Annotated in this window: 68 protein-coding genes (2 of these 68 cut by a window edge); 9 read left to right on the forward strand and 59 right to left on the reverse strand. The window is 66.1% G+C overall.

The genetic code is table 11. The features are described 5' to 3' along the window. From fliN to AC5RWG_RS06355, 24 genes are all read right to left on the reverse strand, one after another. Positions 1-486, reverse strand: partial view of a flagellar motor switch protein FliN gene (fliN, locus tag AC5RWG_RS06240; RefSeq protein ID WP_494166602.1) — the 5' portion only. It extends 213 nt beyond the left edge of the window; the window shows 486 of its 699 coding nt (coding positions 1-486); it begins with the start codon at positions 484-486; the stop codon falls past the left edge of the window. Further along, positions 483-1,400, reverse strand: coding sequence for a flagellar motor switch protein FliM (locus AC5RWG_RS06245; protein WP_494022517.1), 918 nt, complete (start codon positions 1,398-1,400; stop codon positions 483-485). The genes fliN and AC5RWG_RS06245 overlap by 4 nt, the downstream gene beginning before the upstream one ends. Before the next feature lie 201 nt (positions 1,401-1,601). Then, positions 1,602-2,693: an OmpA/MotB family protein gene (locus AC5RWG_RS06250; RefSeq protein ID WP_494166603.1), complete on the reverse strand. Its 1,092-nt coding sequence runs from the start codon at positions 2,691-2,693 to the stop codon at positions 1,602-1,604. Next, positions 2,690-3,511 (reverse strand): motility protein A, encoded by an 822-nt coding sequence (locus AC5RWG_RS06255; RefSeq protein ID WP_494166604.1) that lies wholly within the window; start codon positions 3,509-3,511, stop codon positions 2,690-2,692. Before AC5RWG_RS06255 ends, AC5RWG_RS06250 begins: the two co-directional genes overlap by 4 nt. Next, a complete protein-coding gene (locus AC5RWG_RS06260; protein WP_494166605.1) occupies positions 3,512-3,829 on the reverse strand; it encodes a flagellar FlbD family protein in 318 nt (105 codons plus the stop codon). 265 nt (positions 3,830-4,094) lie between these two features. Further along, positions 4,095-5,948, reverse strand: coding sequence for an HNH endonuclease signature motif containing protein (locus AC5RWG_RS06265; RefSeq protein WP_494166606.1), 1,854 nt, complete (start codon positions 5,946-5,948; stop codon positions 4,095-4,097). Positions 5,949-7,159: 1,211 nt separating this feature from the next. Beyond that, positions 7,160-7,393: an RHS repeat-associated core domain-containing protein gene (locus AC5RWG_RS06270; protein WP_494167102.1), complete on the reverse strand. Its 234-nt coding sequence runs from the start codon at positions 7,391-7,393 to the stop codon at positions 7,160-7,162. 563 nt (positions 7,394-7,956) lie between these two features. Beyond that, positions 7,957-9,129: a flagellar hook protein FlgE gene (locus AC5RWG_RS06275; protein ID WP_494128382.1), complete on the reverse strand. Its 1,173-nt coding sequence runs from the start codon at positions 9,127-9,129 to the stop codon at positions 7,957-7,959. A 90-nt stretch (positions 9,130-9,219) separates the two neighbouring features. Further along, positions 9,220-9,738, reverse strand: coding sequence for a flagellar hook assembly protein FlgD (locus AC5RWG_RS06280; protein WP_494166607.1), 519 nt, complete (start codon positions 9,736-9,738; stop codon positions 9,220-9,222). Between the two features lie 13 nt (positions 9,739-9,751). Then, positions 9,752-10,645 (reverse strand): flagellar hook-length control protein FliK, encoded by an 894-nt coding sequence (locus tag AC5RWG_RS06285; protein WP_494166608.1) that lies wholly within the window; start codon positions 10,643-10,645, stop codon positions 9,752-9,754. A gap of 761 nt (positions 10,646-11,406) precedes the next feature. After that, positions 11,407-12,261, reverse strand: a complete 855-nt coding sequence (locus AC5RWG_RS06290) for a C40 family peptidase (protein WP_494166609.1) — start codon at positions 12,259-12,261, stop codon at positions 11,407-11,409. A gap of 2 nt (positions 12,262-12,263) precedes the next feature. Beyond that, a complete protein-coding gene (locus AC5RWG_RS06295) occupies positions 12,264-12,686 on the reverse strand; it encodes a flagellar FliJ family protein (RefSeq protein ID WP_494000453.1) in 423 nt (140 codons plus the stop codon). A gap of 2 nt (positions 12,687-12,688) precedes the next feature. Next, complete coding sequence (locus tag AC5RWG_RS06300) at positions 12,689-14,017, reverse strand: FliI/YscN family ATPase (RefSeq protein WP_494000454.1); 1,329 nt, start codon at positions 14,015-14,017, stop codon at positions 12,689-12,691. Then, positions 14,014-14,670 (reverse strand): FliH/SctL family protein, encoded by a 657-nt coding sequence (locus AC5RWG_RS06305; protein WP_494166610.1) that lies wholly within the window; start codon positions 14,668-14,670, stop codon positions 14,014-14,016. Before AC5RWG_RS06305 ends, AC5RWG_RS06300 begins: the two co-directional genes overlap by 4 nt. Then, positions 14,660-15,679, reverse strand: a complete 1,020-nt coding sequence (gene fliG / locus AC5RWG_RS06310; RefSeq protein WP_494166611.1) for a flagellar motor switch protein FliG — start codon at positions 15,677-15,679, stop codon at positions 14,660-14,662. Before fliG ends, AC5RWG_RS06305 begins: the two co-directional genes overlap by 11 nt. Next, positions 15,676-17,310 (reverse strand): flagellar basal-body MS-ring/collar protein FliF, encoded by a 1,635-nt coding sequence (gene fliF, locus AC5RWG_RS06315; protein ID WP_494166612.1) that lies wholly within the window; start codon positions 17,308-17,310, stop codon positions 15,676-15,678. Before fliF ends, fliG begins: the two co-directional genes overlap by 4 nt. Continuing rightward, positions 17,310-17,615, reverse strand: a complete 306-nt coding sequence (gene fliE / locus AC5RWG_RS06320; RefSeq protein WP_493979187.1) for a flagellar hook-basal body complex protein FliE — start codon at positions 17,613-17,615, stop codon at positions 17,310-17,312. The genes fliF and fliE overlap by 1 nt, the downstream gene beginning before the upstream one ends. Further along, positions 17,615-18,007: a flagellar basal body rod protein FlgC gene (locus tag AC5RWG_RS06325; protein ID WP_493979188.1), complete on the reverse strand. Its 393-nt coding sequence runs from the start codon at positions 18,005-18,007 to the stop codon at positions 17,615-17,617. Before AC5RWG_RS06325 ends, fliE begins: the two co-directional genes overlap by 1 nt. Then, positions 18,007-18,348 (reverse strand): flagellar basal body rod protein FlgB, encoded by a 342-nt coding sequence (locus tag AC5RWG_RS06330; protein WP_493967254.1) that lies wholly within the window; start codon positions 18,346-18,348, stop codon positions 18,007-18,009. Before AC5RWG_RS06330 ends, AC5RWG_RS06325 begins: the two co-directional genes overlap by 1 nt. 125 nt (positions 18,349-18,473) lie before the next feature. Beyond that, positions 18,474-19,007 (reverse strand): hypothetical protein, encoded by a 534-nt coding sequence (locus tag AC5RWG_RS06335; RefSeq protein WP_494166613.1) that lies wholly within the window; start codon positions 19,005-19,007, stop codon positions 18,474-18,476. Beyond that, a complete protein-coding gene (gene fliS, locus AC5RWG_RS06340; protein ID WP_494012703.1) occupies positions 18,970-19,416 on the reverse strand; it encodes a flagellar export chaperone FliS in 447 nt (148 codons plus the stop codon). Before fliS ends, AC5RWG_RS06335 begins: the two co-directional genes overlap by 38 nt. Continuing rightward, complete coding sequence (gene fliD, locus AC5RWG_RS06345; protein ID WP_494166614.1) at positions 19,413-20,762, reverse strand: flagellar filament capping protein FliD; 1,350 nt, start codon at positions 20,760-20,762, stop codon at positions 19,413-19,415. The genes fliS and fliD overlap by 4 nt, the downstream gene beginning before the upstream one ends. Positions 20,763-20,884: 122 nt before the next feature. Next, a complete protein-coding gene (locus AC5RWG_RS06350; protein ID WP_494166615.1) occupies positions 20,885-21,730 on the reverse strand; it encodes a flagellin N-terminal helical domain-containing protein in 846 nt (281 codons plus the stop codon). Positions 21,731-21,878: 148 nt separating this feature from the next. Further along, a complete protein-coding gene (locus AC5RWG_RS06355) occupies positions 21,879-22,691 on the reverse strand; it encodes a sigma-70 family RNA polymerase sigma factor (protein WP_494167103.1) in 813 nt (270 codons plus the stop codon). A 244-nt stretch (positions 22,692-22,935) separates the two neighbouring features. Between AC5RWG_RS06355 and AC5RWG_RS06360 the strand changes: the two genes are divergently transcribed. The 4 genes from AC5RWG_RS06360 to AC5RWG_RS06375 are packed head-to-tail and all read left to right on the forward strand — an operon-like array spanning position 22,936 to position 26,159. Next, positions 22,936-23,421, forward strand: coding sequence for a flagellar protein FlgN (locus tag AC5RWG_RS06360; RefSeq protein WP_494000463.1), 486 nt, complete (start codon positions 22,936-22,938; stop codon positions 23,419-23,421). Positions 23,422-23,431: 10 nt separating this feature from the next. Continuing rightward, on the forward strand, positions 23,432-24,865 hold the full coding sequence (gene flgK, locus AC5RWG_RS06365; protein WP_494166616.1) for a flagellar hook-associated protein FlgK: 1,434 nt from the start codon (positions 23,432-23,434) through the stop codon (positions 24,863-24,865). Positions 24,866-24,894: 29 nt separating this feature from the next. Continuing rightward, positions 24,895-25,779 carry a flagellin N-terminal helical domain-containing protein gene (locus AC5RWG_RS06370; RefSeq protein WP_494166617.1) on the forward strand — a complete coding sequence of 295 codons (885 nt, stop codon included), beginning with the start codon at positions 24,895-24,897 and terminating at the stop codon, positions 25,777-25,779. Next, positions 25,776-26,159 carry a flagellar assembly protein FliW gene (locus AC5RWG_RS06375; protein WP_494166618.1) on the forward strand — a complete coding sequence of 128 codons (384 nt, stop codon included), beginning with the start codon at positions 25,776-25,778 and terminating at the stop codon, positions 26,157-26,159. Before AC5RWG_RS06370 ends, AC5RWG_RS06375 begins: the two co-directional genes overlap by 4 nt. 184 nt (positions 26,160-26,343) lie before the next feature. Here the strand turns inward: AC5RWG_RS06375 and AC5RWG_RS06380 are convergent, their stop codons facing one another. Then, positions 26,344-27,276 carry a tRNA pseudouridine synthase A gene (locus AC5RWG_RS06380; protein WP_494166619.1) on the reverse strand — a complete coding sequence of 311 codons (933 nt, stop codon included), beginning with the start codon at positions 27,274-27,276 and terminating at the stop codon, positions 26,344-26,346. A 175-nt stretch (positions 27,277-27,451) separates the two neighbouring features. Between AC5RWG_RS06380 and AC5RWG_RS06385 the strand changes: the two genes are divergently transcribed. Further along, positions 27,452-28,006 (forward strand): DUF2243 domain-containing protein, encoded by a 555-nt coding sequence (locus AC5RWG_RS06385; RefSeq protein WP_494166620.1) that lies wholly within the window; start codon positions 27,452-27,454, stop codon positions 28,004-28,006. Continuing rightward, entirely contained in the window at positions 28,003-28,956 is a 954-nt protein-coding gene (locus AC5RWG_RS06390; RefSeq protein ID WP_494166621.1) for a cytochrome c oxidase assembly protein, read from the forward strand. The genes AC5RWG_RS06385 and AC5RWG_RS06390 overlap by 4 nt, the downstream gene beginning before the upstream one ends. A gap of 10 nt (positions 28,957-28,966) precedes the next feature. On the opposite strand, the gene rplQ is transcribed toward AC5RWG_RS06390, so the two are convergent. From rplQ to AC5RWG_RS06425, 7 genes are all read right to left on the reverse strand, one after another. Further along, complete coding sequence (rplQ, locus tag AC5RWG_RS06395) at positions 28,967-29,530, reverse strand: 50S ribosomal protein L17 (RefSeq protein WP_494075027.1); 564 nt, start codon at positions 29,528-29,530, stop codon at positions 28,967-28,969. Between the two features lie 65 nt (positions 29,531-29,595). Continuing rightward, positions 29,596-30,600 (reverse strand): DNA-directed RNA polymerase subunit alpha, encoded by a 1,005-nt coding sequence (locus tag AC5RWG_RS06400; protein WP_493979200.1) that lies wholly within the window; start codon positions 30,598-30,600, stop codon positions 29,596-29,598. A 158-nt stretch (positions 30,601-30,758) separates the two neighbouring features. Then, positions 30,759-31,160, reverse strand: a complete 402-nt coding sequence (rpsK, locus tag AC5RWG_RS06405) for a 30S ribosomal protein S11 (RefSeq protein WP_005267760.1) — start codon at positions 31,158-31,160, stop codon at positions 30,759-30,761. A 46-nt stretch (positions 31,161-31,206) separates the two neighbouring features. After that, on the reverse strand, positions 31,207-31,581 hold the full coding sequence (rpsM, locus tag AC5RWG_RS06410; protein ID WP_493979201.1) for a 30S ribosomal protein S13: 375 nt from the start codon (positions 31,579-31,581) through the stop codon (positions 31,207-31,209). A gap of 160 nt (positions 31,582-31,741) precedes the next feature. Beyond that, on the reverse strand, positions 31,742-31,855 hold the full coding sequence (gene rpmJ / locus AC5RWG_RS06415) for a 50S ribosomal protein L36 (protein ID WP_005267758.1): 114 nt from the start codon (positions 31,853-31,855) through the stop codon (positions 31,742-31,744). A 77-nt stretch (positions 31,856-31,932) separates the two neighbouring features. Next, positions 31,933-32,154: a translation initiation factor IF-1 gene (gene infA, locus AC5RWG_RS06420; RefSeq protein ID WP_005267757.1), complete on the reverse strand. Its 222-nt coding sequence runs from the start codon at positions 32,152-32,154 to the stop codon at positions 31,933-31,935. Between the two features lie 219 nt (positions 32,155-32,373). Continuing rightward, entirely contained in the window at positions 32,374-33,366 is a 993-nt protein-coding gene (locus tag AC5RWG_RS06425; RefSeq protein WP_494075174.1) for a P1 family peptidase, read from the reverse strand. Between the two features lie 256 nt (positions 33,367-33,622). On the opposite strand from AC5RWG_RS06425, the gene AC5RWG_RS06430 reads away from it, so the two are divergent. Continuing rightward, a complete protein-coding gene (locus AC5RWG_RS06430) occupies positions 33,623-35,218 on the forward strand; it encodes an HNH endonuclease (RefSeq protein WP_494166622.1) in 1,596 nt (531 codons plus the stop codon). Between the two features lie 63 nt (positions 35,219-35,281). On the opposite strand, the gene AC5RWG_RS06435 is transcribed toward AC5RWG_RS06430, so the two are convergent. The 24 genes from AC5RWG_RS06435 to rpsJ all read right to left on the reverse strand — a co-directional run bounded on the left by AC5RWG_RS06435 (position 35,282) and on the right by rpsJ (position 49,189). Then, complete coding sequence (locus tag AC5RWG_RS06435; RefSeq protein ID WP_494128401.1) at positions 35,282-36,127, reverse strand: metal-dependent hydrolase; 846 nt, start codon at positions 36,125-36,127, stop codon at positions 35,282-35,284. Positions 36,128-36,393: 266 nt separating this feature from the next. Then, positions 36,394-37,221, reverse strand: a complete 828-nt coding sequence (gene map, locus AC5RWG_RS06440; protein WP_494166623.1) for a type I methionyl aminopeptidase — start codon at positions 37,219-37,221, stop codon at positions 36,394-36,396. Between the two features lie 31 nt (positions 37,222-37,252). Continuing rightward, positions 37,253-37,828, reverse strand: coding sequence for an adenylate kinase (locus AC5RWG_RS06445; RefSeq protein WP_494022495.1), 576 nt, complete (start codon positions 37,826-37,828; stop codon positions 37,253-37,255). Then, positions 37,825-39,138, reverse strand: coding sequence for a preprotein translocase subunit SecY (secY, locus tag AC5RWG_RS06450; protein ID WP_493979207.1), 1,314 nt, complete (start codon positions 39,136-39,138; stop codon positions 37,825-37,827). Before secY ends, AC5RWG_RS06445 begins: the two co-directional genes overlap by 4 nt. 196 nt (positions 39,139-39,334) lie before the next feature. Next, a complete protein-coding gene (gene rplO / locus AC5RWG_RS06455; RefSeq protein WP_493979208.1) occupies positions 39,335-39,790 on the reverse strand; it encodes a 50S ribosomal protein L15 in 456 nt (151 codons plus the stop codon). Between the two features lie 2 nt (positions 39,791-39,792). Continuing rightward, on the reverse strand, positions 39,793-40,005 hold the full coding sequence (rpmD, locus tag AC5RWG_RS06460) for a 50S ribosomal protein L30 (protein ID WP_127511076.1): 213 nt from the start codon (positions 40,003-40,005) through the stop codon (positions 39,793-39,795). Next, a complete protein-coding gene (gene rpsE, locus AC5RWG_RS06465; RefSeq protein ID WP_493989347.1) occupies positions 40,005-40,721 on the reverse strand; it encodes a 30S ribosomal protein S5 in 717 nt (238 codons plus the stop codon). Before rpsE ends, rpmD begins: the two co-directional genes overlap by 1 nt. Then, a complete protein-coding gene (gene rplR, locus AC5RWG_RS06470; protein WP_494166624.1) occupies positions 40,718-41,101 on the reverse strand; it encodes a 50S ribosomal protein L18 in 384 nt (127 codons plus the stop codon). Before rplR ends, rpsE begins: the two co-directional genes overlap by 4 nt. Before the next feature lie 3 nt (positions 41,102-41,104). Further along, complete coding sequence (gene rplF / locus AC5RWG_RS06475) at positions 41,105-41,641, reverse strand: 50S ribosomal protein L6 (protein WP_494000475.1); 537 nt, start codon at positions 41,639-41,641, stop codon at positions 41,105-41,107. A gap of 18 nt (positions 41,642-41,659) precedes the next feature. Further along, positions 41,660-42,058, reverse strand: a complete 399-nt coding sequence (gene rpsH, locus AC5RWG_RS06480) for a 30S ribosomal protein S8 (RefSeq protein WP_136784914.1) — start codon at positions 42,056-42,058, stop codon at positions 41,660-41,662. An 82-nt stretch (positions 42,059-42,140) separates the two neighbouring features. Continuing rightward, the gene (gene rplE / locus AC5RWG_RS06485) at positions 42,141-42,710 is read right to left on the reverse strand and encodes a 50S ribosomal protein L5 (protein WP_493989348.1); all 570 of its coding nucleotides are present in this window, start codon (positions 42,708-42,710) and stop codon (positions 42,141-42,143) included. Next, positions 42,710-43,075 carry a 50S ribosomal protein L24 gene (gene rplX, locus AC5RWG_RS06490; protein WP_493979212.1) on the reverse strand — a complete coding sequence of 122 codons (366 nt, stop codon included), beginning with the start codon at positions 43,073-43,075 and terminating at the stop codon, positions 42,710-42,712. Before rplX ends, rplE begins: the two co-directional genes overlap by 1 nt. A 3-nt stretch (positions 43,076-43,078) precedes the next feature. Continuing rightward, a complete protein-coding gene (gene rplN / locus AC5RWG_RS06495; RefSeq protein ID WP_127511069.1) occupies positions 43,079-43,447 on the reverse strand; it encodes a 50S ribosomal protein L14 in 369 nt (122 codons plus the stop codon). Between the two features lie 380 nt (positions 43,448-43,827). Continuing rightward, positions 43,828-44,127 carry a 30S ribosomal protein S17 gene (rpsQ, locus tag AC5RWG_RS06500; RefSeq protein ID WP_494000476.1) on the reverse strand — a complete coding sequence of 100 codons (300 nt, stop codon included), beginning with the start codon at positions 44,125-44,127 and terminating at the stop codon, positions 43,828-43,830. Then, positions 44,124-44,468, reverse strand: coding sequence for a 50S ribosomal protein L29 (rpmC, locus tag AC5RWG_RS06505; RefSeq protein ID WP_493979214.1), 345 nt, complete (start codon positions 44,466-44,468; stop codon positions 44,124-44,126). Before rpmC ends, rpsQ begins: the two co-directional genes overlap by 4 nt. A gap of 2 nt (positions 44,469-44,470) precedes the next feature. After that, positions 44,471-44,887 (reverse strand): 50S ribosomal protein L16, encoded by a 417-nt coding sequence (gene rplP / locus AC5RWG_RS06510; RefSeq protein ID WP_493979215.1) that lies wholly within the window; start codon positions 44,885-44,887, stop codon positions 44,471-44,473. After that, the gene (rpsC, locus tag AC5RWG_RS06515; RefSeq protein WP_494000477.1) at positions 44,888-45,721 is read right to left on the reverse strand and encodes a 30S ribosomal protein S3; all 834 of its coding nucleotides are present in this window, start codon (positions 45,719-45,721) and stop codon (positions 44,888-44,890) included. Then, positions 45,722-46,087, reverse strand: coding sequence for a 50S ribosomal protein L22 (rplV, locus tag AC5RWG_RS06520; RefSeq protein ID WP_136784918.1), 366 nt, complete (start codon positions 46,085-46,087; stop codon positions 45,722-45,724). 38 nt (positions 46,088-46,125) lie between these two features. Then, positions 46,126-46,407 (reverse strand): 30S ribosomal protein S19, encoded by a 282-nt coding sequence (gene rpsS / locus AC5RWG_RS06525; RefSeq protein WP_074701289.1) that lies wholly within the window; start codon positions 46,405-46,407, stop codon positions 46,126-46,128. Between the two features lie 12 nt (positions 46,408-46,419). After that, positions 46,420-47,259: a 50S ribosomal protein L2 gene (gene rplB / locus AC5RWG_RS06530; RefSeq protein ID WP_493979217.1), complete on the reverse strand. Its 840-nt coding sequence runs from the start codon at positions 47,257-47,259 to the stop codon at positions 46,420-46,422. A 30-nt stretch (positions 47,260-47,289) separates the two neighbouring features. Then, positions 47,290-47,595, reverse strand: a complete 306-nt coding sequence (rplW, locus tag AC5RWG_RS06535; protein ID WP_493941555.1) for a 50S ribosomal protein L23 — start codon at positions 47,593-47,595, stop codon at positions 47,290-47,292. Next, complete coding sequence (rplD, locus tag AC5RWG_RS06540) at positions 47,592-48,209, reverse strand: 50S ribosomal protein L4 (RefSeq protein WP_494000478.1); 618 nt, start codon at positions 48,207-48,209, stop codon at positions 47,592-47,594. The genes rplW and rplD overlap by 4 nt, the downstream gene beginning before the upstream one ends. Before the next feature lie 4 nt (positions 48,210-48,213). Beyond that, positions 48,214-48,867 (reverse strand): 50S ribosomal protein L3, encoded by a 654-nt coding sequence (rplC, locus tag AC5RWG_RS06545; protein WP_493979219.1) that lies wholly within the window; start codon positions 48,865-48,867, stop codon positions 48,214-48,216. Positions 48,868-48,880: 13 nt separating this feature from the next. Continuing rightward, on the reverse strand, positions 48,881-49,189 hold the full coding sequence (rpsJ, locus tag AC5RWG_RS06550) for a 30S ribosomal protein S10 (protein ID WP_003803825.1): 309 nt from the start codon (positions 49,187-49,189) through the stop codon (positions 48,881-48,883). Between the two features lie 478 nt (positions 49,190-49,667). Between rpsJ and AC5RWG_RS06555 the strand changes: the two genes are divergently transcribed. Next, positions 49,668-51,179, forward strand: a complete 1,512-nt coding sequence (locus AC5RWG_RS06555) for a glycoside hydrolase family 1 protein (protein WP_494075228.1) — start codon at positions 49,668-49,670, stop codon at positions 51,177-51,179. A gap of 37 nt (positions 51,180-51,216) precedes the next feature. On the opposite strand, the gene AC5RWG_RS06560 is transcribed toward AC5RWG_RS06555, so the two are convergent. Then, positions 51,217-51,351, reverse strand: a complete 135-nt coding sequence (locus AC5RWG_RS06560) for a hypothetical protein (protein WP_494000480.1) — start codon at positions 51,349-51,351, stop codon at positions 51,217-51,219. Positions 51,352-51,467: 116 nt separating this feature from the next. Between AC5RWG_RS06560 and AC5RWG_RS06565 the strand changes: the two genes are divergently transcribed. Next, a complete protein-coding gene (locus tag AC5RWG_RS06565) occupies positions 51,468-51,848 on the forward strand; it encodes a VOC family protein (RefSeq protein WP_494000481.1) in 381 nt (126 codons plus the stop codon). Between the two features lie 148 nt (positions 51,849-51,996). Here AC5RWG_RS06565 and tuf read toward each other — a convergent pair whose 3' ends face one another. Together tuf and fusA are read right to left on the reverse strand one after the other, a co-directional pair. After that, the gene (gene tuf, locus AC5RWG_RS06570; protein WP_493940539.1) at positions 51,997-53,187 is read right to left on the reverse strand and encodes an elongation factor Tu; all 1,191 of its coding nucleotides are present in this window, start codon (positions 53,185-53,187) and stop codon (positions 51,997-51,999) included. Between the two features lie 237 nt (positions 53,188-53,424). Further along, positions 53,425-54,091 carry the 3' portion of an elongation factor G gene (fusA, locus tag AC5RWG_RS06575; protein ID WP_494000482.1) on the reverse strand. 1,448 nt of this gene lie beyond the right edge of the window, so the window shows 667 of its 2,115 coding nt (coding positions 1,449-2,115); its start codon lies off the right edge, out of view; the stop codon is at positions 53,425-53,427.

Genomic DNA, 54,091 nt, shown 5'->3' on the forward strand with positions numbered 1-54,091 from the left:
CGCCATTTCGACGTTGTTGATGCGGCCCAGCTTGGCCAACACCGAGTCGTCGGCGCCGTGCCCGGCCGGGTTCTCGCGCAGCCGGATGGCGAACCAGCCGCCGGCCTCGCCGTCGCCGCCGGTGAGCTTGAAGACGGCGGCTTCCGGATCGGAGAACAGCGCCGCGGCGTTGCCGACGCGTGCCTCGCCCAGCACACCGGCGCCGAGCACGGAGGTGGCAGCTTCCAGCGCCGGGCGCAACAGGTCGGCGGCAGACACCAAGGGGGAATCCGTGCCCGCGGCTGCGGACAGGGCGGCATGGTCGGCCACCACCAAGGCCACGTCGGCCGAGGTTCCGCCCACGAAGGACCCGACGACGGCGGAGGCCACCTGCCCCGGCAGCGGCCCGCCTTCATCCTGGCGCGCCGCGTAGAGCGGCGTGTTGGTGGGCAGCAGCCCCAGGAGCGCGTCGGCGGCAGCAGCCTGAAGGGTCTGGGTCTGTGTCATCGGGCGTTCTCCTCGGTTGTAACAATGACTCCGGCCAGGCGGTTGCCGTTGGCGCCCACGGCGGCGTGTGCCAGCCGTTCGCCGTTGATGGCAACATCCAGCGGGCGGTGTTGCGGGTGCGGCAGCGGCAGCAGGTCGCCGATGGCCAGGTCCAGGACCTGGCCGGGCCGGACGCGCATGGGGGCGAACTGCAGGGATACGTCCACCGGGATTTGCACCAGCTGGGTCTCCAGCAGTTTTCGCGCGTTGGCCGGGCTGCTCATCGCGAACGAATCACGCAGCTGGGTCAGCAGTACCTCGGCCGGGATGGCGACCGTGGCGGGCGCGGACAGGTCGCCGACACGGATTTCGAAGGTGGCAACGATCATCAGGTCGTTGGTGGCCGCCGCCTGCGCGAACTGCGAGTTGTAATGGATCTGGTCCAGGCTGATGGGCGTGGTGAGCAGGGAACCCAGCGAGTAGCGCAGGTCCTCCAGCGCATCCTCCATCAACCGGCTGACCAGGGCCTGTTCAATCTGCGTGAACTTGCGGTCCGGATAGTCGTGGCTGCCGTTGCCGCCCAGCATATGGTCGACCCACGTCATCGCGGCCTTGGTCGGAAACTGGATCACGGCCTTGCCGGTGATGTCATCGAGGGCGCAGAGAACCATCGCAGTACTGGCCGGCAACGAGGCCGCGTACTCGTCGTAGGTCTGCATCTGGACCTGCTCCGACGTGACCGTGCAGATCACGCGGACCTTGGCAGTCAGCTGGGTGCCCCACTGTCGGGCGAATGTTTCGAAGGCCAACTCCAGCACGCGGGAATGCTCGCGCGCCAGGGTGGTCGGCCGCCGGAAGTCGTAAACTTCGACGGCTCTGGCCGGCTTTTCGGGCGCGCTAGAGTGCGCATGTTCCTGGACCGTCACAGCAGGCACTATCGGCAGCGTGGTTCGGGATGTTAGGAGTTTGGATAATGCGGGTGAGGGTCCCCCGCGTCACGTCCAACACGGACCGCCCGGTGCCGGAGGCGGCACCCCGTGCTCGGAGGACTACCCAACGCAGGCCGGCCGGTGCCGAAGGCGGGCGCTCAGTGGGAGGACTACCAACGCCGGCAGGCCTGTGCCAGAGGCGGGCGCTCAGTGGTCGGAGGATGCCCCGCCGGGGGCCGGCGCGTAGGTGGCGTCCGGCCCCGGGCCGCCGCTGCTGCCACCGCCGGTGACCACGTCGCGCCCGGAGCTTTTACCCGGTTCGCCTGCTACGCGCTCGGCAGGTTTGTCCTCAGGGGCTTCGGTTTCAGCCGACTCGGCCTCCGCCTGTTCCGCTGCTTCGGCTTCGGCGGCCTTCTTGGCCAATTCCGCACGTTTCGCGGCGGCCTCTTTAGCGGCACCGGCAGGATCCTTCATGACCTCAGGAATCAGGTTGCGGATGGCCTCCGGCTGGCCGGAGAGCACCACAATGTCCACGCGGCGGTTCATGGCGAGATCTGCATCGCTCCCGCTGCGGGTCAGCGGCCTGGATTCCCCGAATCCGACCGCGGAGATGCGGTTCGAAACCACGCCGCTGTCTTCCACCAGATGGCGGAGCACGTTCACGGCACGTTCCGAGGAAAGCTCCCAGTCCAATGCGTTCGGGTCCAGGTGGCGCACCTGGGCCGTGTGGCCTTCCACCTTCAGCTCGTAGCCGACCGGCCTTAGCACCGGGCCCACCACGTTCAGGATCTTGATGGTCTGCCGGGTGAGCACCGGCGAGTCCGGCTCGAAGAACGTCTCGCTGCCAATCAGGCGAACGGTCAGGCCCCGTTCGTCAAGCTGGAAACGGACCGCTTTCTCAAGGCCTTCTTCCTGCAACCCCTTGGTGATCTTCTCCTGGATGTTGCGCAGGTCGTTGACTTCCTTGATGGCCACGTCGAGATCGGTTTTCAGTTCACCCTCGGTGTCCTCTTTGGCGTCACCACTGGTAAACCCCTGGCCCTCCTCGTCGATGAGTTCAGACGGGACCACTACCCCTTCGGCCGTATCAACCGCTTGGGTGCGTTCCACGCCAAAACCGGTGGCCAACGAGTTGGCCAGCTTCTCGAACTTCGCCGCATCCACCGTGGACATGGCGAAGAGCACGATGAACATACACATCAGCACGGTGACCATGTCCATGTAGGAGGCCATCCACCGCTCGTCCGGGTGCTCGTCCTCTTCCGCGCCGAGCGGCCGGCGCGGGCGCCGCGACTTCATGCTGCCTTGACCGCAGGCTTGTCGTCGGACTTCCCGGGTTTGCCTTCCTTGCCCTGCTTCCCCGCGCCCATCTCATGCTCCGGAACCATGGCACGCAGGCGTTCGCCCAACAGGCGCGGCTGGCTGCCGGCTTGGACGGCCAGCATGCCTTCCATCAGCAGGGTCATGCGCTCGGTTTCCAGGTCGGCCAAGCGCCTCAGCTTGCCGCCGATCGGCAGCCAGATGAAGTTGGCGGAGAGCAATCCCCACAGCGTGGCGACGAACGCCGTCGCAATCATCGGTCCGAGGGTGTCCGGGGTGGAGAGGTTTTCCAGCACGTGCGTCAGCGATACGACGGTGCCGATGATGCCTATGGTCGGGGCGTAGCCGCCCATGCCCATGAAAAACTTGGAGGATTGGCGATCGGCGCGTGCCTTCGTGCTGATCTCGTCTTCGAGAAGGATCCGCAGTTCCTCGCCGTCGGTGCCGTCGGCGATGTTCTGCAGCGCCCGCTGCATGAACGGGTCCTTTTCCTCGGTCGCCTCTGCGTCCAGTGCCAGCAGGCCCTCGCTGCGCGCCTTTTCGGCCAGCTCGACGACTCGGTCAATGACCGTCTGGGGCTTCGCCACCTTGCCGGTGAAAGCCCGGGGCAACGCTTTAAAAGCATGCAGGCCGTCCCTGAGGGTGGTGCTGGCCAGGCCCACGGCGATAGTTGCACCGAAGACCAGGATCATGGGAGCCGGGATGAGGAGCGCCGAGACGTGGGCGCCCTCGAGGGTGATCATGGCGTAGAGCGAGCCGAAGGCCAGCAGGAGGCCAATAAGTGTTGCGGGATCCATTTACGTATTCCTAGGGCGCAGCGGCACAGTGTTGCCGGAATCCGCGGAGTTGTCTCCGGGGGCCGGGGCGGCTGGTGGCACGAGGCCGAGCTGGGGGTGACCGTGCTGGTGGACTGAAGGCGGCAGCTCACGGGCCAGGTGCAGCACGTACGCGCGGTAGCTGGCGATCATCTCGATGACCTGGCTCATCGTCTCGGTGACGATGTACTTGGCGCCGTCAACCATCACCAAAGTGGTGTCCGGGTTGGAATGGACGCGCTCAATCAGGTCAGGGTTGACCGCAAACTGGCTGTCATTCAGCCGCGTTACTACGATCATTGGCCCCGTCCCAGGTCTCTCGAGGGCTCCGGTGAGCCGCTACCTACTACCTTCGGCCGCGCGCGCCCCGCGGTTAGCTGCCCAGCCCACTTGTCGCGCGCGTCACGCGGAGAGTGGCTGGACTTGGTCCTGATTCCGGGTCTTGCCGCAGCAAGACATTCACTCAGCGACCCTAAAGAAGGCCCCAGCTGCTGTCTGGGTGGTGATTCATCCCGTAGCTCCCGTAGCAAGACTGGACAGCGGGCATCGCGGGAGGCCTGCCTCATCATCCAGTGGCTTGGAGTGGTTGGGGTGGGATGTGGGTGTGCCAGTAGGTGTTGCGCAGCGGTTTGCGGCGCGGGTCGATGTAGTCCGGCGGGGTGAACCAGGGGATGCCGTCGACGACGGTGATCTCCCAGTTCCCTTGCTCGATCAGGTCGTGGTGGAGCAGGCAGAGGCATACTCCGTTGTTGACGTCGGTGCGGCCGCCGGCCCACCAGGGGATGATGTGATGGGCCTCGGTCCAGAACGCGGGCATGCTGCACCCGGGGAAGGCGCAGCCCTTGTCCCGGGCGACCAGGGCCCGGCGGATGGCGCGGTTGAAGAACCGTTGGGACCGGCCCAGGTCCAGGATTTCGCCTTCTGAACCGAGGACGGCCGGGATGATCTCGGCGTCGCAGGCCATCCGGCGGACCGTGGTGGCCGAGACCGGACCGGTGAAGACCGCGCTGCCGCCGCCAGAGAGCAGTCCGGCCAGCTGCTCGTACCCGGTGGTGACGATCACCTGGGTGCGGTGCCCGCCCGAGTCCGGAAGCCTGCCGGTGTTCAACGCGATCCGGCACGCCCCGACCAGGCCAGCGAGCAGCTTCTGCGCCCGGGTGCAGTCATCCATCGCCTCCACCACGGCCGGATCCACACAGGGGCCTCCACCAGGGAGACCGGGTTCGGGGCCCGACGGCACGTCGTCCCGCGGGTCGGAGATTTCGCCGTCGTCAGCCTCAGCAGCGCCTGCCGCGTTCTCCGGGCCTGTCCCGGCGCCGTTTGTGCCGCCACCGGCGCCGGCGCCCCTGGCTGTCTCCGCGGTTACGGCGCCGGGACCATCATGTTTACCGCCGCCGGCGACCGGGGATCCGCCACCTTCGGTGTGGGAATCTCCCGAACCAGCAGGGCACGCGTCGGATGGGCTGTTGGCGGCAGGGTCGGTGGCGGCGGTTTCGATGGCGTCGGGGCGGATCCGTGGGTTCGCGGCGCTGTTCATCACGGTGGCGAGGGCTTCGTACTGGGCGTCGGTGGTGTTGATGACGAACTGGTGCAGCCCGCGGCGCCGGCCGCGGTAGAACATGCCCTGCCGGGCCCGCAGTTCCTCCTCGGACGGTTCGGCACCGTCCTGGTCGACGACGGTTTCCCACGTCCTGGCCACCATCACCAGGGTGTCCGCATCGGCGTCCACGGCCTGCCGGACCAGCGACGCTTCCATCGCCTGCAACGCCTCCGGGGTACCGGCGTGGCGGGCCCGGTCCAGGGAATCGACCACCAGGGCCGCGGACTGGCCGCTGACCTCACCGCCGGCCATGGCCTCGGCCAAGACCGGCAGCGCCGGCGCACCCGGTTCCCCGTTCAACCGCACCGGCGCGGTGATCGCCTTGCCGACCCGCAGCCGGCGCCGCGCCTCGACAATCCCGATTCCCAGCCGGGAGCGCAGATACTCCGCCGTGTTCGCGAACTCCGTCTTGCGGCGGCGCCGCACCCGCTTGGACCCGGACCCCTCCGGGGCCGCTGCGTCCACGCCGCCGGTGCTGATCGCCGCCGCCGGGTCCGCCCACTCCCCCGCCCCCGCGGTGCCCGACGCGGCGGCACATGGCTCTGCGCCGGCCCCGGCGCTTGCTCCGAGTCCTGACACCGTTGCATGTTCCCCGTTGGCGGCGATGTCCGCCCGCTCCACCGCGTGGGCGCCGACGGCCTGCAGGAACTCCACGAGCTTCGAAACACCCTCGACCGCCGCCACCGTGTTGGCCAGGTCCCGGGTAGACAGGGACGACAACTCAACGGGGAAGCGGTCGCCGACATCCTGCAGCAGGACACACGCCTGGTCCAGAGATGCTTCCATCTCCCCGGTGCGTTCCAACGGTGCAAGAGCCATACCACAATTTTATTCGTACACAGATTCGATAGCCATCAAAAGGGCCCAGTGTGTAGGAGTAGTGCCACGCAACTGAAGCAACTGGTGAACCGAGGTCTGATTTCGCGGCAAAGAAATAGCGGCACCCCGGGAACAGTGCAGGCGGCCGCTGCAGCTGCCCGCGAACGGTCCGGCAGCTGCACTTAGGCGGTAATCATTTCGCAGCTCCGGGAAGGCGGACCGCAACCGGAGGGTCGCCCCCTGTGACCGTCGGAATGCTCACGTGTGAAGGTTTCCGGGACCGGGCGCGGCTTTCGGCAGCGCGGCGGAATCCGACAAGGGCGGTACGTGATCTTAGGGGTGACGATGAGGAAATGGTCTGCAATCTCTCTACCATCCTGTAGGCAGTGCCCCTCTAGATCGCAGGCCTGATCCGATAAAAAGAAGCTTGGATCCATCTCCGCTCAGCCGGCGTAGGGGTCACGCTCATCCCACTCCCGTTCCAGCCGCGGCCGCACCCGGAGCCGCACGTTACTGCCTCGACCGGCGCTCCAGAAGGAGTGCAGTCACCCCCGCCGCAACCGCTGCGACGATCGTGGCGATTAAAGGAAGGGGCAGCAGATCCGAAGGCACGGTCAGTGCCAGGGCCGTCATCGTCAGGACGAAGGCGGCCGTTGCCAGAAGAACCACACATCGCAAGCATGAGTACGAGGGCGGGAGTGATAACGGCAACTCTTAGTTTCATCACGAGTCCTCATAAGTTGTGTAACCCAATGCCCACACACACCCAGCCCTCCGACGGCTCCCACTACAGATGCGAGGGTTCCCAGACGGCCATGTTCGAAACCAGGGCCGGTTCGCGTTCGGCGCCCAATTCAAGGTTCTCCACGATGCTTGCGTTCGCTGTCGAATAAGAACATAGCCAAAAACATGAGGCCAAGTATGGTTACGAGGATGAGTGTCCAATTCGACTCAGTAATCATGAAGTAGATGCCAGCAACCAGCATCAGGACTAGCGGTATGCCCATCATGAGAGTAAGGAATCGCCCTCTTTGACGGTAAGTCCAGACCTGCCCTCTTTTCGGGAACATTGTCACTCCAATCTAACGAAGGGCGTTACCTATCCGAGCCAAGTCTCCGAGGAAAGCAAGATAGTTCAGACCATTTCTATGCTCATGGCGTCTGCTGGGTTGTCCGTTACTAAATTCCGCAAAAAATACCTGTAGCAACGCTCAGCGCGCAACTGGCTCCGAAGGTAATGACGGTCCCCCATCCCCCCGCTCAGAGTGCCCAATCCGAGGGCAATGGAAGCGGCGACCCCGCTCGAGGGGAGTGTCGAGGGTGTCCTGCTGGGTGAAACGTGCAGTGTCAGGGTTGTAGTAGCGGGCACCGAACTTGACCCAGCCGGTGGCGCGGTCTTGGATGGCTTGCTTGAAGAGGTAGGGGTTTGGGCAACGGCGATGGATGTCTGAGCGTCACCTTCGTTGAACATTCATTACGTATCCCCAAACTGCAGTCGCGAGCAATACAACAGCGCACAGAAGGATAACTGCTCTAGGAACGGCTTGACTCGAATCCAAAACGAGCGCGGCGTATAGCGCCGCCAACAGCGCAAAGATCGCCATGGACATATATACAGCGATGTGCTGCCTCTTACGCATGCCCTGCCTCGATTCGGTTGGGTTGACTGCACTTCAACAAGAGTCCGCAGCTCCTATGCTCGGTGCCCGCGGAGACCACGGCCCCACCACCAGCGGAGCCCCAGCAGCCCCCACTACAGTCCGTCCACGGTGAGCACCGGCGAGAGGACGGGCGGGATGTCCAGCGGGGCACGCCGAGCTCCTGCTCGACGACGATCGAATCCCACCCGCCGCCCTATTGGATGCGTGTCCTAGACATGAACCTGCCCCCCGGTATTGGGACGAGTGTAATGCAGATCACACAAATAGGAGATAGCCCCAGTCCGAACGTATCGGACCGGGGCTATTTTCCCATGTCTGCTAGGAGACAGGGTAAAAGTTCCGAAATTTTAGCGCTTCAGGTTAGTCAGTTCCTGCAGCACCTCATCGGAGGTGGTGATGATGCGGGCGTTGGCCTGGAAGCCGCGCTGCGCGACGATCAGGTTAGTGAATTCCTGGGAGAGGTCCACATTGGACATTTCCAGCGAGCCGCCTGCCAGCGTGCCGAGGCCGCCGGTGCCTGCAGTGCCGAGTTCCACCTGGCCGGAGTTGGCAGTTGCACGGTACGACGACGAACCCGCCTTTTCGAGGCCTCCCGGGTTGGTGAAGTTGGCCAGTGCAACCCGGCCGACGACGGCCTGGTCCCCGTTACTAAAGGATCCCATGAGTGTGCCATCCGGGCTCATGGTGAAGGATTCAAGGGTTCCGGCCGCACGACCGTTCTGACTGTCGAATCCAACGGTAGTCATGCCTGCGTAACCGCTGAGACTCGTCAGATTAACGTTGATGCCGTCAACCGCCATGGGGCCGCTAGGCGTCAGGACGCCGTTCCCGTTGAGCGCAAGCGATGCACCGACAGTCCCGCTGCCGGTCTTGGAGACATCCCAGCCGTCTGGTGTCCGAGTGAACGTCAGGGAGAGGCTCGCCTTGGTGCCGTCCGCCTTAAAGACCTCAACATCGCGGACGAGGGCATCTGCTTGCTTCGCGTCAGACGGAAGGTTCCCTGCGAGCACTGCCTCGGAAGTGGCACGGGCCTTGGAAATGGCGTCGGGGGAAAGATCGATTGCGCCAATGGGGCCGCCAACGGGCATGTTTCCGTCGGCATCTGCCATCCAGCCCTGCAGGATGGCCCCGTCCGGGGAGACGAGGCGCCCCATGGAATCGAGTTCGAAGGCGCCGGCGCGAGTGTAAAGCTGCTCGCCGCCCTTGGTGGTGACGAAGAATCCGTCGCCGGAGATCATCATGTCGGTGGCCTTGCCCGTGGCCTGCGAGGAGCCCTGGGTGAAGTTGGTGGAGATGCCGGCCACCTGCACGCCGAGGCCCACCTGTGCGGGATTGGTGCCGCCGGCCTGGGCCTGCGGGCCGCCTGCGCCCTGCGTCATTTGGGACAGGGTGTCCTGGAACTGGACGGAGGAGGCCTTGAAGCCGGTGGTGTTGACGTTGGCGATGTTGTTGCCGGTGACATCAAGCATGGTCTGGTGGGAGCGGAGTCCGGAGATTCCGGAGTAGAGCGAGCGGAGCATGATCAGCGCCTTTCGGAGGGTGGAACGGACGGGTAATTCAGTGATTGGGAAAATTTGGTGGCGGCATAAGCCGGCTTAGGGGGAAACATCTCAGGCGGCGGCACCCCCGGTGGTACCGGCGTCGTTGGCACCCAAGCCGGCGGCACCGGCGTCGTTGGTGGCTTCACCAGTACCCGACTCCCCCGGCGCGCCGGCGGCGGTAATCCCGGCGACCAGGTCCAGCGGGATCTCCCGGCCGTCCACGATCACCTGCGGGACCGGCCCGGCGTAGGAGACTGAGGTTGCGGTGCCGGTGACCAGGGAGCCGTCCGCGCCGTAGTAGCTGACCTCGCGGCCCACCAGCGCCGCGGCTACGCCACGCATCTGCAGCGAGAAGTTCTCCTCGCTGGTGGTGGTCATGGTGGCGATGCTTTCCATCATGGCCAGCTGCGTGGACTGCGAGATCATCTGGTTCGTGTCCATCGGCGAGCTGGGGTCCTGGTTCTGCAGCTGGGTGACCAGCAGGTGCATGAACATCTCGCCGTCCATAGACTGCTTCGGTGCGCGCACGGGCGGGGCGGTATACGTCGGGGCGACTGTGCCAACGGGCGCGACTGAGTCGGTGGGCATGGTTCTCCTTGTCTCAGGCCAGCACGTCGAGGCTGGTCGATATCCCGTAGGGACGTCTCAGGGCGGATGGGTCGGTCGTGTCCGGGGCCGTGTCTCCGGCGGTTCCGGTGGCCGTGCCGGGGCGGCCTTCCTGTCCCTGCGGGCCGCCGGAGGGCCGGCCGTCGGGGCCGAACTGCATGCCGGGGCGCGCATCGTTCGGGCGGTTCTGGTTGGACAGGTCAAGGTTGGCGTTCAGGCCGGTGGCCGCAAGATCGCGCTTCAGGTCGGCCATGACGACGCGCAAGGCGTCCCGGCCGGCGTCGTTCGGGGCGAAGAGCTCCACGCGGACGCCCTCGCCCGTCACGTGGGCGCGGACGGTGACCGGGCCCAGGTTGTCAGGGGTGACGCTGATGGTCATCACGTGCTCGCCGGGCTTGGCCTGCGAGAGCGTAAAGAGCGGGCGGGCCACCTGCGCGGCGAACGGCAGCTGCTGGTGCGGCGGGACGGGAGCGGGCGCCGTGGCGGGGGCGGCAGCCGTGGGCTGGGACACCGGGACCGGCTGTCCGGCGACCGGCACCTGGAGGCCCGGCTGCAGCTGTTCGCTCTCGCCGCGCCCCGCTGCGGCGGCGGCTGTGGCGGTCGCTGCCGTTGCGGCCACACCAGTCGCGGCCCCGCCGGCAGGAGCGCCCGGTACGGATTGTCCGGGAAGCACGACGCCGGTGGTCGGCTGCGTGGGAATGGTCGCCTGGGCTGCGGGCTGGGTGGGAACCGCCGGCCCCACCGGGCCGGCCTGTTGGTTCTGAGCAGTGTCGCCTGTCCCGGCCACCGGCACCACGCCGGTTCCGGCCGCGGGGGTTGTCGCGGCGGCTGTCGCTGCTCCAGCGCCCGGCCCGGGTGCACCGGTGTCTGTTGCGGCAGCACGTGCCAAGGTGGCAGCCGGACTTCCTGCGCGTTCCCCGGCGACGCTCCCGCCGTCAACAGGGCCAGCGGCGGACGCAGTACCAGCCTGGGTTGCGGCTGCTGCGGAGTCGGAAGCTGCCGGGCCAACCAAGCTGGCCCCAGCGGATGCTCCGGCGCCTGCCGTGCCGTCGACAAAGGAGGGCCAGCCGCCAGTACCGAAAAATGCACCGGTTGCACCTGACATCCCGAAGCCACCGCGGCCATCGGAAGCGCCCTCACCGGCGTCCTGCTGGCTTCCGGCGGCAGCATCGGCCGTCACCGGGGACTGAGCCGCGTCGGCACCCACTTCGCCGATCGGCGTACCCGCGCTGGTCGGATCGCCGGCGGTGAGGCCTTGCCCGGCCAGGAGCGGCCAAGGTGCCTTAGCGCCGCCGTGACCGGCGACTGCGGCCGCCGGATCAGTGGCTGCAGCGTCGCGGGAAGGAGCAGTAGCGGGACCGGTGGCGGACTCGGCCGTGCCGTTGCCTGGTTGCGATGCTGCACCGCGACCGGTTTCACCCCGGGCAGTTCCGGCCGCCCCGGTTGACCCGGCGGTAGCCGCGGCAGCCCCGGGGCCCCCAGCGGAGGCACCGCCGTCGTGCTTGGAACGCTTGGCGGAAGCAACGGAACCGTGCCTCAGCGCATCCTGCATGGCGGCGTCGAAGCCGGGAGAAGAGGAGCGCGCGGCAGCCGGCCCGCCGGAACGGGCGGAGGACGCCGGGGCGACGGGCAGGGAGTTCACGGGCAGGCTCATGCGGTTCGTCCCCTCGCCATGGCCGCCTGCGCGGCGGCCAGCAGGTCGGTCAGCTGTCCGGCGCCGCCGGAGCCCTGACCGCCGTTGAGCGTCGAGGCCAGTCCGGTGTTGCCGTTCTGCCCGGTGAGCATGGAGCTCAGCCCAGTGGACGTAGAGAGCTGGGCTGCGCCGATCAGTTCGGTCAGCGCGCTCTGCTGGTCCGCGCTCAATCCGGCGGCGCCGGCAGCCACGCCGGAACCGGCGCCTGCTGCCTGGACCGAGGACTCCTCGGGCAGGATGCGGCGGATGGTGGTGAGGTTGGAGTCGTTCTCCCAGGCGTCGCGTACCTTAATCGTGTCGCCGGGCTGGGGGGCATCGATGGCCTTGCCGTTGCCCAGGTAGATGGAGACGTGGCCGCCGTCGAAACTGAAGAGCAGGTCGCCGGGCTTGGCGTCGGCCATGGAAGCCACCGGCGTGCCTTCCTTCATCTGGTCCCAGGTGACGCGCGGCAGGTCGATGCCGACGTCGCGGAAGGCGTGCTGCACGAAGGACGAGCAGTCGAGGCCGACGGACGCGTCGTTGCCGCCCCAGACGTAGGGCAGGCCCACGTACTTCTCCGTGGCCTTGATCAGCTCGGCGGCGGTACCGGTCGCGGCCCCGGCCCCGGTCCCGCTCACGGCGCCGGTCCCGGAAGCGGCGCCGGCGGGGGCCTGGGCTGCCGCCGTCAGCGCGTCGGCGAACGCGCTTGCCGTGGCGCCGCCGGTGCTGCCACCCGCAGTTGCCCTGGCCGCGGCTTCCGCGGCGGGGGCGGGCTGGGCGAGCTGGGTCAGTGTGGACTGGATCTGCTGGATCCGCCCGAGGGTGTCGGTCATGCTCATCGTCCGTCGCCGCCCCGGGCGCCGGTGGACAGTTCGTCCAGCACCAGCTGCTCGCGCCGCAGCTCTTCGAACGCCTCGGCCGCGAGGTGTCGGGTCTCGAGCTTCTCCAGGCCCACGGACTGCTTGCGCACGGCGAGGAACTCCTGCTGGGCCTGCTGCGCCTCGTTCCGCCGGGCCAGGTCCAGGTTTTCCAGGTCGGCCAGCATGCTGCGCGAGGCGGAGCGGGCCGCGGCCACCGCGTGCAGCGTGGCCGCATCGGAGACTTCGCTGATGATCTCGCCCAACTCGTCGCGGGCAGCGACCACCCGGGCGCCGGACTCGCGGGCGCGGTGGTTCGCGGCGGCGAGGTTGCCGGCGGCCTGGTCCTGCTGAAGCTGGCGCAGCCGCAGCAGCCCGGCCAGGGGGAAGGATCGTGCCATCTCTACATACCTCCAAGGGTGCGGGCCAGGCGGTGCAGTTGCTCCCACGACTGCGCGGCCGGCGTCTGGTCATCCATCCGCTGCTGCAGGAACAGGTTGATGTCGTCTTCGTGCTGGACGGCCGCGTCCACCAGCGGGTTGGAACCGGGCTGGTAGGCGCCCACGTCCAGCAGGTCCTGCGCGGCCTTGCGGGCCGCCAGCACCTTGCGCAGGGCGCCCGCGGCGCGGGAGTTCTCCGGGCTGTTGACCTTGGATGCCACGCGGGAGATCGAGCCGAGCGGATCCACTGACGGGTAGTGCCCGGAAACGGCCAGCTTGCGGTCCAGCACCACGTGCCCGTCCAGGATAGAGCGGGCCGAGTCGGCGATCGGTTCGTTGTGGTCGTCGCCGTCCACGAGCACCGTGTACATCCCCGTCACCGATCCGGTTTCGGCGGTGCCGGCGCGTTCCAGCAGCCGGGCCAGCAGGGAAAAGGTCGACGGCGGATACCCGCGGGTGGCCGGCGGCTCGCCGACGGAGAGGCCGATCTCGCGCTGGGCCATGGCCACGCGGGTCAGCGAGTCCATCATCAGCATCACGTCCGCCCCGCGGTCGCGGAACGATTCGGCAATCCGGGTGGCGGTGAAGGCGGCGCGCAGCCGCATCAGCGCCGGCTCGTCCGAGGTGGAGACCACCACGATGGACCGGGCCAGGCCGGCCTCGCCGAGGTCGTCTTCGAGGAACTCGCGGACTTCACGCCCGCGCTCCCCGACCAGCGCGATCACGGAAACCTCGGCGTCGGTGCCGCGGGCGATCATGGACAGCAGCGAGGACTTGCCCACGCCGGAGCCGGCGAACAGGCCCATGCGCTGGCCCTTGCCCACGGTGGTGAGCGTGTCCAGCACGCGCACGCCCAGCTGCAGCGGCGTCTCGATCCGTGCGCGGTGCATGGCGGACGGGGTGTCGTTGTCCAGCGGGACCAGCGAGTCGAAGACCAGCGGGCCCTTGCCGTCGATCGGCCGCCCCATCCCGTCCAGCACCCGGCCGAACAGCCCGTTGCCGGTGGGCACCAGCACCGGCGCCCCCTTGGCCTTGGCCGGGGTGCCGGTATTGATCCCGGTGAGCCGGCCCAGCGGCATGCAACGGATGCTGTCCCGGCCGGTGGCCACGACCTCGGCCTCCACGCCCTGGCCGTCGCCAATGAGCACCAGGTCGCCGATGGCGCAATCCAGGCCAATGATCTCGACGCCGAGGCCCACCACCGAGGACACCATCCCGTAGCGCGGGGGCCGGGCCGCCGCCAGCGCGCCGGCGAACCGGTCGGCGCGGGGGCGCCAGGCGACCGCGGTCACTGCCGGGCCTCCAGCAGCGCGGCCTTGGCGCGGGCCAGCGCGGCGCCGATCCGCGCGTCCAGGAAGCCGTCGGCGAATTCGGTGACGGCGTCCCCGGGCGCGAGCGACGAATCGGGGCTAAAGCTCACGCCGGCCTGCTGCCGCGTCTCCGGCGCCAGCATGGTCAGGTCCGCCGGATTCATCCGCACGGTGTGCACGCGCGAGGCATCCACCCCGGCCAGTGCCCGGGTGAGGGCCGAACGGGCGGAGGCCGCGCCGTCGGACAATTCGTGGCCCAGGATGGCTTCGGCCAGTTCCATGGCCGCGGCGGCCAGGGTGTCCTGCGCGGCGGCAAGTACCGGCACGGTCCGCTCCTCCAGCGCACGGGTGGCCGCGCCGAGCGCTGCCACTGCGTGCTGCAGGCGGGCGCGGGCGTCCGCCATCGCGGCGGCGTGGTCCTGCTCCATCGCGAGCTGGCGTTCGCGCATCAGCTCGGTGCCTTCGCGCATGCCGGCGGTGTAGCCGGCGGCGTGGCCGCGGACCCTGGCCTGTTCCAGCGCCTTGTCCTGCGAGTCGTCGCTGCGCAGTTCGGTGTAGCGCAGCTTGGCGAAGGCCCCGGTCCCGGTGTTCAGCTCGGGGAAACTCATCCTGGAGAACGCGGCGTCAGTAGACATATTCGTCCTCCTCCGCCGCGCGCTGGACGGTGATGATGCCGCTGGCCTCGAGCTCGCGGATCGAGCGGACGATGTCCGCGCGGGCCTCTTCGATCTGCGACATGCGCAGCGGGCCGGTGGCCTTGATCTCGTCGTCGAGGATGTCGCGGTTGCGCTCGGAGACGTTCTTGCGGATCAGCTCGGTGACCGGTTCGCTGGCGCCCTTCATGGCCACCGCGAGCACCGCGATCTCGATGCCACGCAGCACCTGCTGCACGTCGCGCGGTTCGAGCTTGGTGATGTCTTCGAAGGTGAGCATCCGGGAGCGGACTTCCTCCGCCAGCTCCGGATCGCGTTCCTCCAGGGCCTCCAGGAGCGCGCGTTCGGTGGCGACGTCGGCGCGGTTGATGATGTCCACCAGCGGCCCGACGCCGCCCACTACCTCCACCTGCTGGCGGGGCACGACGGCGCCGGCCCGCACCTTGAGCGTGTCCGCCACGATCGACACGGCTTCGGGGGTGGCGGTGCCCATGGTGGCGATGCACTGGGCTACCTCCGGCCGCACCGAATCCTCCAGCCCGGCTATCACCGTGGACGCCAGCTCCGGGCGCACATGCGCGAGCACCAGCGCGATGGTCTGCGGGATCTCGCCGTTCAGCAGCGTGATCAGCTGGGTGGGGTCGGCGTCATCCAGGAACTCGAAGGGTTTCCCGGCCATGGAGGTGGCCAGCCGGTCGAGCACGCCGGCGGCCTTTTCCGCGCCGAAGGAGGCGGCCAGCAGGCCGGCGGCGAACTCCCTGCCGCCGCGGGGCCGGCGACGGCCCTTGACCGTCATGTCATGGAATTCCTTGAACGCCTCCTCGGCGGTCTCGGGGTCCACGCGGCCCATGCTCACGAGCTCGGCCGTGATCAACTCCGCCTCGGCCTCGCTGAAGCGCTTCATGACCTCGGCGGCCCGGGCCTGTTCCATCTGCATCAGCACCACCGCCACCTTCTGGGTGCCGGTCAACGTGGTCAGTAACTCGGTCATGCGTTCTGCTTGTCATCCATCAGGGAGCGCAGGAAGTCGGCGGTCTTGTCCGGTTCCTGGGCGGCCAGGGCGTCGATTTCCGCCCGCTTGCGGTTCATGTCCTTCTGCTCGTCGGACAGCTCCGGCGGGCCGGCGAGCTCCAGTGCCGTGGTGTTCGGGCCGGTGACCACGGGGATCGGTTCCGGAACGATGATGGGCTTCGCGGGAAGCTGCAGGTCCTGCGGCGCCTCGATCTCGGGCTGGAAATCCTGCAGCTCGCCCAGGTCCACCGGCTCGCGGTTCTGCCGGCGGGACCAGCGGGCGTAGACCAGCAGGGCGATGATCACCAGCAGGATGATGCCGGCGGTGATGATGGCGGTGCGGATCAGCTCGGCCTGGCGCGCGGCTTCCTCGGCGGCCTGCGCGGCGGCCAGCGCCTCGGCGGCCTCCTGCGCGCCGGCGGTGTTGAACGGCACGAGTTCGACCGTGACCTCGTCCCCGCGGTCGGCGTTGATGCCGGCGGCGGTGGTCACCAGGTCCTCGATGTTGGCCACGTTCAGGGCCCCGGCGGCGTCGGCGTCCAAGGCCACGGACACGGTCTGGCGGTTGATCGCCCCGGCCGGGATGGCGCGGGTCTCGGTCACCTTGTTCAGGGCGTTGTTCTTCGTCTCCGACTCGGAGGTGAAGGTCCCGTCGCCGCCGGTGTTGCCCGGTACGGCGATGTTGTCCGGGCCCAGCACGCCGGCCGCTCCCCCGCCGGTTCCCTCGTACTCTTCGATCTGCGCGGACTCGTTCAGGGCCGGCGCGCCGTCCGGCGTCGTGAAGGTCTCTTCCACACGCTCGGCGGACTCGTAGTTCATGTCCGCGGCAACCACCACGGAGGAATTGCCGGGCCCGACCACGCGGTCCAGCATGCTCTGCACCGAGGCGCGCACCCGCTCCTCGTAGTCGGAGGCCTGCTTGTCCGCGGAGCCGGTAGCGCCCACGCCCACGGCGGAGAGCACGGTGCCGGCGGCGTCGATGACGGCGACGTTCTCCGGCTTCATGCCGTCGATCGAGGCGGAGGTCAGGTGAACGATGGCCTGCACGTGGTCGGCGGACAGGGTGGTCTTTTCGGTGTCCACAAACACGGAGGCGGTGGCCTCACCCTTCTCGGAGACGAAGACCGTCTCCTCCGGGATGGCCAGCCGGACGGAGGCGGTCTTGACGCCGTCGAGCGCCTCGATGGTGGAGGCCAGCTCGCCTTCCAAGGCCCGCTTGTAGGTAACCGACTGCTGGAACTCGGAGGACGTCACGCCCATGTCGTCCAGCAGCGAGTAGCCGCCGGTGGACGAGCTCGGCAGGCCGGCCGCGGCGGCCTTGAGCCGCTGGTCGTAGACCTTGTCCTCCGGCACCAGGATGGTCCCGCCGCCGTTGGTCAACTCGTACGGCACCCCGTCGGTGCGCAACTGCTCCACGATGGTGTTCGCGTCGGCCGCGGCCAGCCCGGAAAACAGCGGTGTGTAGGAGGGCTTCGACGCCCACGTCGTCAGGGCGGCAATGCCGAGCACGACGACGGCGATGCCGATGATCGCGATGGTGCGCTGGGCGACGGTGAACTCGCTGACGGTTTTGCCCAGCCGGGAGAACCAGGAGGAGACCTTGCCGGGCATCAGGCCTGCATCCTCATGATCTCGTTGAAGGCGTCAACGCCCTTGTTCCGGACGGCTGCCACGAGTTCCAGCGTCACGGCGGCGCGGGTGGAGGCCAGGGTCGCGTTGTGGATGTCGTTCAGGTCGCCGGTAACGGCCTGGATGGCCAGTTCATTGGACGTGGACTGCAGTTGCTGCAGGTTGTCGATGGCACCGGTCAGGGAGGTGGCAAAGCCGACGCCGTTGGTGGCCTGCGGAGCCTCGGCGGCCGGCAGGTAACCGGTGCCGGCGACGCCCTGGATCGGCGGAATGGAAGAGAGCGGCATCAGTTGCGTCCAATCTGGAGGGCGGCCTCGTAGGTCGTCTTCGCCCGGTCCACCACGGCCGCGTTGGCCTGGTAGCCGCGCTGGGCCAGGATCAGGTTGCCCATCTGCTGGGACAGGTCGATGTCCGGGTAGCGGACGTAGCCGTCCTCGTCCGCCAGCGGGTGGTCGGGCTCGTGGACCATGCGGCCCTCGGCCTCGCCGAATTCGGCCCCGGCCACGTACACGCCGGAGACGCCCTGGCCTTCCTGGGCGATCACGTAGCGCGCCTGGAAGGCCGCGCCGTCGGTGCTGGTGGCGTTGTTCGCGTTGGCGAGGTTGTCGGAGACGGCGTCCAGCCACTTGCGGTGGACGGTCAGGCCGGTCCCGGCGATTCCAATGGCGTCGAAAGTCATCAGTTGGTCCTCATCGCCGTGCGGACGCCGCTGAAAGGACTCTCGGCGGCACGGGCTGCAAACTGGTAGCGCAGCACTGTTTCAATGTTGGAGAGCGTCTCGGTGTCCAGGTTGACGTTGCTGCCGTCGAGCCGGGTGGGCTCCAGCGAGCGTTCCATCGTGGCACTGGCGCTGCCGTTCCCGCGGGCCACCGATTTTGCGAGTGCATCCTCGAACTGGACGCGCTGCGCATGGTAGCCGGGGGTGTTCACGTTCGCGATGTTGTTGGCGATGGCGCGCTGGCGCATGGCGAGGCCGTCCAGGGCGCTCTGCATGGCAGCCCCCGTCACAGATTCGAACACAGCAAAGACCCGTCTTACTACTGGCATGTGGGCGGCCGATCCATGGCCTGTTCTGTGAGCGATCCGTGCTCACTATCCAGTTATCGGCAGAAGACGGGAGTGCGTTAGGTGAATCTTGAGATTGGTTAACCGTTTACGTCGAGGTAGACGGAACGACCAGAAGTACCAGGGGTGGGAACGGCATCCAGAAGCGCGGATTCCTGCCGGTTTTGCCGCATCTCGGCGCGCAATTCCCGGATCACTGCCTGCTGCGCGGCGGCGAGCTCTGTCGCCCGCTCCACCAGCTCGTCCGGAATCGGCCCCAGCCCCTGCGGGGCCTTCCACCGCGCGACGGCGGTGCGCGGGCTGCTCACTGCCGCTTCATCGGTCTTGCCCCCGGGGAGAGCAACTTCGGCGGGCGCGCTGCCATGGCCACCGGTCTCGGCAGTTCCGGTGAGTCCGCCGGCACGGCCCCCGGTCTCGGCCGTTTCGTTGAGTCCACTGCCATGGCCACCGGTCTCGGCCGTTTCGTTGAGTCCGCTACCTTGGCCACGGGTCTCGGCCGCCTCGGCGAGAGCCAGTTCGAGTTCGTCCAGCACGGCCGTCCAGCGCTCCAGCGCGGAAACTTCGCCCTCCGGCACGTCAGGCGATGCCAAGTTCGCCGCCGAGGCCGGCGCCACGGGCAGGCTGTGCCGGGAGCTGCCCTGCGGCCTCGTGCCAGGCCTCGCGCAGCGGCTCCAGCAGTTCGATGCATTCGCGGGTCCGGGCCGCATCGCGGTGAATGTTCGCGTTCATCATCGCGGTCAGCGTGTAGGTGTAGAGCGCTTTCAGGCCCTCTCCCCCGTCCCACACGTCCGTCTTCAGCGAGGACATCAGTTCGGACACGATGGCCTGCGCATGGATCAGATTCTCGGACGCCACCGACCAGTGCTGGTTCTGCTGCGCGGCCTCCGCCCGGTTCAGGTCCAAGAGCAGCCGGTCATACAACATGGTCAGCAGCCGGGCGGGCGTGGCGGACATGATCGCGTCACGCTGGAACTGGTTGCGCTTAGCCTGGGCTCCGAAGCCCGGCCCGTATGTCAGTGTCATTTCTTCGTGCTCCCCCATGAGGGCAGGGTGGCCAGCTGCGAGTTGAGCCAGTCCCCCTGCGACTGCAGGCCGTTAAGCGTTACTTCAAGTTGGGCCCAAGTCCGTTCGAGTGTAGAGCGGCGCATCGCCAGCCGGGTATCCCACTCGGCAACTTGATCATTCATGCTGCGGACCAGGGATTCCTGGCCTTGGATTCGCTTGGTGACGGCGCCGTCGTACTTGTCCGAGGCATCCGTTGCAGCCGTAGCCACGCGACCGGCAATCGTCTGGACCACCTTCTCGACCCACGCAGAGTCTTGCGTCATCGCCTTGCCGAACTTCTCGGCATCAAACTCAATCGAGCCGTCCTTGGTGATGCTGATGCCTATTTCCGACGGCGACCGTCCGTCGATGGGGCTGATCGCAGCGGTCATCATGCGCTGCTGAATATCGCGGACGCTGCTGTCCCCGGTGAAGATTCCGCCCTTGGTCGTCGTTGACCCGGTGGACGTGGAGACGTTCACGGAGGAGTTCTTGGAGATGAAGGCGAACAGGTCCTTCAAGCCGTCCGCCAGCGCCTTGGCCTTTGCGGTCACGGATTCATCGTCGCGAGTGATCGTGATGGTCGACTTATCCCCGGAAACCGCGTTAGCCCCCAAAGTGACGCTCACACCCGGCAGGAGGTCAGTGAACGTGTTCGAGGATGAAGAGATTTCCTGCATTCCGTTCCAAATCGACACCCGAGCATCTTGCGCGATTTGAACGTTCGTCGTGGAAAACGACGGGTCGCCGTCGAGCGTCAGGGTAAACGCACCAGCCGCCCCAGTCTCCTTCGAAGCAATCTGGAGCCGGTACTGCGGAGCCATCGGATCGGTTCCCACCGACACCTTGGTCGCGGTAACCCCGGCGCCGGATTCGTTCACGGCGGTGACGACTTGGTCCAAGGTCATCCCTTGGGTGTTGATTTCTTTTTTTACCTGACCGTCTTTGAGCGCGATGGTGAGCATGGTTGCGCTTTCCGGCCAGTCGCTGAGCAAGGAGGAGACAGCTACCTGTGCTTTGGCCAGTTGGACGACTTCCAGGTCGATACCGCCAGCGGAGGCTCCTTCGGCCGTGGCCACTGAAACTTTCTCAGAGCTACTCGTGCCTGAGTAAATGCTCAGGGCGTTCGCTTTGCTCGTCTCGGTGGCCGTTTTTCCGAGATCGGCGATCCGCGTGTTCAGCGCTTGGAGAGCGCTTACCAGCGTCTGGGTGCTGGAAACCTTGTTTTTCAGGAGTGATTGCGGGCGCGCTTCCAGCTGCATGAGCTGATTAATCATGGTGGCGGTATCCAAACCGCTGACCATGCCGCCGATCGAAAACGCCACGCCAGTTCCTCCTGAAAGAAGCCTGTTTACTAGAAGAAATGCTGACGCCCGGCAGCGAAGAGTGTGAGGTCCAATTCGTTCGCCTCGCTGCCGGGCCGCATTCAGCCGTTAGCTACCCGGATTTAGCCGAGGAGCTGCAGCACACCCTGGTTGATCTGGTTGGCCTGAGCCAGCATCGCAGTGCCGGCCTGGGACATGATCTGGTTCTTGGTGAACTTAGCCATTTCCGAAGCCATGTCGGTGTCGCGGATACGGGATTCCGAAGCCGACAGGTTTTCCGCCGAGATGTTGATGCTCTTGATTGCCGTCTCGAAGCGGTTCTGAGAAGCACCCAGGTTCGAACGCTCCGCAGAGATGGCCTTGATCGCACCGTCGATGCTCGTGATGGTGGCCTGCGCCGCAGTGTGGTCGGTCACGGAGAAGCCCGTACCGGCGGTGGTGCCGTCGGTGGAAGCCAACGCATCGACGGAGGTGGCAACGTCGGCCAGGGTCACAGAGATGGCATTGTTGGCGTTGCCGTCAGCGCCGACCTGGAAGGTCTTGCTACCACCCTTGAGCAGATCGATTCCGTTGAAGTTGGTGGACTCCGTGATGCGGTGGAGCTCCTTGGACAGCTCGCCGGCTTCCTTTTCGATGGCGAGGCGGGCCTCACCGTTGTTGGAGTCATTCGCACCCTGAACTGCCAGGTCGCGCATGCGCTGCAGGATGGAGTGAACCTCGGTGAGCGCACCTTCAGCGGTCTGGATAACCGAGATGCCGTCCTGGGCGTTGCGGGCGGCAACGTTCAGGCCGTTGACCTGCGAGCGCAGGCCCTCGGAGATGGACAGGCCGGCTGCATCATCGGCAGCGCGGTTGATGCGCAGGCCGGTGGACAGCTTCTCCAGGGACTTGGAAATGTCGTTCTGGGTATTCGAGAGGTTGCGGTACGAGTTCAGGGCCGCAACGTTGGTGTTAATGGCGAAAGCCATGATGAAACTCCTCCATGAGATGGTACAAATTCACCGGCCCGTCCATGGGCTGGCACTTGTAGCTATCGGAGGATTACGAGGATCCGTTAGGAGAATTGCAAAGAATTTTTCGCGGTGCGGGCCGCCGGGGCCGGCCGCTGCGAACAGGTCAAGAAACCGCGGCCCGTGGCTGCGTGGCGGCGAAGCGTGTAATCCCGCCGATGGTCTGGTCGGCCAGCGCAGTCAGGTATGCCTTCCGGCGGGAGGGAGCGATCCGTGACTCGGGCACATGGCTGGCGCCGTCGTCGTCGGAATAATGGGTGTGCAGGCCATCCCGGAGGAGGCGGATGGCCTCTGAGCGCTGCTGGGAGACGGCCGAGTGGGTAGCGCCGAGCTCTTCCGCGATTTCCTTCACGGTGCGGTCCTCGAAGTAGATTTGCTCCACTATGTAGCGCATCTTGGCGGGAAGGTGGTGCACGGCGGCCTTCAGGAAGGCGAGCCGCTCCTCGGTGAGGAGCGAGCCTTCGGGCGACGCCGTCTCGGAGACCAGGAATTCGGCCGTGGTGTCATCCAGGGCGGAGACGGTGCGGGAGGCATCCTCCATGGCGGCTTCCGCGGTCTCCCGGTCCACCCCGAGGGCGGCAGCCAGCTCATCAACGCTCGGGTAACGGCCGAGTTCGGCGGTCAGGGTTTCGCGAACGGACAGCGTTTGTTTGATCCGCTTGCGAACGGAGCGCGGAGCCCAGTCGATGGCCCGCATCTCGTCGGCAAAGGCGCCGATAATGCGACGGCGGGCAAAGGCGCCGAAGGGAACGCCCAGATCCGGGTTGAAGGCGTCGGCGGCGGTGATGAGGGCTACCGAGCCGGCAGAGGCGAGGTCGTCGCGGGAGAGGTGGGTGGCTTTGGCACACACTTCGGAGACCAGATATCCGACGAGCGGGAGGTTCTCAACCACCAGTGCATTACGGTCAGCACGATTCACTGACATGTCCCCCTCCGTGCCCAGAAATACGTCGACGATCGATCCTGCTACCGAGGGGTGCGGCCCCGGAATGAACGATTCATCTCTTGGTGAAACCTACCATCAAATGCTCCTTACGCAAGGGTATGTGCGGCCGATAGATAGGAATGTAGCCATGCCGTTACTACTTGTTCATCCAGTGCGGCTTTTTGACGCGGACCCGCGGGGGTTGTGTCCGCAGAATCAACCAGGGGAGGTGCCTGACATGGGAGCCCATGAACTGTCCGCCATGCTGTGGCACGAACGCGAACTTCTTGAACTGCTGGTCTTCAAACTCGAGGAGGAGCAGCTGCTCCTGACCGCCGGCAAGTCCCGGTGGCTGCAGCACGCCACCCGGGAGGTGGAACAGGTGTTGGAGAGACTGCGCGACGCCGGCCTGGCCCGCACGGTGGAGGTGGCCGCACTGGCCCGGGAATGGGGTACGCCGGAAGGCGCCACACTGCGGGAGCTGACCGAACAGGCTCCGGTGGGTCCTTGGGGCGAGATCTTCACGGGACATCTGCAGGCGCTGACCCAGCTGACCCTGCAGATCCGCGAACTGCGCGACGTGAACGAGAAGTTCCTGCGTGCGGCGGCCCGCTCCACCCAGGAAACGCTGGCCAATTTCAATCCCGATGCCGGGACCTACGACTCGCAGGGGACGGCAGGGCTTTCGGGCAACCGCTCCCAGCTGTTCGACACAACGATCTGAGGTTTTCGCAGTGAGTACCTTCAGCGGCCTGAACACCGCGTACACCGGTCTGGTGGCCGCCCGCCAAGGTTTGAACGTGGTGGGCCAGAACATCGCCAACGCCAATACCGAGGGCTACACCCGCCAGCGGGTCAGCACCTCGTCCATCGGAGCCCTCGACCGCACCGGCCTGCTGACCGGCGGAGTGCAGATCGGCCAAGGCGTTTCCGTGGACGCGATTGCGCGTCTGGGTGACATGCACCTGGACACGCGCGTCCGGTTCTCGGCCGGTGTCGCCGGCTATTCTGCCGTGCGCGCCAATACGATGTCTGGCCTGGAAGCGTCGCTGCGCGAGCCGGGCCAATACGGCATCTCGACGCAGCTTCAGGAGTTTTGGGCCTCCTGGCAGGCCCTGTCGAACCGGCCGGATGACGGCGCCGCCGGCGCGGTGGTGCTGGAAGAGGCGAACATCTTGGCCAACATGGTCAAGCGCGGTTACCAGGAGGTTCGCGAGCAGTTCTCCCGCCTGCGCTCCGATGTGGACACGATGACCGCGGAGGTCAACGGCGCTGCTTCCCAGGTAGCCAACCTCAACGAGAAGATTCGTTTTGCCGTCGCCAACGGAGGGTCCGCCAACGAGCTGATGGACCACCGCAACCTGCTGACCGAACGGCTGGCTGCCCTCACCGGAGCCACGGTTCGCCACGGCGGCGACGGGCAGGTGGATGTGCTGATCGGCGGCAATGCGATTGTCACCGGTTCCAGCGCCCAGCGAATCGCCGTCACGGCGGACTCCGATACGGACATCTCCGGCACCAAGGGCGTTCACCTCAAATGGGAAGGCGATAGCCGCGAAAGCATGCCGGTTGTGCTCGGAGGCGGCGAGATCGCTGGGGCGTTGTCGATGTTGGCCACAGCTCCAAGCGGTCCGCTGCGTCAGACCGCCGCGGAGTACGACCGGCTCGCCGTCGTTTTGGCCAAGGCGGTCAACGACGTTCACGACGCCGGAGTCACAGCTACAGGAGCAGATGCAGGGAAGTTCTTCAGCTACGACGTTGACGCGGCGGGAAATCCGGTGAATCCGGCGTCGTCGCTGAGTGTAATTCCGACTTCTACAGCCCAACTGGCAACTGCTCGCGCCAATTCCGGGAAGCTGGACGGTTCTATCGCGGATGAGATCTCGCAACTCGGTTTGGGAGCAGGCTCCCCTGACCGCGTTTGGGAGAACATCGTCACGACCATCGGCGTAGCGGCGAAGACGGAGCTCCAGCAGTCCAACCTCGCGGATATCGCGTCCCAATCTGCCAAGACCTTGCAACTGTCCAACGCGTCGGTGGACATGGACGAAGAGAACGTCAACCTGCTGACATACCAGCACGCCTACCAGGGCGCGGCTCGAGTCATGACGGCGATTGATGAAATGCTCGATACGTTGATCAACCGCACCGGATTGGTCGGGAGGTAGCCATGATTTCACGAGTCACTAACCAAACGATGAGCAGCTTCGCGCAGCGCAACCTGCAGGACAACATGGCGCGTATTGCCAAGCTGCAGGAGCTGGCCGCCGGCGAGTCGCTGATTGCCCGCCCCTCGGACAATCCGACGGGCACCGCCGATTCCATGCGCACTCGTGCGGATATGCGCGCCAACGCGCAATACAAGCACAACATCGACGACGCCAACGGCTGGCTCACGACCGCCGACTCTGCTTTGGGCACGGTCACCGACTTGCTCAACAAGGCCCGCGACCTGACGATCCAGGCTTCCAACGGTTCCATCTCACAGACAGCACGCGAGGCCGTCGCCTTGGAGCTCGGAAGCATCAAGAAGAGCCTTTTGGCTGCGACTCGGACGCAGTACCTGGGACGCAACGTGTTTGCGGGGAACTCCGACAATCCGGACGTATATAAAGACTCCCTAACCGCGCCGTACACCGTGACCGAACCTAACGCCACCGGCGTGGAGCGTCGCATCGGACCCGGGGCACACCAGACGGTACGCGTCGATGCCAGCGCTGCTGCGGTCTTCGGCGACGATTCCACGGGCACGGGCCCGTCGGTCTTCGCCCTGCTGGATTCGATGATCGCAAAGCTCAACGGCATTGGCAGCGTCAGCGAAGACTTGAACGCCATCGACGCCCGGCTGAACACCGTGATCAACGCACGCGCCGAGGTCGGTACCCGCCACGCCCAGATCCTGAAAGCGCAGGAGACGAACTTGGACGAAGCTGTTTCGCTTGAAGCCCGCCGCTCCGGGATCGAGGATCCGGATATCGGAAAGGTCATCCTGGACCTGAAGATGCAAGAGGTGGCCTATCAGGCCGCCCTGCAGGTCACGGCTCGGGTGCTGCAGCCGACGCTCATGGACTTCCTGCGATGAGCGCCGCGCTGACCTTCGTCACGCCTCCCCCGGGACTGGCACCGCTGGTCGACTTCACCCTCGACGAGATCGCGGGAGCGGCCGGCCTGTACTCCCTGCAGCCCGTGGCCGAACCGGGCAAACGCCTCTTCGTCCTGCACGCGGCGACCTACCTGAACCAGTACACCCCCGTGATTTCCGACGACGACCGTGCCGCCCTGGACCTCAATGCCTCCGAGGACGCCATGGTGCTGGTGGTGGCCAACCCCGGCGAATCGGGCACCACCGTGAACCTGATGGCCCCGATCGTGGTCAACGTGCACACCGGCGTCAGCGCCCAAGTCATTCTGGAAGGCCAGGACTGGCCGCTCCGTGCCGAACTGACACCGCAGGCCGCCTAGCTTCACCCGCCGATCGCCTGACACGTCGGTAACGGCTGAAGAAGTCAGACGTCTGAAACTATTGAGCTGACGGCGGCTGCCGTGCAAGAGTTATGCCCACGGTCCAAGGGACCTGCTGGGGGATCCGGAATCACCGGTTATGGCTTCCGGCGGCTTATGGGGGAACCGCCGGAAGCAACCACCCTCACCCCTCGCCCGGATCCGCGCGTTTTGCCCGCGTCAGCTCCGCCCGGCGCAGCAGTTCGCCGCCGTCGGGATAAAGCACCTCTTCCAGCACCAACGGGTGCGGCGGAGCCAGCTTGCTCTTCGAGTCCCGTACCTTCGCCAACATCCGGTCGCGCAGCCACTCCGGCGCCTGCTCCCCGCTGCCCACCAACAACGATCCACCGATCAGGGCACGCACCATGTTGTGGCAGAACGCGTCGGCTTGCACCGTGGCCGTGACCACGCCGTCGGCTCCTCGCTCGAATTCGAACTTCTGCAACTCCCGAATGGTGGTGGCGCCTTCCCTGGGCTTGCAGAACGCCAGGAAGTCGCCGATGCCCAGGAGCTTGGCGGCTGCGCGGTTCAGGAGATCGACGTCGACGGCGTGCTTGTGCCACAGCGTCGTGTTGCGGGACAGCGGGTCCCACGTCTCGGCCCGGTCCGCGATCCGGTAGCTGTAGCGGCGCCAGAGGGCGGAGAACCGGGCGTCGAACCCGTCGGGGGCGACGGCGGCGCGCTTGACCTCGATGGCCCCGGCAAGGTCCCGATAGGGTACCGGGGCGCCGACGCGGCCGCCGAGCACCTTGGCCAGCACGCCGCGCAGGCGCCGGACCAGGGCTTCGGCGGGATCGACCTCGCGGCCGCGGGCCAAGCCGTGCCACTCCCCCGGGTCCAAGTCGAAATGCACCACCTGCCCGCGGGCGTGGACCCCCGCGTCGGTGCGGCCGGCAACCGTCAGCCGGATCGGCCGGCGGATCATGATTGCCAGCGCCTCCTCGAGCGCGCCCTGCACGGTCAGCCGGCCGGGCTGCACGGCCCACCCGCTGAAGGGGCCGCCGTCGTACGCAAGATCCAGGCGGACACGCAAGGGCCCGCCGTCCCGGCCGGGGACGGGGGAAACAGTCGGAGGCATGGATTCCATGCTACCGGGAGCCCCCGAGTCCTCCGGATGCCGCCGGCGCCCGCGGCTGGTTGCGGGCGGGCGACCTGCCAGGCATCGGCGGACTGTCGACGGGGGCGGGCATTCGGTCTATGTTGCTGGGACAGCGCCCGCACTCACGGGCGGGACCGCGAGGTTCGGAGGAGCGATGGCAGGCAGCCCCGGAACGGCAACCACCACGGATCACAACCGCCGGATCGCCCTGCCCGGGATCGTCCTCGGGGTGGGGCTCGGCGGCTTCGTGGACGGCATCCTGTTGCACCAGATCCTGCAGTGGCACCACATGCTCACGAGCGCGGACACCGCGAACATCGACGTCGGTTCGTATCCGGCGAACACCGTCCACGGCCTGCAGATGAACACGCTGTGGGACGGGCTGTTCCATACTGTGACCTGGCTGGCCGTGCTGATCGGGCTGGGCCTGTTGTACTCGCGGGTGACGACCTCGCGCGGACGGGTCTGGGCATCCCGGACCCTCTGGGGCTGGATGCTGCTCGGCTGGGGACTCTTCAATCTCGTCGAGGGGATCATCGACCACCACCTCCTCGCCATTCACCACGTCATCGGCGGCGAGTACCAGATGCTGGCCGACATTCTCTTCCTGATGTTCGGGGCGCTGCTGGTGATCGGCGGCTGGCTGCTGCAGCGGTCCGGGCGGGTGGTAGACCTGAGGGCTGGCACCCCCGGGCGGGAACCGGCGTGATCGGCGCCCACTCGGCCCACAACCATCAGCCGGCCGCGTTCGACGGCGTGCTGCCACCGGCCCTCGTGGCGGCGGCGGCCGCCGCCTACCTGGCGCTGGCGTGGCTGCGGGGCCGCGAGGACCGCGGCTGGAGCCGCCGGCGGACCGCTTCGTTCCTCGCCGGCGCGCTGTTGCTAGCGCTGGGCCTCGCGCCGCAGCTGATGCCGCTGCCGCCGGGCGGGCTGCCGACCCACATGGTCCAGCACCTGCTGATTGGCATGTATGCGCCGATCGGGCTGGTGCTTGGTGCGCCGGTGACCCTGCTGCTGAGGTCGGTGCCGCGCCGTTGCGGCAGGGTGATCGGAAGGGTGCTGCGCTCACGTCCGGTCCATCTGGTGGCCAACCCCGCGACTGCGCTGGTCCTCACTCTCGGCGGGCTGGCGGGGCTGTACTTCACGCCGCTCTACAGCCTCGCGGCGGACACCCCGCTGCTGCACCACGCCGTCCACCTGCACTTCCTTGCCGCCGGCTGCCTCTTCGCCTGGGTGATCGCCGGGCCCGACCCGGCACCGCGCAGGCCCTCCGTGCCGGCGCGGCTGGTGGTGCTGGGCGTCGCCATCGCCGGCCATGCGGTCCTGTCCCAGTTGCTCTACGCGGGGCTGTTCGTCCAAGTCCCGGCGCCGGCCGCCGAGCTGAGGCTTGCCGGCGAACTGATGTATTACGGCGGAGACGTTGCCGAGCTGCTGCTGGCCTTCGCGCTGGTGTCGACGTGGCGGCCCCGGCGCATGCCGCTGGCCAGCCGGCCGATTCCCGTCCACGACGCTGAACCCCGTCGCGGCAAACCGGCAGCACCAAGCTCCCGCGGGAACGGACCCCGCTCCCCCGCGGCGAGCCCCGGCGTCGTCATGAGGGGCTTTGAGATACGCAAAAGCCCGCCGCCCCGGAAGGGGACGGCGGGCTTCAAGCAGTGAAGGCGAAGAACTACTTCTTCTCTTCGGCAGCTTCCTCGGCGGACTCGGCCGACGGAGCGGACTCTGCGGACTCGGGAGAGTCAGCGGAATCGCCGGACTGCGCCGACTCGGGCGATGCAGCGGACTCGGCCGAAGCGGTCTCTTCCTCGACCGGAGCCGGGGCAGCCTTGGCCGTGGCCTTCTCGGCCTCGTTCACGACGGCCTGCTTCGGGGACACCGGCTCCATCACCAGTTCGATGACGGCCATGGGGGCGTTGTCGCCCTTGCGGTTGCCGATCTTGGTGATGCGGGTGTAGCCGCCGTCGCGGTTGGTCATCACCGGCGCGATGTCGGTGAACAGCTCGTGCACGATGCCCTTGTTGCTGATCACTGCCAGCACGCGGCGGCGCGAGGCCAGGTCGCCGCGCTTGGCGAACGTGATCAGGCGCTCGGCGAACGGGCGCAGGCGCTTGGCCTTGGTGACCGTGGTGGTGATCCGCTTGTGCTCGAAGAGCGCGGCGGACAGGTTGGCGAGCATCAGGCGCTCGTGGGCAGGACCGCCTCCGAGGCGCGGACCCTTAGCGGGGGTAGGCATTATGTTTTCTCCTCAATGGTGCCGCTGTGCGCTCCCGAGCGCCGTGGCGGCAGAATTCTTGCGTTTTAGAGTTCGTCCTCGAAGGTTTCGTCCTCGTCGATGGCTGCGGCGCGGGCAGCCAGATCGAATCCAGGGGGCGAATCCTTCAGCGACAGACCCAGTTCCACCAGCTTTGCCTTGACCTCGTCGATGGACTTGGCACCGAAGTTGCGGATGTCCATCAGGTCGGCCTCGGAGCGGGCTACGAGTTCACCCACGGTGTGGATGCCCTCACGCTTAAGGCAGTTGTAGGAACGGACGGTCAGTTCCAGGTCCTCGATCGGCAGGGCCATGTCGGCAGCCAGGGCGGCGTCCGTGGGGCTCGGGCCAATCTCGATGCCTTCGGCGGCGGTGTTCAACTCGCGGGCCAGGCCGAACAGTTCAACCAGGGTGGTTCCGGCAGAGGCGACGGCGTCGCGCGGTGCAATGGAGGCCTTGGTTTCGACGTCGACAATCAGGCGGTCGAAGTCGGTGCGCTGCTCAACACGGGTTGCCTCAACCTTGAAGGTCACCTTCAGCACCGGCGAGTAGATGGAGTCGACCGGGATACGGCCGATCTCCTGGTCGCCGGACTTGTTCTGGGCTGCCGACACGTAGCCACGGCCGCGTTCGATGGTCAGTTCGAGTTCGAACTTGCCCTTCTCGTTCAGCGTGGCGATGTGCAGGTCCGGGTTGTGGAACTCCACGCCGGCCGGCGGCGCGATGTCCGCGGCGGTGACGACACCGGGTCCCTGCTTGCGCAGGTAGGCAACCACGGGCTCGTCGTGCTCGGAGGAGACAGCCAGGTTCTTGATGTTCAGGATGATCTCGGTGACATCTTCCTTCACACCCGGCACGGTGGTGAACTCATGCAGCACGCCGTCGATGCGGATGCTGGTGACGGCAGCCCCCGGAATCGAGGACAGGAGCGTGCGGCGGAGGGAGTTTCCGAGGGTGTAGCCAAAGCCCGGCTCCAGCGGTTCGATGACGAACCGGGAGCGGTTATCGGCCACTACTTCTTCAGTAAGGGTGGGGCGCTGTGCAATGAGCACTTAGATTTCCTTTCAGCGAGCATCCGCTATATGACGCAGCACGAATTGGTGGAAAAGGGCGGCTGGTCAGCCTCCAGCGTGGAACTTTCGGCCGCCGACAGACTCTCCCGCAAAAGTGGGAGGAATCTGTGCGGCGGCCAAAAGTATCCTTGGGCTGTTTAGACGCGGCGGCGCTTCGGCGGACGGCAACCGTTGTGCGCGCTGGGGGTGACGTCCTGGATGGAGCCAACCTCGAGGCCAGCGGCCTGCAGCGAACGGATTGCCGTCTCGCGTCCGGATCCCGGGCCCTTCACGAAGACGTCGACCTTCTTCAGGCCGTGCTCCTGGGCACGCTTGGCGGCCGATTCGGCAGCCATCTGCGCGGCGAACGGGGTGGACTTGCGGGAGCCCTTGAAGCCAACCTCGCCGGCCGAGGCCCACGAGATGACGGCACCGGTCGGGTCCGTGATGGACACGATGGTGTTGTTGAAGGTGCTCTTGATGTGCGCCTGGCCCAGCGCGATGTTCTTCTTGTCCTTGCGACGCGGCTTGCGTACCGCTCCACGAGTCTTGGGGGGCATTGCTTCTCCTACAAAGTTGGTTGGTAGCTATCTGACCGGCTGGGAATCAGCGGGTCTTCTTCTTACCGGCGACGGTGCGCTTCGGGCCCTTGCGGGTGCGAGCGTTGGTCTTGGTGCGCTGTCCGCGGACGGGCAGGCCACGGCGGTGGCGGATGCCTTCGTAGCTGCCGATCTCAACCTTGCGGCGGATGTCGGCTGCAACTTCGCGGCGGAGGTCGCCTTCTACCTTGTAGTTGCCCTCGATGAAGTCACGCAGCTGCACGAGCTCAGCGTCGGTGAGGTCCTTGACGCGGGTTTCCGGGCTGATGCCGGTCTCCGCGATAACCTGCTCTGCACGGGTCTTACCCACGCCGTAGATGTAAGTCAGGGCGATAATTACCCGCTTTTCGCGGGGAATATCTACGCCAGCGAGACGAGCCATAGTGGCGGTTCTCCTTGTTGTATCCGGAGGTCTGAAGCAGCGCGGCCCCGTTGTTCGGGTCCCCGGCCTCCGTGCCGGGGGTGTGCAGGTTGCCCTGCTGCGCTGCCTTTATCTTGAGTTACTACGCGTGGGCGTGCTGCCCCTGCTTGAAGCAGGAGTCTTAGCCCTGGCGCTGCTTGTGGCGCGGGTTCTCGCAGATCACAATGACGTTGCCCTTGCGACGAATCACCTGGCACTTGTCACAAATCCGCTTGACGCTCGGCTGGACCTTCATGGTTTTCCTTTGCGTTGTTAGCTGATGCTGCCTTGTAACTACTTACGGTTCTCCGCAGTTGCCTGCGGCATAAGCCTTTACTTGTAGCGGTAGACGATACGGCCCCGTGAGAGGTCGTACGGGCTGAGTTCCACCACAACGCGGTCCTCGGGGAGGATCCTGATGTAGTGCTGACGCATCTTTCCCGAGATATGAGCCAGCACAACGTGCCCGTTGGTCAACTCAACGCGGAACATCGCATTGGGCAGAGCCTCCTGCACAGTGCCTTCAATCTCAATGACACCGTCTTTCTTAGCCATATCCTCCGCTAACGTCAGTAACCATCGCCGGAGCGGTGGCTAGTTTTAGGGTTTCGCTTGCCGCTACACTCCCACTGAGCCGTACGTTCCGGCAGGCTTTCGCGGGCGCCATGCACCCGAAGATGGGCATGAAAGTAGAGACAACCAACAGACAACTGTACTCCGGAAGCCGGATAAAGTTAAATCCGGGTAACGCCTGGGGCCCGCGCGCGACAGACTTCAGCCGAGGTGCGGATACTTCTCCAGTACGACGCCGGCCGCGTCCACCCGTTCGGCACTCACCACGGCGTCCCAAATGGCCGCGGTGACCGCTTCCGCGGCCAGCACGTGCAGTTCCGCCCGGGGATCAATGGGCCCGTCCTGCACCAACTGCTGCGCCTCGGTGGCCAGGACGAAGATCACGTCCCCGTCCATCAGGGTGTGCGACGGGCTAACGGCCCGGGCCAGGCCGGCGTGCGCGGCCGACGCCGTCCGCTTCGCCTGCGCCGGATCCAACACGGCGTTGGTGGCGACCACGCACAGGGTGGTGTTCAGCGGCCCGGCTCCCGGTGAGCCGCTTCCTCCCGGTGCTCCTGGTGTTCCGGACGGTGCTTCTGTTTTCGCCGCGAGCGAGGCTCCCCTGGTCCCATGGAACGGATGGCCGGCGGCATTGGCCACCGCGAGCGCGCCGACCACGATTCCCTCGTTCGTGCCGCCCATGCGCAGCGAGGCGGTCCCCACTCCCCCCTTGTACTGCTGGAAGCCCATCGCCGCCCCGGTGCCGGCGCCCGCATTGCCCCGCTGCACCGTACCAAAGTCCTCCATCGCACCGGCGGAGGCAGCGGCGTCGTACCCCATCTGCTCATCAGGCCGCGCCTTGATGTCCCCGCCGCGGCCCAGGTCGTAGATGGCAGCGGCCGGAACAATCGGCACCACCGCATTCTGGGTGCGGAAGCCGCGCCCCTGCTCCTCCAGCCAGCGCTGCGCGCCGTGCGCGGCCACCAGCCCGAAGGCGCTGCCCCCGGCGAGCACAACGGCATCCACGGTGGGCACCAGCGTGGTGGGATCGAGCGCGTCGGTCTCGTGCGTGGCCGGCCCGCCCCCGCGGACATCCACTGCGCCGACCGTCCCGGCCGGCGGCAGCACCACGGTGACGCCGGTGAGCCAGCCGTGGCCGATCTTTTGGATTTGGCCCACGCGGATGCCGGGCACGTCGGTAATGGAAGAAGCCATGGCCTCATCCTCGCCCTGAGGATGGGGATGGGCAAGGATGAGGTGCAGCGGTTAAGCACGCTCGGCACGTCTCCCCCTGCCCACCGGTCCGCTGCGCGTTCCGAAACTGTCGTACCCGGCTAATAGCCTGTTCTTAGTAGTTCAGCAGCATCGTTGGCCATCGGGACGGGGGTCCCGGCGGCGTCCGTGGACCTTGTTCCATGACCTCTCGTAGTCGTTGCCGTGCCGCAGGCACGCCGAAGATTGAGACGCCGACATGTTTGATCCGGCCGGACCAGAGCCACCAGCAGCACCCGAAGCAGCCGAGGCACGCGAAGCAGCGCATCCAGCGCGGGGAGCGCGGCCTGCGCACGCCGAACACGGTGGGCCGGTCCGGACGCCCAGGATCAACGCCTTCGCCGACGCCCTGGCCCGGGTCGACCTGCTCGGTTCCGAACAGGACCTGGTGGACCGGATCACCGCGCTGGAAAACGCCAAGGACGCGGCGGCCGCCGCCCAAGCCAAACTGCAGGTAGCCCTGGATGAGGCCACGCGGGCCCGGCGCGCCGCCGCCGGGGTCCCGAAGAACCGGCAGGGCCAGGGCATCGCGAAGGAGATCGGGCTGGCGCGGCGGGAATCCCCGCACCGCGCCGCGCTTATGCTCGGCGTCGCGAAGATCCTGGTCACCGAAATGCCGCACACCCTCAACGCCCTGGCCACCGGGCACCTGAACGAGTGGCGCGCAGCTGCCCTGGTCCGCGAAACCGCGTGTCTGACCAAGGAGGACCGGGCCGCGGTGGACCAGGAACTGGCCGGCAACCCGGCCCGCCTTCACGGGCTGGGCAACCGGCAACTCGAAGCCGAAGCCAAACGGATCGCCTACCGTCTGGACCCCCGCGCCGTCGTGCACCGCGCCGCGAAAGCCGAAGCCGACCGGCACGTCTCCGCCCGCCCCCAACCCGACACAATGGTGGCCGTCCGAACACTGCTGCCCGTCGTCCAGGGCGTGGCCCTGATGGCCGCGCTGCACCGCGAAGCCGACCGGTTGCGCAACAACGGCGATGTCAGGACTCGCGGCCAGGCCATGGCCGATACCATGTTCGAACGCGTCACCGGTGCCTCCACCGCCGACCCGGCCCGCACCGAAATACAGCTCGTCATGACGGACCGCGCCCTGCTCCAAGGCGACAGCGAACCGGCCTGGCTCACAGGCTACGGCGTCGTCCCGGCTCAGTACGCCCGAGACCTCATCCGCCTCCCGCAAAACCCGCCCGTACCAACCGGCACCGCCAGGGCCGGCATCGGCCACGCAGCGGGCTTGGCCGGCAAGAGGCCACCCGCCCAAAGCGCACCGGCAGGAACGCTGACCGGCCATGAGCCGCCGGGCCAAGCGCCCGGGCAGAATGCGCCGCCGGCAGGCACCGAACCTGGTTGGAAGACCGCACGGCAGACCGCCCGACGCAGCAAAGAGCTGAAACCCGGCGGCGTTGCGGACGTCTGGATCCGCCGCCTCTACACCGCCCCCGGCACCGGGCAACTGCTCGGTATGGATTCGAAAGCCCGCAGGTTCCCGGCCGGACTACGCCGGATGGTCATCGCCCGCGACCAGGTCTGCTCCGGCCCCTGGTGCGACGCCCCGATCCGGCACATCGACCACATCGTCGCCTGGTCCGACGGCGGGAAAACCACCATCACCAACGGACAGGGCCTGTGCGAACGCTGTAACCAGGACAAAGAAGCCGAAAGCTGGTCCAGCCGGACAGTCGGGGGGCCCCTGCACCAGGTCGAGACCACCACCCCCACCGGGCACACCTACACCAACACCGCGCCGCCACCGCCGGGCACCCCGCCGCCTGGAACCAAAGCGGCGTAAGCGGCCAGCCCGTTGCCGCTCGGAGAAGGCCCTCAGACTCTTCTCGAATCCGGCGATTAGCAGCTAGCCGGCCCCGATGGCCACCAGGCTCTGCTGCCCGACGTCGAGGCACGCCCCGAGGAGTAGGACCACCACATAGGCGCTGACCGGGACCAGCAGCGCCCACTCGCGTGCCGAACCGGCATTGCCCAGCAGCGGCAGGGCGAAGTAGCCGTTCCGCCGCCAGATGGCGTTGAGCAGCGGGATCCTGCGCCACACCTTCGGTGGCTTGATCCGCAGCGGCCACAGCAAATTCACTCCCCCGGTGGTCAGCATGTCGCCGAGCACATGCATGACGACGCCGATGCCCATGGCCAGCGGGAACCAGTTGTGCTGTTCCGGGGCGTACAGGGCGATGAAGACCGCCACAGACAGGCCGACGGCCCACGGAATTTTCTGCAGCCCGTCGGGCAGGAACTTCAGCGCCTTGGCGGCAAAGGCGACCAGCAACACGCACAGAATACCGGCGCCCGGGTAGACCGTGCCGAACCGCTCGGTCTCGGCAGTCCAGAGCCCGGCGACCCACGCGATCGCGACGAACGCCGCCAGGCCGATCAGCGAGTGGGTGCCCCTGCGGTGCCCGCCGGCCACAGCGCCAATACCGGCACAGACGGCGTTGGAGAGCGGCGGCAGCGAGCGGGCGATGGTGGCGTGGCGGTGATCGGCGTCCGGGACGAGTGCGGCGCCGGCGGTCACCATGGCGCCGGTGATCAGGCCGAGCGGCCCCACGTCCAGCAGCCCCCAGCCCAGGGTGAGGCTCTGCCCGCCCCAGCCCATCGGCGTCGTCAGGGCATCCAGCGGTATGTGGACCTGGCTGGTGACCGCGATCCAGGCGGCGGCGCCGGAGAGGGCGTGGTGGGCTCCCATCATGATGGGCAAGGTCCTTTCGGGAGTGCGGCGTCCGCGCGCAGCCTATCGACTGACGGGCCAGGGTTGGGTGGTGCGGTGTCCGGGCGCAGCCAGTCGGCTGGCCGCGGCGAGCCGGGATCAGGGTGCGGAGCCAGTCGGCTGGCCGCAGGGCCGGGATCGTGGCTGCGGGCTGCGGATTAACCTCGAAAGGCCGGGCCGGCTGGACGATGGATCCAGCGGGACCCGGCCTTTCGATGACGTCAGGCCAAGGGTGTGGCAGCGGGCGTTTAGTCCAGCGGTACCGGGGTAACCCCCAGCGGAGCCAGCCTGGCCGCTCCCCCGTCTTCGGCGGTCAAAACCCAGATGCCGCCGTCGTGCACTGCCACGGTGTGCTCCCACTGGCAGGACCGCGAGCCGTCCGTGGTCACGACGGTCCAGTCGTCGTCCAGCACCTTGGTCTCGATGTCCCCGCGCACCAGCATGGGTTCGATGGCCAGGCAGAGCCCGGGACGGATCTTCGGGCCGCGGTGGTTAGTCCGGTAGTTCAGCACGTCCGGGGCCTGATGCATGGCGGTGCCGATGCCGTGGCCCACGTAGTCCTCCAGGATGCCCAACGGTTTGCCCGGCACCGAGGAAACGTAGTCGTCGATGGCGTTGCCGATGTCGCCCACGCGGTGGCCGGTGGCGAGGGCGGCAATGCCGTGCCACATGGCCTCCTCCGTGACGTCCGACAGCCGCTGGTCTTCCGGATCGGCGGTGCCCACGATCACGCCGCGGGCGGAGTCGCCGTGCCAGCCGTCAATGCTGCAGCCCCCGTCGATCGAGATGATGTCCCCGTCGCCGAGCACCTTGCCGCCCGGGATTCCATGGACCACTTCCTCGTTGACGGACACGCAGACCGTTGCGGGGAAGCCGTGGTAGCCCTTGAAATTGCTCTTGGCCCCGGCCTCGTCCAGCACCGCTTCGAAGGCCGCGTCCAAATCCCCGGTCGTCGCGCCGGGGACGGCTGCGGCAACCGCAGCGTCCAGGGCGCGGCTGACCACCAGGCCGGCGGTCCGCATTTTCCGGATCTGGTCCTTGGTCTTGTATTCGATGCTGGGCTGGCCGAAGGCCATGGGCTGCCTCTTCTAACTGTCTGGCGGGGTGTCAGGCCGTGACGGACTTGAGCGCGGACATGATGCGCTCGGTGACCTCGTCGATGTCGCCGATGCCGTCAACGGTCGCGACGATCCCGCGGTCAGCGTAACGGCTCACCACGGCCTCCGTCTGCTCGTGGTACAGGGCCAGCCGGCGCCGGATCACCGTTTCGTTGTCGTCGCTGCGGCCTTCCTGCGCGGCGCGGCCGAGCAGGCGCTTGACCAGCTCCTCGTCGTCGGCGGTCAGCTGCAGCACGATGTCCAGCTGCGAGCCGGCCTCGGCCAGGATGCTGTCCAACTCGTCGACCTGGCCGCTGGTGCGGGGGTAGCCGTCCAGCAGGAAGCCGTCGGCGGCGTCGGGCTGCTTCAACCGGTCGCGCACCATGTTGTTGGTGACGCTGTCCGGTACGAACTCGCCCTTGTCGATGTACTTCTTGGCCTCGACGCCGAGCGGGGTCTCTTCCTTCACGTTGGCGCGGAAGATGTCTCCGGTGGAGATCGCGACGATGCCCAGCCGGTCGGAGATGCGGGAGGCCTGGGTGCCTTTGCCCGATCCGGGCGGGCCGATAATGAGCATTTGTGTCATCGCAGAAGTCCTTCGTAGTGACGTTGCTGTAGTTGTGCGTTGATTTGTTTGACGGTCTCCAGGCCCACACCAACCATGATGAGGATGGAGACGCCGCCGAACGGGAAGTTCTGGTTGGCGTTGATCAGTACCAGGGCGATCAGCGGGATGAGCGAGACGATGCCCAGGTAGAGCGCGCCGGGCAGCGTGATCCTGGCCAGCACGTACTGCAGGTACTCCGCCGTGGGGCGGCCGGCCCGGATGCCCGGGATGAAGCCGCCGTACTTCTTCATGTTCTCCGCCACTTCCTCGGGGTTGAACGTGATCGCCACGTAGAAGTAGGTGAAGAAGACGATCAGTGCGAAGTAGACCGCCATGTAGAACGGCGAGTCCCCGCTGACCAGGTAGGTGTTGATCCAGTTGACCCACTCCGGCGGCGCGGTGGTTCCGTCGGCCGGCGTGTTGAACTGGGCGATCAGGGACGGCAGGTACAGCATCGACGACGCGAAGATTACCGGGATGACACCGGCCATGTTCACCTTGATCGGGATGTAGGTGCTGGTGCCGCCGACCGTGCGGCGTCCCACCATGCGCTTGGCGTACTGCACGGGGATGCGGCGCTGCGACTGTTCCACGAAGACCACCGCGGCGACGGTCAGCAGGCCGACGATCAGCACGCCCAGGAACACGTTCACGCCCTGGGTGTTCCAGATCTCGCCCAGCGAGCTCGGGAAACCGGCGGCGATGGAGATGAAGATCAGCAGGGACATGCCGTTGCCGACGCCCTTCTCGGTGATCAGCTCGCCCATCCACATGATCAGGCCGGTGCCTGCGGTCAGGGTCAGGATGATCAGGGAGATCGTGACCAGGTTGTCCTCGGGGATGATCGGGACCGGGCAGTCCCCCAGGAGGGCGCCGGTCCGCGCCAGCGACACCAGCGTCGTGGCGTTGAGCAGGCCCAGCGCGATGGTCAGGTAACGGGTGTACTGCGTGAGCTTGGACTGGCCCTGCGGGCCTTCCTGATGCAGTTCCTGGAACCGGGGAATGACGACGCGCAGCAACTGCACGATGATGCTGGCGGTGATGTACGGCATGATGCCGAGGGCGAAGATGGACACCTGCAGCAGCGCACCGCCGCTGAAGAGGTTGACGAACTGGTACAGCCCGCCGCTGGTGTTGCCCAGCGCCAGACACTGCTGCACGTTGCCGTAGTCCACGCCGGGGGCGGGGATGAAGACGCCCATGCGGTAGACCGTCATGATGCCGAGCGTGAACAGCAACTTGCGCCGCAGGTCCGGCGTCCGGAATGCCCGGCCAATTGCGCTAAGCAAGCGTCCTCCCAAGAAGTTTCTGATGCCGCTGCGCGGCAAGTCACAAGATCCGAGTCTATCGGCTCGGCCCGTTCGCATTAAACGGGTTAAGAATACGTGGTGTGCCTTAAAGCGGCTGAACTCGTGGCGGCCGGCGTAAACCGGCCACCACGAGTTCAGTCAGAGGCTGCTAAAAGACCCCACCAGTCACGGGCTGCTAGAGCGCCGTCACGGTGCCGCCGGCGGCGGCGATCTTTTCAGCGGCACTGGCGGAGAAGGCGTCAACCTTCACATCGACCTTGACGGTGATGTCGCCGGTGCCCAGGACCTTCACGGGCTGGTTCTTGCGAACCGCACCCTTGGCCACCAGGGCGTCCACGGTCACTTCGCCGCCCTCGGGGAACAGCTCGTTGAGCTTGTCCAGGTTTACGACCTGGAATTCCACCTTGAACGGGTTCTTGAAGCCGCGCAGCTTCGGCAAGCGCATGTGCAGCGGCAGCTGGCCGCCGGCAAAGCCAGCCTTGACCTGGTAACGGGCCTTCGTACCCTTGGTACCGCGACCGGCGGTCTTGCCCTTGGAGCCTTCACCACGACCGACACGGGTCTTGGCGGTCTTGGCACCGGGGGCAGGACGCAGGTGGTGGACCTTCAGAGTTTTGTTCTCTTCTGCCATCTTTACTTCGCCTCCTCAACCTTCACCAGGTGAGAAACAGTGTTGACCATGCCGACGGTCACTGCATCGGCGCTGCGGACAACGGTGTGTCCAATGCGCTTCAGGCCCAGTGAACGCAGCGTGTCGCGCTGGTTCTGCTTGCCGCCAATGACGGACTTGATCTGCGTGATTTCCAACTGCGCATCCGACGGAGTCAGATTCTTGGGTGTGGTCATTACGCACCTGCCTTCTGCATGTTGCGCAGCAGGATAGCCGGAGCAACCTCGTCCAGGGGCAGGCCACGGCGGGCAGCCACGGAGCGGGGCTCCTCCAGGCGACGCAGCGCATCGACTGTAGCGTGCACAATGTTGATCGCGTTGGCCGAGCCGAGCGACTTGGAGAGCACGTCGTGGATACCGGCGCACTCGAGCACGGCGCGGACCGGGCCACCGGCGATCACACCGGTACCGGCAGCAGCCGGACGCAGCATGACAACGCCTGCAGCGGCTTCGCCCTGCACCTGGTGCGGAACGGTGCCGGCGATGATCGGCACGCGGAAGAAGGACTTCTTGGCCTCTTCCACGCCCTTGGCGATCGCTGCCGGAACTTCCTTGGCCTTGCCGTAGCCCACGCCGACCATGCCGTTGCCGTCGCCGACAACTACCAGGGCCGTGAAGCTAAAGCGGCGGCCGCCCTTGACGACCTTGGACACGCGGTTGATGGTGACGACGCGCTCGAGGAACTTGTCCTTCTCGGCGTCGCGGGCGTTGTCGCGGCCACGGCCGCGGCCGCCACGGTCGTTGCCACCACGGTCGCTGCCACCGCGTTCGCCACGACGGCCGCCGCGGCGGTCCTCCTGGCCGGAAGCAGCGGTGGTTTCAGCGGATCCCGCGGCAGCGGTCTCAGTTGCTTCAGTCACCTGAGTTTCCTTTTCGTTGTTCTCAGCGGTCACAGTGCCAGCCCACCTTCACGTGCGCCGTCGGCAACCGCTGCGACACGGCCGTGGTACCGGTTGCCGCCGCGGTCAAAGACCACGGCCTCAACACCGGCAGCCTTGGCACGCTCGGCAACGAGCTCACCGACGCGCTTTGCCTTGGCGGACTTGTCGCCGTCGAGCGCCCGCAGGTCGGCTTCCATGGTGGAAGCGGAAGCCACGGTGATGCCCTTGCTGTCATCGACAACCTGGACAAAGATGTGGCGTGCGGAGCGGTTGACCACCAGGCGCGGACGGACCGCGGTACCGGTGATGCGCTTGCGGACGCGCAGGTGGCGGCGGCCGCGTGCTGCGGACTTGGACTTCGAGGTCCGCTTCTTATTAATGCTGATCGCCATGGTTTACTTACCAGCCTTTCCGACCTTGCGGCGGATTTGCTCGCCGGCGTAGCGAACACCCTTGCCCTTGTAGGGGTCGGGCTTGCGCAGCTTGCGGATGTTGGCAGCAACTTCGCCGACCTGCTGCTTGTTGATACCGGAAACGGAGAGCTTGGTGGCGCCCTCCACGGCGAAGGTGATTCCCTCGGGTGCGTTGACGACCACCGGGTGGCTGAAGCCGAGGGCGAACTCGAGGTCCGAGCCCTTGGCCTGCACGCGGTAACCGGTGCCGACGATCTCGAGGTTCTTCTTGTAGCCTTCGGTGACGCCGACGATCATGTTGTTGATCAGCGTGCGGGTCAGGCCGTGCAGGGACCGGGATTCGCGCTCGTCGTTCGGGCGGGAGACGGTGATGGTGTTCTCGTCCAGGGAGGCCGTGATGGGCGAAGCCAGAGTGTGGCTCAGCTCGCCCTTGGCGCCCTTGACGGAGACGACGTTGCCGTCGATCTTGACCTCAACGCCTGCGGGAACGGTGATGGGGAGACGTCCAATACGTGACATTTAATCTCTTCCTTTCCGTTACCAGACGTAAGCGAGGACTTCGCCGCCCACGCCCTTCTTGCCGGCCTGACGATCAGTCATCAGCCCGGAAGAGGTGGACAGGATTGCGATGCCCAGGCCACCGAGTACGTGCGGCAGGTTGGTGGACTTCGCGTAAACGCGCAGACCGGGCTTGGAGATGCGGCGGATGCCGGCAATGGAACGCTCGCGGTTCGGACCGAACTTGAGTTCCAGGGTCAGCTTCTTGCCAACCTCGGCCTCTTCTTCCTTCCAGCCGGCGATGTAGCCTTCGGCCTTCAGGATGTCGGCGACGCGAGCCTTGAGCTTGCTGTACGGCATCGACACTGAGTCGTGGTATGCCGAGTTGGCGTTGCGCAGACGCGTGAGCATGTCTGCGACAGGATCTGTCATAGTCATTGTGGGCTCTTGCCCTTCCTCGTAACGGTTTCCTCGCTCCGGTCAGCGCTGGGCGCCGGGGCGGGACCTTTCACGTAGCTAATTAATCTTCGGTCTTGAACGGGAAGCCCAGCGCCTTCAGCAGCGCGCGGCCCTCGTCATCGGTCTTTGCAGTGGTTACTACGGTGATATCCATACCGCGCACGCGGTCGATCTTGTCCTGATCGATCTCGTGGAACATGGACTGTTCGGTCAGACCGAAGGTGTAGTTGCCGTTGCCGTCGAACTGCTTGCCGTTGAGGCCGCGGAAGTCGCGGATACGGGGCAGGGCCAGGGTGACCAGGCGGTCCACGAATTCCCACATCCGGTCGCCGCGCAGCGTCGCGTGGGCGCCGATCGGCATGCCTTCGCGCAGCTTGAACTGGGCGATGGACTTGCGGGCCTTGGTGATCTGCGGCTTCTGACCGGTGATCTGGGTCAGGTCGCGCACGGCGCCGTCGATGAGCTTGGAGTCCTTGGCGGCATCTCCAACACCCATGTTGACTACGACCTTGACCAGGCGGGGAACCTGGTTCACGTTCTCGTACTTGAACTCGTCCCGCAGAGCCTGCTTGATCTCGCCGGCGTAGCGAGTCTTCAGGCGGGGGACGATCTTGGTGACAGTCTCAGTCATTAGAGGTCCTTCCCGGAGGCCTTGGACACGCGGATGCGCACAGTGCGCTCACGGCCATCACGCTCGACGGTTTCGGTGCGGTAGCCAACGCGGGTCGGCTTCTTGGTCTCGGGATCGACGATCGCCACGTTCGAGATGTGGATCGGGGCCTCAACGGTCTCGATGCCACCGGTCTTCGTGCCGCGTTCCGACTGCCCGGCCTTGGTGTGCTTGGTGACGCGGTTAACGCCTTCGACCAGCACCCGGTTGGACTCCGTGAACACCTTCAGGACCTTGCCCTGCTTGCCGCGGTCGCCGCCGCGCTCAGCCTTGGCACCGGTGATGACCTGAACCAGGTCACCCTTCTTGATCTTGTACTTAGCCATGGACTACAGCACCTCCGGAGCCAACGAGATGATCTTCATGAACTTCTTGTCGCGAAGCTCACGGCCGACCGGGCCGAAGATACGGGTACCGCGGGGGTCGCCGTCGTTCTTGAGGATCACGGCTGCGTTCTCATCGAACTTGATGTAGGAACCGTCCGCACGGCGGCGTTCCTTCTTGGTGCGAACGATGACAGCCTTGACGATGTCACCCTTCTTGACGTTGCCGCCGGGAATTGCATCCTTGACGGTGGCAACAATGGTGTCGCCAATGCCTGCGTAGCGACGGCCGGATCCACCGAGAACGCGGATGGTCAAGATTTCCTTGGCACCCGTGTTGTCGGCGACCTTCAGTCGCGACTCCTGCTGAATCACTTATTACTCCTGTCGTCGCGCCGGTTCTCATTGCTGAGCCTTGCGGAACGGATATGGGTAGCCCGCACCGTAACTCCCCCTGGCCGCACGCGTGTGCGGTCCGAAGGCGGTTGCGGGAATTTGCCTATTCTGTCCATGCGGAAGGATGGATGGTCTTTCCAAACGGCACAGGCAAGATTACTAGTTTATGACCAAGACACCCCGGACGTGAAATCACGGCCAGGGGCTTGTGCTTTTCAAAGGGTCCGCGGCCGAAACCACGGTCCCTTCCAAACCCTTCCGGCTGCTCCGGCGGACCGGGATCCTCTTGTGCCGGAAGGGAAACTTATGGGTGCGGGGCCCGCCCGCTCGGCAGGCGGGCCCCGCGCAGGACGTAGGTCCTACTTGGCCTTTTCGATGATCTCGACCAGGCGCCACCGCTTCGTGGCGGACAGCGGCCGGGTCTCGGCGATCAGAACCAGGTCGCCGATGCCGGCGGAGTTCTGCTCGTCGTGGGCCTTGCGCTTCTCGGTCCGGCGGATCACCTTGCCGTACAGCGCGTGCTTCACGCGGTCCTCAACCTCGACCACGATGGTCTTTTCCATCTTGTCCGAGACGACGTAGCCGCGGGCGGTCTTACGGTAACCGCGAGCCGGAGTGGCTTCTTCCACAGTTGCATCCTTGTTCGTGTTTTCGCTCACTTGGCCTCATCCTCCGAAGCGGGGGTTTCGGTCCCGGCGGTTTCGGCTTCGGCCTTGTCAGACTTCTTAGCCTTCTTGGCCTTCTTCTCCTCGACCGGAGCCTCCGCAGAAGCAACGACCTCGGGACGAATGCCCAGCTCGCGCTCACGCAGCACGGTGTAGATGCGCGCGATGTCCCGCTTGACGGCCTTCAGGCGGCCGTGGTTTTCCAGCTGACCGGTGGCGGACTGGAAACGGAGGTTGAACAGCTCCTCCTTGGCCTTGCGCAGCTCCTCTGCGAGACGGTCCTTATCGAAAGTCTCGAGCTGATCGGTTGCCAGTTCCTTTGAACCAACTGCCATTTCTATTCACCACCTTCGCGACGCACAATGCGTGCCTTCAACGGCAGCTTGTGGATCGCCAGGCGCAGGGCCTCGCGAGCTACCTCTTCATTGACACCGGACAGTTCGAACAGAACCCGTCCCGGCTTGACGTTGGCGACCCACCATTCCGGCGAACCCTTACCGGAACCCATGCGGGTTTCGGCCGGCTTCTTGGTCAGCGGGCGGTCCGGATAAATGTTGATCCAAACCTTGCCGCCACGCTTGATGTGGCGGGTCATCGCAATACGGGCCGCTTCGATCTGGCGGTTGGTGACGTATGCCGGCGTCAGAGCCTGGATACCCCACTCGCCGAAGCTGACCTCGGTGCCGCCGGAAGCAGCGCCGGAACGACCCGGGTGGTGCTGCTTACGGAACTTAACTCGACGTGGGATAAGCATTTAAGCTTCTCCTCCTTCTGCCGCCGGCGCTGCTGCCTCAGCGGCAGGTGCCTCGGCCTTGGCTGCGCCCTCGCCTGCGGCGGGAGCGGCAGCACGGTCATTACGACGACGGCGCTCGCCACCGGCAGGGCGGCCCGGACGGTCGCCGCGGCCACGCGAGGACGGAGCGGCAGCCTGCTGGGCCGCCAGTTCCTTCGCGGTCACGTCGCCCTTGTAGATCCAGACCTTGACGCCGATGCGGCCGAACGTGGTCTTGGCCTCGAAGAAGCCGTAGTCGATGTTCGCCCGCAGCGTGTGCAGGGGCACACGGCCTTCGCGGTAGAACTCCGAACGGCTCATTTCGGCGCCGCCGAGGCGACCGGAGCACTGGACACGGATGCCCTTGGCGCCGGCGCGGGTGGCGGACTGCATGGCCTTCTTCATGGCGCGGCGGAAGGCCACGCGGGAGGTCAGCTGCTCGGCGATGCCCTGGGCAACCAGCTGCGCTTCGATCTCCGGGTTCTTGACCTCGAGGATGTTCAGCTGCACCTGCTTGCCGGTGAGCTTCTCCAGCTCGCCGCGGATGCGGTCTGCTTCGGCGCCGCGGCGGCCGATCACGATGCCGGGGCGGGCGGTGTGGATATCCACACGCACGCGGTCACGGGTACGCTCGATCTCAACCTTCGCGATGCCCGCGCGGTCCATGCCCGTGGACATCAGCTGGCGGATCTTCACGTCCTCGCGGACAAAGTCCTTGTAGCGCTGGCCGGCCTTGTTGCTGTCAGCGAACCAGTGGGAGACATGGTCGGTGGTGATACCGAGTCGGAATCCGTGCGGGTTTACTTTCTGTCCCACTTACTGGTCCTCCTCTTTCTCCGGGGTAGCGACAACAAGCGTGATGTGGCTGGTCCGCTTCTTGATGCGGTAGGCACGCCCCTGGGCGCGCGGCTGGAACCGCTTCATGGTGGGGCCTTCATCTACGAATGCTTCGCTGATGTACAGGTCGCTCTCGTCAAAGGCGACGCCGTCGCGGTCCGCGATAACGCGGGCGTTGGCGACTGCCGACGCGAGTACCTTGCTGACCGGCTCCGAAGCTGCCTGCGGGGCAAACTTCAGAATTGCCAGAGCCTCATTCGCCTGCTTGCCACGAACAAGGTTGACGACGCGCCGGGCCTTCATAGGCGTCACGCGAATATGGCGCGCAATAGCCTTGGCTTCCATTGCTTTCCTTCTCTCGTCTTCTGCCGTAAGAGCAGCGCCTAGCGGCGCTTGCCCTTGCGGTCGTCCTTCACATGGCCGCGGAAGGTCCGCGTCGGGGCGAATTCGCCGAGCTTGTGCCCGACCATCGACTCAGTGACAAACACCGGGATGTGCTTGCGTCCGTCGTGTACGGCAATCGTGTGTCCGAGCATGTCGGGCACGATCATCGAACGGCGGGACCACGTCTTGATGACGTTCTTGGTGCCCTTTTCGTTCTCTGCAGCTACCTTCACGAAGAGGTGCTGATCGACGAAGGGGCCTTTCTTCAGGCTGCGTGGCATGTTCCCAGGCTCCTATCGCTTGTTCTTGCCAGTACGACGGCGACGCACAATCAGGCGGTCGCTTTCCTTGTTCGGGCGGCGGGTGCGGCCCTCGGGCTTGCCATTCGGGTTGACCGGGTGACGGCCACCGGAGGTCTTGCCCTCGCCACCACCGTGCGGGTGGTCGATCGGGTTCATGGCCACACCGCGGACGGTCGGGCGGACGCCCTTCCAGCGCATGCGGCCGGCCTTGCCCCAGCTGATGTTGGACTGCTCGGCGTTGCCCACCTCGCCGATGGTTGCGCGGCAGCGCACATCAACGTTGCGGATTTCGCCGGACGGCAGCCGGAGCTGGCCGTACTTGCCTTCCTTGGCCACCAGCTGCACGGAGGCACCGGCGGAGCGGGCCATCTTGGCACCGCCGCCCGGGCGCAGCTCCACGGCGTGGATGACCGTACCGACGGGGATGTTGCGCAGCGGCAGGTTGTTGCCCGGCTTGATGTCGGCGCTGGCGCCGGCCTCGACCGTGTCCCCCTGCTTCAGCTTGGCCGGAGCCAGGATGTAGCGCTTGGTGCCATCAACGTAGTGCAGCAGGGCGATCCGCGCGGTGCGGTTCGGGTCGTACTCAATGTGAGCGACCTTGGCGGGCACGCCGTCCTTGTCGTGGCGACGGAAGTCGATCAGACGGTACTGGCGCTTGTGTCCGCCGCCCTTGTGGCGGGTAGTGATCTTGCCGGAGTTGTTACGTCCACCTGACTTGGTCAGCGGGCGCAGCAACGACTTTTCCGGCGTCGATCGCGTGATTTCAGCGAAGTCGGCTACGCTCGAGCCGCGACGGCCCGGTGTAGTCGGCTTGTATTTACGGATTCCCATAGTTCATTTCCTCGTTAAAGTGGTCTCCGCTTAAGAAAGCGGACCGCCGAAGATGTCGATTGTGCCTTCCTTCAGGGTGACAATTGCGCGCTTGGTGTCCTTGCGCTGTCCCCATCCGAACTTGGTCCGCTTGCGCTTTCCGGCACGGTTGATGGTGTTGATCGAGTCGACCTTGACGGAGAAAATCTTCTCCACGGCCAGCTTGATCTCGGTCTTGTTCGAGCGGGGGTCGACCAGGAAGGTGTACTTACCTTCGTCGATCAGGCCGTAGCTCTTCTCCGAAACGACGGGAGCAAGGATCACGTCGCGGGGATCTTTTGTGGTGGTCGCGCTCACTTGGCGTCCTCCTTGGCAGTTGCCTTAGCTGCTATGAATGCCTCGTAGGCGGCCTGGGTGAAGACCACGTCGTCGGAAACGAGCACGTCGTAGGTGTTCAACTGATCCACGTAAATGGTGTGAACAGCCTCGATGTTGCGCAGGCTCAGGGCCGCCACATCGTTGGCGCGCTCGATGACTACGAGCAGGTTCTTGCGGTCGGTGATGGCGCGCAGGGCCTCGGTAGCGGCCTTGGTGGACGGCTTGTCGCCGGCAACCAGTGCCTCCACGACGTGGATGCGGCCGTTGCGTGCCCGGTCCGAGAGGGCGCCGCGCAGGGCAGCGGCCTTCATCTTCTTGGGGGTGCGCTGGCTGTAGTCGCGCGGGGTCGGGCCGTGCACGACGCCGCCGCCGGTCATGTGCGGGGCGCGGATCGAACCCTGGCGGGCGCGGCCGGTGCCCTTCTGCTTGAACGGCTTGCGGCCGGCACCGGAAACCTCGGCGCGGGTCTTGGTCTTGTGGGTTCCCTGCCGGGCAGCAGCGAGCTGGGCGACGACGACCTGGTGCAGCAGCGGCACGTTGGTCTGGACGTCGAAGATCTCTGCAGGCAGGTCAACCTTGAGCGTGTTGGCCATTGAACTAGGCTCCCTTCACAGCGGAACGGACGAGAACGACCGAGCCGCGGGCACCGGGAACGGCACCCTTGATCAAGAGCAGCGAGTTCTCGGTGTCCACAGCGTGAACCGTCAGGTTCAGCGTGGTCTGGCGGACGGCACCCATGCGGCCGGACATGCGCATGCCCTTGAAAACGCGGCCCGGAGTGGACGCGCCACCGATGGAACCGGGCTTGCGGTGGTTCTTGTGCGCGCCGTGCGAGGCACCCACACCGGCGAAGCCGTGACGCTTCATGACACCGGCGAAGCCCTTACCCTTGGTGGTTCCGACGACGTCGACCTTCTGGCCGGTCTCGAACAGTTCCACGGAGAGTTCCTGGCCCAGCTCGTAGGAGCCGGCATCGGCGGTGCGCAGCTCAACCACGTGGCGGCGCGGGGTAACCCCGGCCTTCTCGAAGTGGCCGGCCAGCGGCTTGGTCACCTTGCGCGGGTCGATCTGGCCGTAGCCGATCTGGACGGCGGTGTAGCCGTCGACGTCCGCAGAGCGCAGCTGGGTGATGACGTTGGAGTCGGCCTTGACGACCGTGACCGGGATGAGCCGGTTGTTCTCGTCCCAGACCTGGGTCATGCCGAGCTTGGTGCCCAGCAGTCCCTTTACTTGGCGTGTAGTGGTAGACAAAATACTCACTCCCCTACAGCTTGATTTCGATGTTCACGTCCGCCGGCAGGTCGAGCCGCATCAGCGAATCGACGGCCTTGGGCGTGGGATCGATAATGTCGATCAGCCGCTTGTGGGTGCGCATTTCAAAGTGCTCCCGGCTGTCCTTGTACTTGTGCGGCGACCGGATAACGCAGTACACGTTCTTCTCGGTGGGCAGCGGCACGGGGCCCACTACCGTTGCGCCTGCACGCGTGACCGTCTCAACGATCTTCCGTGCTGAAACATCAATGACCTCATGGTCATATGACTTCAGACGGATGCGGATTTTCTGTCCCGCCATGGCGTCTCCGCTCTCTTTCTCAGTGCTGCTCTGTTGACTTTCTCCTGATGCGCCCCGACGGCTGGATCGCTCCTGGCCTGGCGCTCCTCCGGCAGACTGAATCCGGATAAATCCGGGTTCCTCACCCTGCTGAGGCTCCGACCCCCGCGGTCGGGCGTGTCGCGAACATTCTGCGCACTCCGCCCGCTCAAAATGGAGGGTGGGTTATATTTGGGCTTCTTTGAAATCCGTGGAGCCTGACCCTGCCCCGGGCATTATCCCGGGCGGGACCCAGCTTCGCACGAAGACATGCAAAAGCGCTTGAACAACTCATCTAGTGTGGCAGACTTCGGCCCTGATTGCGAATCGGCCCCCGGGCCGGTGCCCGCTCCCCCGCCGCCATGCTATGGCGCGGACCAGCCGGCAGTGCGATGCTGGTGCCAGCCCGCTCCTGCGGGCGCCGCACACGGGAGACCAGGTTTCAGGAGGACAGCAGCGAATGGCAATGGACAGCGGGCGCCTGGCGGCAATGATCCCGTCCGACTTTACCCTGGGAGTGGCGACGGCGGCATTCCAGATCGAGGGCGCCGTGGCCGAGGACGGCCGAGGACCCTCCGGCTGGGACGCGTTTTCGCACGAGCCCGGGCGGATTGCCGGCGGCGCGACGGCGGACGCGGCCTGCGACCACTACCACCGGATGCCGGAAGACGTCGCGCTGATGGCCGAGCTCGGCGTTGACTCGTACCGGTTCTCGCTGTCCTGGCCACGGATCCAGCCCGGCGGACAGGGGCCGGTCAACCAGCGCGGCATCGACTTCTACGACCGCCTGCTGGATGAACTGCTGGCCCGGGGCATCTCCCCGATGTGCACGCTCTACCACTGGGACACCCCGCTGCCGCTGGAGCACGGCGGCGGCTGGCTCAACCGGGATACCGCGTACCGGCTCGCCGACTTCGCGGCGATCGCCGCGGACAAGTTCGGCGACCGGGTGGACCGCTGGGTCACGATCAACGAGCCGACCACCGTCACCCTCAACGGCTACGGCCTCGGCGTCCATGCTCCCGGCCAGGCCGGGCTTTTCGACGCCCTGCCGGCCGCGCACCACCTCATCCTCGCGCACGGACTCAGCCTCTCGGCCCTGCGGGCCGGCGGGATCACGGGCGATGCGGGCATCACGAACGTCTACTCCCCCGTGGTGGGCGCCAAGGACGGGCTGGCCCACGATGTGCTGGTGGAACTGTACGACGTGCTCCACAACGGCATGTTTTCGGACCCGGTGCTGCTGGGCCGCTACCCAACGTTCAACCCGGTGCTCAAGCCCGCACTCCAGTACCTGCGCGAGATTCCGGACGAGGACCTGGCGGTGATGAGCCAGCCGCTGGACTTCTACGGGCTGAACTACTACTTCCCCACCAGGATCGGCATCGGCCCGGGGCCGCTGACCGGGCCGGAGGCGATCCCCGACGGCCTGCCCGAGCTGCTCTGGGAGCAGGGCGGCGAGCTGCCGTTCCACCTGGCCGCGTGGCCGGGGTATGACCGGACAGAATTCGGCTGGCCCGTGGCACCCGACTACCTGCAGGTCGCCCTGGCCCAGATGGCCGGGCGTTACCCCAATCTGCCGCCGGTCTACATCACCGAGGGGGGCGCCAGCTTCAAGGATGTGGTGGTCCGCGACGCGCTGACCAAGAAGCCGTCGGTCGCCGACGTGCGGCGGATCGACTACCTGGCCTCGCATTTGGAGGCCGCGCTCACCGCGACGGCGCCGGACGGGCCCGCAGCCGGCATCGACCTGCGCGGCTACTACGTGTGGACGCTGATGGACAACTTCGAATGGGCGGCCGGATACAGCCAGCGCTTCGGCCTGGTGTACGTGGACTTCGCCACCCAGCAGCGGATCCGCAAGGCGTCCTTCCACTGGCTGAAGGATGTGGCCGCGCGCCGCACTCGTGCCGGTGCCGGCGAGGCGGCCGGGCAGACCGAGCCGGCGGTGGCAGCACCGGGTCAGGCCTGACGGCCCGCCGGCGCGTTCGCCGGTCCCCGGCGCTTCGCTACCGCCCGCCGTCGGCGCGCCGGATGCGGCGGGCACGGTCCAGTTCGTGGCGGAAGTACCGCCTGCCCCAGGACACCGCCCCGACCACCGCGGCAACCAGGCCCAGGACGATCCACACGATCAGCCATTCCATGGTCTGATCCTACTGGTCGGCGGTCAAAATTCGTGCCCGTCCGCCAGTTCCCGGGGCCCCGGCCGAGACTATTCTGGGAGTGTCCACCGCAGATGCTCCCAGGAAGCCGGACAACCATGCTCAGCACCAAAACCATGACGACGGTCCTGCCCGTGAAGGACATGGACCGGGCGCGCGCGTTCTACCAGGATTCCCTAGGCCTGCAGCCGGCCGGCCCGCTCGGAGAGGATTCGTTCCTTTTCTCCAGCGACGGTTCCACCGCGGTAGAACTCATCGTCCGACCGGACGCAGACACGTCGGACCACACCTCGATCAGCTTCGAGGTGGCCGATTTGGAAACCGAGATGTCCGAACTGGCCGGCCGCGGCGTCGACTTCGCGGACTACGACCTGCCGGGCCTCAAGACCGAGAACCACATCGCGGTGACCGGCCACCAGCGCTGCGCCTGGTTCCCGGACACGGAGGGCAACATTCTCTGCCTGCACCAGAACATCTAAAACGGAAGGACCATGACCGAAGGCGCGCCCGGAGCGTGCGCGCAGCATCACACCCGGCGCATCATTAAAAGAAAGAACCCCCGCCGTCCTGAGACGGCGGGGGTTCTCCTGCCTCCGACCGGAAACCTCCGGTCAGCAGATCACAGAGTTACTTGGTGATCTTGGTGACGCGGCCCGAACCAACGGTGCGGCCGCCTTCACGGATAGCGAAGCCGAGGCCCTCTTCCATGGCGATCGGCTGGATGAGCTCAACGGTCATCTCAGTGTTGTCGCCCGGCATGACCATTTCGGTGCCCTCGGGGAGGGTGATAACGCCGGTCACGTCGGTGGTGCGGAAGTAGAACTGCGGACGGTAGTTCGAGTAGAACGGGTTGTGGCGGCCGCCTTCATCCTTGGACAGGATGTAGACGTTGGCCTCGAAATCGGTGTGCGGGGTGATCGAACCCGGCTTCACGATAACCTGGCCGCGCTCCACGTCTTCGCGCTTGATACCGCGCAGCAGCAGGCCACAGTTCTCGCCTGCCCATGCTTCGTCGAGCTGCTTGTGGAACATCTCGATACCGGTAACCGTGGTCTTCTGGACCGGGCGGATGCCGACGATCTCGACCTCGGAGTTGATGGCGAGGGTACCGCGCTCGGCGCGGCCGGTCACCACGGTGCCGCGGCCGGTGATGGTGAAGACGTCTTCAACCGGCATCAGGAACGGCTTGTCCTTGTCGCGGACCGGGTCCGGGATGTACTCGTCAACGGCGTCCATCAGGTCCTCGACGGACTTGACCCACTGGGCGTCGCCTTCCAGGGCCTTCAGGCCGGAAGTGCGGATGACCGGTGCGTTGTCGCCATCGAACTCCTGCGAGCTGAGCAGCTCACGGACTTCCATTTCGACCAGGTCGAGCAGTTCCTCGTCCTCAACCATGTCCGACTTGTTCAGGGCCACCAGCAGCGTCGGAACGCCAACCTGGCGGGCCAGCAGAACGTGCTCGCGGGTCTGGGCCATCGGGCCGTCAGTCGCGGCAACCACCAGGATTGCGCCGTCCATCTGGGCGGCACCGGTGATCATGTTCTTGATGTAGTCGGCGTGGCCGGGGGCGTCCACGTGTGCGTAGTGGCGCTTCTCGGTCTGGTACTCGACGTGCGAGATGTTGATGGTGATGCCGCGCTGGCGCTCTTCCGGGGCAGAGTCGATAGCTGCGAAGTCACGCTGCTCGTTGAGATCGGGGTACTTGTCAGCAAGCACCTTGGAAATGGCAGCGGTCAACGTGGTCTTACCGTGGTCAACGTGACCGATGGTGCCAATGTTGACGTGCGGCTTAGTCCGCTCGAACTTTGCCTTCGCCACGGGTTCCTCCTAGAACGTGTTGAGAAGATTTGCTCTTCGGACGCGATTGTCACGGCCGAAACTTGAACAAGTCTACTTCGGGCTTTTGTATTTGGTGAAATTACTGGTTCCGTCAGGTACCGGCAAAAACTTGCGCGGTTCCGTCAGTGGGTTGTGCCTGCGGCCGGCTGCGTGAGCCGACCGGCCGCCTGCACGGCGTGCCGGATCCTTACGGATAAGGACCCGCCACCCTGGGGTTTACTCGCCGCGCGTCTTCTGGATGATCTCGTCGGCAACAGCCTTCGGGACCTCAGCGTAGCTTTCGAACTGCATCGAGTACACCGCGCGGCCCTGCGTCTTGGAACGCAGGTCGCCGATGTAGCCGAACATTTCGGAAAGCGGAACGTTAGCGCGCACAACCTTCACGCCGCTAGCGTCCTCCATGGACTGGATCTGTCCACGGCGGGAGTTCAGGTCGCCGATCACGTCGCCCATGTATTCCTCAGGGGTACGTACCTCGACGGCCATCAGCGGCTCGAGCAGGACCGGGTTGGCGCGGCGTGCGCCTTCCTTGAAGACCTGGGAACCAGCGATCTTGAAGGCCATTTCCGAAGAGTCGACGTCGTGGTATGCGCCGTCGAGCAGGATGGCCTTGACACCGACCAGCGGGTAGCCGGCCAGAATGCCGAGCTGCATGGCATCCTGGATGCCAGCGTCGACCGAGGGGATGTATTCGCGCGGAATACGGCCACCGGTGACCTTGTTCTCGAACTCGTAGAAGGTGCCGTCGCTGGTGTCCAGCGGCTCGAAGGAGACCTGGACCTTCGCGAACTGGCCGGATCCACCCGTCTGCTTCTTGTGGGTGAAGTCGACCTTTTCGACAGCCTTCTTGATGGTTTCACGGTAGGCAACCTGGGGCTTGCCC

The organism is Arthrobacter sp. Y3221160 (genome assembly GCF_059092585.1).

Excerpts from the sequence above, each read along its gene's own strand:
- AC5RWG_RS06250 (WP_494166603.1), bottom strand. The coding sequence starts at position 2,693 with ATGAAGTCGCGGCGCCCGCGCCGGCCGCTCGGCGCGGAAGAGGACGAG.
- AC5RWG_RS06255 (WP_494166604.1), bottom strand. The coding sequence starts at position 3,511 with ATGGATCCCGCAACACTTATTGGCCTCCTGCTGGCCTTCGGCTCGCTC.
- AC5RWG_RS06260 (WP_494166605.1), bottom strand. The coding sequence starts at position 3,829 with ATGATCGTAGTAACGCGGCTGAATGACAGCCAGTTTGCGGTCAACCCT.
- AC5RWG_RS06265 (WP_494166606.1), bottom strand. The coding sequence starts at position 5,948 with ATGGCTCTTGCACCGTTGGAACGCACCGGGGAGATGGAAGCATCTCTG.
- AC5RWG_RS06275 (WP_494128382.1), bottom strand. The coding sequence starts at position 9,129 with ATGCTCCGCTCGCTCTACTCCGGAATCTCCGGACTCCGCTCCCACCAG.
- AC5RWG_RS06280 (WP_494166607.1), bottom strand. The coding sequence starts at position 9,738 with ATGCCCACCGACTCAGTCGCGCCCGTTGGCACAGTCGCCCCGACGTAT.
- AC5RWG_RS06290 (WP_494166609.1), bottom strand. The coding sequence starts at position 12,261 with ATGACCGACACCCTCGGGCGGATCCAGCAGATCCAGTCCACACTGACC.
- AC5RWG_RS06295 (WP_494000453.1), bottom strand. The coding sequence starts at position 12,686 with ATGGCACGATCCTTCCCCCTGGCCGGGCTGCTGCGGCTGCGCCAGCTT.
- AC5RWG_RS06305 (WP_494166610.1), bottom strand. The coding sequence starts at position 14,670 with ATGTCTACTGACGCCGCGTTCTCCAGGATGAGTTTCCCCGAGCTGAAC.
- fliG (WP_494166611.1), bottom strand. The coding sequence starts at position 15,679 with ATGACCGAGTTACTGACCACGTTGACCGGCACCCAGAAGGTGGCGGTG.
- fliF (WP_494166612.1), bottom strand. The coding sequence starts at position 17,310 with ATGCCCGGCAAGGTCTCCTCCTGGTTCTCCCGGCTGGGCAAAACCGTC.
- fliE (WP_493979187.1), bottom strand. The coding sequence starts at position 17,615 with ATGCCGCTCTCTTCCATTCCGCCGATCCAGGGCGTCGCCGGCACCGGT.
- AC5RWG_RS06325 (WP_493979188.1), bottom strand. The coding sequence starts at position 18,007 with ATGACTTTCGACGCCATTGGAATCGCCGGGACCGGCCTGACCGTCCAC.
- fliS (WP_494012703.1), bottom strand. The coding sequence starts at position 19,416 with ATGACACTGACATACGGGCCGGGCTTCGGAGCCCAGGCTAAGCGCAAC.
- AC5RWG_RS06350 (WP_494166615.1), bottom strand. The coding sequence starts at position 21,730 with ATGGCTTTCGCCATTAACACCAACGTTGCGGCCCTGAACTCGTACCGC.
- AC5RWG_RS06360 (WP_494000463.1), top strand. The coding sequence starts at position 22,936 with ATGGGAGCCCATGAACTGTCCGCCATGCTGTGGCACGAACGCGAACTT.
- AC5RWG_RS06370 (WP_494166617.1), top strand. The coding sequence starts at position 24,895 with ATGAGCAGCTTCGCGCAGCGCAACCTGCAGGACAACATGGCGCGTATT.
- AC5RWG_RS06375 (WP_494166618.1), top strand. The coding sequence starts at position 25,776 with ATGAGCGCCGCGCTGACCTTCGTCACGCCTCCCCCGGGACTGGCACCG.
- AC5RWG_RS06380 (WP_494166619.1), bottom strand. The coding sequence starts at position 27,276 with ATGCCTCCGACTGTTTCCCCCGTCCCCGGCCGGGACGGCGGGCCCTTG.
- AC5RWG_RS06385 (WP_494166620.1), top strand. The coding sequence starts at position 27,452 with ATGGCAGGCAGCCCCGGAACGGCAACCACCACGGATCACAACCGCCGG.
- rplQ (WP_494075027.1), bottom strand. The coding sequence starts at position 29,530 with ATGCCTACCCCCGCTAAGGGTCCGCGCCTCGGAGGCGGTCCTGCCCAC.
- rpsK (WP_005267760.1), bottom strand. The coding sequence starts at position 31,160 with ATGCCCCCCAAGACTCGTGGAGCGGTACGCAAGCCGCGTCGCAAGGAC.
- rpsM (WP_493979201.1), bottom strand. The coding sequence starts at position 31,581 with ATGGCTCGTCTCGCTGGCGTAGATATTCCCCGCGAAAAGCGGGTAATT.
- rpmJ (WP_005267758.1), bottom strand. The coding sequence starts at position 31,855 with ATGAAGGTCCAGCCGAGCGTCAAGCGGATTTGTGACAAGTGCCAGGTG.
- infA (WP_005267757.1), bottom strand. The coding sequence starts at position 32,154 with ATGGCTAAGAAAGACGGTGTCATTGAGATTGAAGGCACTGTGCAGGAG.
- AC5RWG_RS06425 (WP_494075174.1), bottom strand. The coding sequence starts at position 33,366 with ATGGCTTCTTCCATTACCGACGTGCCCGGCATCCGCGTGGGCCAAATC.
- AC5RWG_RS06430 (WP_494166622.1), top strand. The coding sequence starts at position 33,623 with ATGTTTGATCCGGCCGGACCAGAGCCACCAGCAGCACCCGAAGCAGCC.
- AC5RWG_RS06435 (WP_494128401.1), bottom strand. The coding sequence starts at position 36,127 with ATGATGGGAGCCCACCACGCCCTCTCCGGCGCCGCCGCCTGGATCGCG.
- map (WP_494166623.1), bottom strand. The coding sequence starts at position 37,221 with ATGGCCTTCGGCCAGCCCAGCATCGAATACAAGACCAAGGACCAGATC.
- AC5RWG_RS06445 (WP_494022495.1), bottom strand. The coding sequence starts at position 37,828 with ATGACACAAATGCTCATTATCGGCCCGCCCGGATCGGGCAAAGGCACC.
- rplO (WP_493979208.1), bottom strand. The coding sequence starts at position 39,790 with ATGGCAGAAGAGAACAAAACTCTGAAGGTCCACCACCTGCGTCCTGCC.
- rpmD (WP_127511076.1), bottom strand. The coding sequence starts at position 40,005 with ATGACCACACCCAAGAATCTGACTCCGTCGGATGCGCAGTTGGAAATC.
- rplR (WP_494166624.1), bottom strand. The coding sequence starts at position 41,101 with ATGGCGATCAGCATTAATAAGAAGCGGACCTCGAAGTCCAAGTCCGCA.
- rplF (WP_494000475.1), bottom strand. The coding sequence starts at position 41,641 with ATGTCACGTATTGGACGTCTCCCCATCACCGTTCCCGCAGGCGTTGAG.
- rpsH (WP_136784914.1), bottom strand. The coding sequence starts at position 42,058 with ATGACTATGACAGATCCTGTCGCAGACATGCTCACGCGTCTGCGCAAC.
- rplE (WP_493989348.1), bottom strand. The coding sequence starts at position 42,710 with ATGACTGAGACTGTCACCAAGATCGTCCCCCGCCTGAAGACTCGCTAC.
- rplX (WP_493979212.1), bottom strand. The coding sequence starts at position 43,075 with ATGGCTAAGTACAAGATCAAGAAGGGTGACCTGGTTCAGGTCATCACC.
- rpmC (WP_493979214.1), bottom strand. The coding sequence starts at position 44,468 with ATGGCAGTTGGTTCAAAGGAACTGGCAACCGATCAGCTCGAGACTTTC.
- rplP (WP_493979215.1), bottom strand. The coding sequence starts at position 44,887 with ATGCTTATCCCACGTCGAGTTAAGTTCCGTAAGCAGCACCACCCGGGT.
- rplV (WP_136784918.1), bottom strand. The coding sequence starts at position 46,087 with ATGGAAGCCAAGGCTATTGCGCGCCATATTCGCGTGACGCCTATGAAG.
- rpsS (WP_074701289.1), bottom strand. The coding sequence starts at position 46,407 with ATGCCACGCAGCCTGAAGAAAGGCCCCTTCGTCGATCAGCACCTCTTC.
- rplB (WP_493979217.1), bottom strand. The coding sequence starts at position 47,259 with ATGGGAATCCGTAAATACAAGCCGACTACACCGGGCCGTCGCGGCTCG.
- rplD (WP_494000478.1), bottom strand. The coding sequence starts at position 48,209 with ATGGCCAACACGCTCAAGGTTGACCTGCCTGCAGAGATCTTCGACGTC.
- rpsJ (WP_003803825.1), bottom strand. The coding sequence starts at position 49,189 with ATGGCGGGACAGAAAATCCGCATCCGTCTGAAGTCATATGACCATGAG.
- AC5RWG_RS06555 (WP_494075228.1), top strand. The coding sequence starts at position 49,668 with ATGGCAATGGACAGCGGGCGCCTGGCGGCAATGATCCCGTCCGACTTT.
- AC5RWG_RS06560 (WP_494000480.1), bottom strand. The coding sequence starts at position 51,351 with ATGGAATGGCTGATCGTGTGGATCGTCCTGGGCCTGGTTGCCGCGGTG.
- AC5RWG_RS06565 (WP_494000481.1), top strand. The coding sequence starts at position 51,468 with ATGCTCAGCACCAAAACCATGACGACGGTCCTGCCCGTGAAGGACATG.